The organism is Nocardioides aquaticus (assembly GCF_018459925.1).
Lineage (GTDB): Bacteria > Actinomycetota > Actinomycetes > Propionibacteriales > Nocardioidaceae > Nocardioides > Nocardioides aquaticus.
Map to the genome: position 1 here is coordinate 3,372,105 of NZ_CP075371.1, position 57,032 is coordinate 3,429,136.

The following is a 57,032-nucleotide window of genomic DNA, read 5'->3' on the forward strand; positions in this document are numbered from 1 at the left end:
CACCTCGACCGTGGCCCCCGGGGCCTTCGTGGTCCAGGACAGGCCGGCGACCACCGCGTCGTGGTCGGAGTTCAGCTCAACCGGGAAGTGCACGTCGGCCTCGAGCTGTCCCGCGTCCCGCACGAAGAGGTAGTCGATGGTGTTGCCGCCGTGGTCCCCGGTGCCGAACCAGGACTGCAGCCGCTCGAAGGTCGAGCGGAGCTGGGCGGCACCGAGCAGGTCCGCGGGGTAGGAGGTGCTGCGCGCCCCGACGTTGAAGTCGCCGCCCACCAGCACCGGCCCGCGGGGGGCCAGCTCGCGCACGAGCGTGCCGAGGTTGCGCACCGCCGTACGCCGCAGGTCCGGCATGCCCCGCACCTTCGGCGCCGCGTGCATCGAGATCACCGAGAGCACCCGGTCGTCGATCGTGGACCGCAGCGTGACCCAGCTCGCGAAGCGCATCCCGAGCAGCGTGGTGCGGCCCGGCGGCTTCTTGCCGTAGCTGCTGACCTGGCGGGTGCCCCGCGCCGTCATCTCCCAGCGGTCACTGCGCCAGGCGACCGGGCTGGCCCCGGTGTACTGCCCCGCGGTCCGCCACATCTTGTACCCGGCGGGAGCGAGCAGCGCGTCGTTGCGGAACGCCACCTCGTTGTAGGTGATGAAGTCCGGCGCGAAGCCCTGCACCTTGCGCGCGTCGGCCTGGAACCCCGCGAAGGGCTGGGGCGAGCGCAGGTTCGCCTGCACGATCGTGAGGTCGCTGCCCTTGAGGCTCGCCGCCCGCTCGAGCTCCACGACGGTGGGGTCGGTGCCGGTCGGGTCGGCGACGGCCGGCACCGGCGCGACCAGGAGGCTCGCGGTCACTGCCGGGAGGGTGAGCAGCGCCGCGACGAGGCGGGTCCGACGACTTCTGGGCGCGCGGGTACGCGGACGGGGGGGGTGGTTCACGGGGGGTCTCCTCGAGTCAGGGCGGGACCGCCCGAGGGGCCCCTGTCCCATCGATCACACCAGCAACAGCAGCACCCGGCAAACGTTTCGTGAGAACTTCATGCTTGTAATTCTTCACCCTGGGATCGTCGGGATCGCGGGGCTCGACGAGGTCGTCGCGGTGGTCGTTACGCTCCGCCCATGCTCGTCACCGCCTCCACGGTCCTGGACACGCCTGACAACCTGCGGCGGTTCGTGGCCGACAACCTGGCCTCGGGCGTGGACCACATGGTGGTCTTCCTCGACGCGCCGGGAGCGGCGGGACAGGCCGAGGCCCGTGCCCACCTCGAGGGGCACCCGCACGTGACGCTCGTCGCCTGCGACCGGTCGTGGTGGCACGGCGACCGGCCGGAGCGCCTCAACGTGCGGCAGCGGATCAACGCCAACGTCGCCCTGGCCCTGTTCGACGGGGTGGAGGAGGTCGACTGGGTGGTGCACGTCGACGGCGACGAGGTGGTCGACGTCGACCCGGACGCCCTCGCCTCGGTCCCGGCCGAGGCGCCGGCCCTCTGGCTGGCCCCGTGCGAGGCGGTGAGCACCATGCACCCCGTCGGCCGCCCGACGGCCTTCAAGCACCTGCTCGACGACGACGACCTCCACCTGCTCGCGGTGCTCGGCGTCATCGACCAGCCGACCAACCAGGCCTTCTTCCACGGCCACGTCCTCGGCAAGTCGGGGGTACGGCCCGGCGCCGGGCTGCGGCTGACCCTCCACGACCCGGTGACCCCCGACGGGGACCGTCCTCCGCCCGGCGCGCGCTACGAGCACCCGGGCCTGCGGGTGCTCCACTTCGACGCCGTGTCCGGCGAGGACTTCGTGCGCAAGTGGCGGGCGATGAGCGCGGCCGGTCCGGTGGCCCTGCGGCCGGACCGCGTGCCGATGGTGCGCGCCCTGCGACGGCTGGTGCAGATGGACCTGCCGGACGAGGTCGCCTCCCGGTACCTGGCCCGCATCTACGAGGCGACCACGCAGGACGACGTCGGCGTCCTCGAGGACCTCGGCCTGCTCCTGCACGTCGACCCGGGCGCGGGCCGGCACCGCCCGGAGGTGCTGCCCCCCGCCGCGGCCGACCGGGTCTCCGCCCGCCTGGACGAGCTCCGCGCCGCAGGCAAGCGGTCGTACCACGTCAACCACCGCCCCGCGCCGGGCGGCGCGGACGGACCTCGTACCGGTCCTGCGACCGACCGACCGGGCCTGCTGCGACGTCGCCGCGACCGGTCCTGAGCGCCGGCGCTACCCGCGTCGCAGCCGGCGCCGGAGCGCGCCGAGCCCGCGCCTGAGCCGTCGTGCACCCACCGGGGACGCCGCGGGTGCCGGGGGCGCCGGGACGCGACCCGGCGCGTCCTCCCTGCGCAGCCCGGCCAGCTCGGAGCGCAGCTCCCGGACGTCGTGGAGCATCCAGGCGACCAGGGCGACCGCGACCTCGGCGACCTCGGCGTCGCTCACCGAGGCCGGTCGTCGGCGCACGTCCCGGTCCGCCGGGACCAGCAGGTCCTCCAGGCGTCCGCTCACGTCGAAGCCCTGCTGCCGCAGGTAGGCCACGCTCTCCTCGCCGCGTCGCACGCAGTCGGCGACCTGGTCCTCCTCGGGCCAGAACCGCTCACCGCCGCGCGTCGCCAGGCGCTCGTCCGCCAGGAAGCTGCGCAGGTAGACGCCCTTGTCGAAGGCGCGGGAGAACCCCTCCAGCCGACCGTTGACCCGCCGCAGCGTCTCGGCCTCGGCCACCCCCATCGAGGCGTTCGCGAAGGAGCCGGACAGGTCGCAAACGTCGGGGTCGACCCCGAGCAGGCCCGCGAAGCGTCGCCACACGTCGTCGCGGTCGGCGCCCGGGTCGAGGACGAGCACGTGCACGCGTTCGGGCGGCACCGACGGCGCCCAGCGCTGCAGCACCAGCCGCAGGTCCAGGGTGCGCCAGTCCCAGGTCGCCCGCGGGTCGGCGGACTCGGTGCGGCCGTAGTCGGCCATCGGGGTCGTCGAGCCGTTCTTCAGGCTCTCCTGCCAGCTGGCGGTGAACAGTCCCAGCGGCTCGCGCGCCGTCACCACGAGGTGGACCTCGGCGGGGGCCAGGGAGGCCACCGCGCGCGCCGCCTGCTCCTGCGAGGCCGCGGCCAGGAACTCGTGGCTGACCAGGCCGGTGCCCGGAGCCGCGGCCAGCTCGGCGCGCACCCGGTCCCAGGCAGACCTCTGCCGGGGCGGCTTGTGCCGCTGGTGCGGGTCCTCCCGGATCGTGCGGGACGACCAGAGGTGGTCGCGCCGCTCGCTGCCGGGCACCGTCACGCCGGCGCGCGCGAGCGCCTCGCGGTTGCTCCACACGATGGTCTGCAGGTAGCTCGTGGCGGTCTTCGGCAGGCCGAGGTGGAGCAGGACGCGGTCGACCACTCAGATGCTCGCGTTGAACTGCTCGATCGCCTGCCGGATCCGCTCCTCGTCCCGGCCCGCCATCGGCACCAGCAGCTCCTGCACGACGTCGGTCAGCTCCGCCAGGCGCATGTTGTGCCGCCGCATCTCGCTGACCTCGGCCTCCAGGTCGGCCACCCGCTGCTCGAGCTCGGCGTGGCGCGCCGCGCCCAGCCTGTTCCACGGTCCTCTTGGAGTCACGCTCACCACTCTCCCACCATCAGCACCGACGACGGTCGCCGGGCGCGGCGCGAGCCGTCCGTCCCGGCGCCGTCGTCCCCGTCGTCGTCCCCGTCGTCGTCCCCGTCGGCCTCGTCGGCGTCCTTGCCGTGGTCGAACCTGGCCACGACCCTGACGTCCCGGGCACCGGCCGCCCGCCACTGCGCGGCCACCTCGTCGGCGTCCAGCGCGCCGACGGTCCACTCCGTGCCGGGCGTCCCGCCCACGAAGAAGTGGGCGTGGACCGAGCCCCCGTCGCGCAACGCCATCGAGCAGAACCGCGCGAAGCCCTGGCAGCCGCGCGGACCGACGGCGTCCAGGAGGTGCTCGGCCAGGATCACCCGCGCGCCGGGCTCCCTCACGAGCCGGGCGCCCTCGCCGAGCACGCTGCGCAGCTCGGTCAGGTTGAGCGAGCGCACCGTCAGCGGCAGCCCCTCCCCCGCGAGCTGCTCCTGCGCCGACTCGAGCGGGAAGGTCACGAAGTCGTAGGCCACGGTGGTCAGGCCCTGGCGCGCGAGCCAGAGGGAGTCGGCACCCCGGCCGGCACCGACGTCGAGCACCGTGGCGCCGGCGGCGACGGCGGCCTTCCGCGCGCTGCGCGCCGCCGTCGAGGGCCGGCGCCTCGGCAGGTGGCGCTTGCGCAGCGCGTAGCGCCGCTGCCAGGTCTTGAACCCGGGACGCAGCCCGCGGAACCAGTCGTCGAGGGCGCGGGTCGTGCGCCGCGGGGTCTCGAACTTGAAGGACGGGTCGGGCACCCGCCAGCCGCGGCCGTAGGTCGCCTCCAGCAGCCGCTCAGGCTGCGCCGGGACGGGCACCTCCACGCCCTCGATCGTCGCGGTGCCGAGCGGGAAGACCCACTCCCGCTCGAAGTCGGTGCCGATCTCCCCCATCAGGTAGAGGCGCCCCGCGTCGAGGAACCCGCCGAACACGTCGAGGCCGCGCTTGATCCCGTCGGCCTCCGGCACCATGACCTTGAACGCCGCACCGCTGTAGCGCACGACCTCGTACCCGAGCCGGACCACCGCCCGCTGCAGGTGGAACGACTCGCGCACGACGTCCACGGGCGACCCGTGCCGGCTGACGTAGCCGATGTCGGCGTCGGAGTCGTGGCCGAGGACCGCCCCCTCCCGCACCGCGCCCAGCAACGTGCCGTACGCCACGAAGGGCTCGACCCCGGCCTGGCGGAGCACGTCGAGCACGGAGCGCACCGCGCCCACCAGCGCGTCGATGTCGTGCCGGTCCCGGGTCTCGAAGGTCGGCACCAGACGACCGGACTTGTCGATCCCCAGGTGCACCCCCTCGGGGTTCACGACCGCGACGCGACGGTCCTCCGGGGTGAACACGACCTCGTCGTCGAAGTGCACCGCCCCGTCCGCGGGGTCGCGCACGGTGACCCGGGCGCGGCCCTGCAGGTAGCGCTGCAGGGGAAGGGGCCACGCCGCCAGCCGCTCGCCCCGTCCCTCGCCGGGCGCGGTGTCGCGCTGGGCCCAGAAGGACCACACCCGCGTCCCGTCGAGCAGCACGTCCACCGCACCCTCGTCCGGACGGTGCAGCCGCACGCCCCGGCCGTCGACCAGGCGGACCTTGAGGTCCCGACTCACCGCGCCATCAGTCCATCTCGAGGTTCGCGTAGGGGTCGACGCCGTCGATCGGCCCGGTCCCGAAGAGGAACCCGTCCACGATGCGCCCGTCGGACCGCGCCTGGCGGGCCTGGCTGTAGCGGTTCGCGCCGTTCCGGTCGAAGAAGCGGTACCAGCGGTCGATGTGCGCCGAGTACTGCTTGGTGATGCCCGCCCGGTAGGTCACCCCGATGTTCTCGTCGGAGCGGGCCGCCACGTCGGACCAGTTCTGGGAGCCGTTCAGGGTCGCGTACCCGTTGCGCTTGCCCGCCACGTTGCCGACGACGGCCATCGACTTCATGTGGAAGTAGTCGTCGAACTGGCCGTCGTTGTTGGTGTCACGGACCATGTGGGCCAGCGGCACGGGGCCGCGCCGGCTGGGCTGGCGCAGCATCCGGCCGACGTCGAGACCCATCACCGTGTAGCCGATGCGGACGTCGCACCCGCCGACCCACAACGACCGGACCTTGCGGGCCAGCCGCATCCCACGGTCCTCACGCATCACGTCCGGGGCGATCCGGATCCTGGTCCGGCCGGAGGCGGTGTTCGTGGCGCCCTGGCAGCGGACCTTGTCGAGCAGCTGCATGACCGGGTCCGGCGACCGGCGGTCGGCCCCCGGGAAGAAGGCCAGCTGGTCGCGTCCCGACCTCCACGAGGTGTACGGGCGCGCCAGCGCCTTGTCCTGGGCCATCTGCTCGAAGACGCCGAGGGCGAAGTCGTACGGGCCGGGCCGGTTGGTGAAGGTCTGGACGTCGTTCCACTGGTTGTTGCCCGAGGTGCTGGTGAGGTTGGCCGAACCCTGCATCAGGACCTTCTCGGCGTTGCCCGTCTCGGAGAACAGGAAGAACTTCGCGTGCGCGGCGCCGCCCCGGCCGCGGCACGACTGGCGGCACGCGCGCGCCCAGCTGCGCACGTCCGCGGTCTGGTTGCCCCGCTGCAGACCGGCGCGCAGCTTCGCGTAGTCGTCGCGTCCGTCGTCGGAGACGTTGCCCCGCGACTGCAGCAGGCGCACCCGCACGCCGCGCTCCTGGGCGGCCAGCAGCGTCCTGACCGCGATCGTGGAGTTGAAGTTCCAGCTCATGATGTCGATCTGCGCCCCCCGCGGCGTGGCCCGGATCGACCGGTAGACCTTGCTCAGGATGGCGTTCTGCGCAGCACGGTCGCCGTAGGCGTTGTTGAAGGTGATGCCGTCCCTGGGCGTGTAGTCGGCGGAGGCCGCCGGCACGCCGACGAGGGACACCAGGAGACCGGCGACCGCGGCGACCGCGATGGCAGAGGCGTGCTTCATGAGCTGCATGAGTGGTTCCTTCCTCGGGGTGCGCGAGGGAGACCGCGCACCGGTCACGCTACCCGGGCCGGCGCCGGAGGGGCGCTCGCTCGCCGAACGGCCGGCACGCCGGCCCGGTGCGGTCGCACCGGGCCGACGCGGTCGGGCGGGTCAGTCGAGCTCGACGAGGGCGTAGGGGTCCACGCCGTCGACCGGGGCCGTGCCGAACAGGAACCCGTCGACGAGCCGGCCGTCGGCGTTGGCCTGGCGTCCGTAGACGTAGCGGTTGGACCCTCCCCGGAACTGGTTGAACCAGTAGGTGAGGTGCTCCTCGTAGCGCAGGGTGAGCCCCTGGCGGGAGGAGATGCCGATGTTCTCGTCGGACCGGGCGGCCGAGGTGGAGAAGTTCGCCGACCCGTTCAGCGTCACGGTGCTGCGACGGTTGCCGCCCATGTTGCCCTTGATCGTCATGGCCTTCATGTGGAAGTAGTCGTCGAACTGACCGTCGCCGTTGCCGTCGCGCACCAGGTGGACCAGCGGGACCGGCCCGCGGCGGCTGGGCTTGCGCAGCATCCGCCCGACGTCGATGCCCATCACCGTGTAGCCGATGCGCACGTCGCACCCGTCGACCCACAGCCGGCGCAGCTTGCGGCCCAGCGCCATGCCCCGGTCCTCGCGCATGGCGTCGGGGGCCACCAGGATCCGGGTGCGGCCGCTGGCGGTGTTGGCCGCGCCGCGGCAGCGGACCCTGTTCAGCAGGCCTGCGACCGGGTCGGCCGACCCGCGCCCTGCGATGGGGAAGAAGGCCAGGCGGTCCGGCCCGCCCCGCCAGCTGGTGTACGGGCGACGGGCCGGCTTGTCCTTGGCCATCTGCGCGAAGACCCCCGCGCGAAGCCGTAGCCGCTGTTGCTGCCGCTGGTGGTGCGGACGTCGTTCCACTGGTTGCTGGACGCGGCCGTGGTCAGGTTGGCCGAGCCCTGGATCAGGACGTTGCGCGCGCGACCGGACTGCGAGAAGAGGTAGAACTTCGCGTGCGCCGCGCCACCTCGGCCCCGGCAGGACTGGACGCACGTGCGGGCCCAGCTGCGTCGGGCCTTGTCGCGGCCGCGGTTGCCCCGGTCCAGGCCGGCCCGCAGTCGCTTGAAGGTGGGGTTGTCCACCCGCGTCAGGTTGCCCTTGGCCATGAGCACGTTGACCTTCACGCCGCGCTTCTGGGCGCGGAGCAGCGCGTCGGTGGCGGTCGGGGACGCGTAGTTCCAGGTCATGATCTGGATGTGCGCGCCCCGCGGGGTCGAACGGATCGTCTTGACGATCTTGTCGACGATGCTGCGCTGCGCTGCCCCGTTGCCGGTCGCGCTGTTGAAGGTCGGCCCGCTCCTGGGGGTGTACTTGCCTGCCTGGGCGGGGGCTCCGGCCATCAGTGACAGCACCACGGCCATCGCTGCCACCACGGCACAGATCGATCTCTTGACCATCATCGTCATCCCTTCGGCGCCCCGGTCCCGGGGGAGTGCCCGGGCGCCATCCTGTTCATTGCCATGTCACCGACCAGAAGTCCTCTGGACGGGTGCTGCGGGTCGTTCCGGGCGCTGTGGCCCTGTCGTGGGCGCCGGGGTGGCGGGGGTGGCGCTAGGCGCGGCAGCTGGCGACGGACGCGCGGTACTCGCGGTCCTGCTCGAGAGGAGTGGTCCCCTCGCGCACGAGGCCGCCCACCACGCCGTACCAGCGGTCGTCGAAGGTGACCAGGCGCTGGCCCGACGAGCACCCCAGCGCCTGCCTCTCCACGAAGGAGTCGCCGTCGTTGCACCCGGCGTAGCTCCGCGGGATGGGGCCGCCGGTGACCCACACCTCGGCGCAGTCCGGTGCGTCGGGGTCCGCCGCCGGCGCCGACGGCGTCGCCGTCCCGCCGTCGGCCGGCTCGCTCGGCGTGCTGCCGGCTGCGGGGTCGGAGGCGGCCCGGTCCTCGTCCGCCCCGTCCTGACCGCACCCTGCGAGCAGCACGACGCAGAGCAGTGCCGGGAGGACGGGAACGCCCGACAGCCCGAGCCGTCCGAATCCATGCATGCCGTCACTGTAGGTGATCGGAGCCCGCTCGCCCCGCTCCCGCTCCGGGGCGGGGCGAGCCCGGCCGGGGACGCCCGGGACGACCGGTAGCCTCGGCCACCCCACCACCGACGTCGAGGAATGGCATGAGCAGCACACCGACCCGCGTCTACACCGCACGGCTCGTCGGCCTGCCCATCTTCGACCCCCAGGGCGACCAGGTGGGCAAGGTGCGCGACGTCGTGGTCGTGCTGCGTTCCGAGACCAGCCAGCCCCGGGTGCTGGGACTGGTGGCCGAGGTGTTCGGCCGCCGCCGCATCTTCGTGCCGATGACCCGGGTCACCAACATCGACAGCGGGCAGGTCTACACGACCGGGCTGCTCAACATGCGCCGCTTCGAGCAGCGCTCCACCGAGACGCTGGTGATCGGCCAGATGCTCGACCACTCGGTGACCATCGTGGGCACCGGCGTGACCGGCACCGTCTACGACGTGGCCATGGAGCAGGCCCGCAACCGCGACTGGGTGCTGTCCCGGGTGGCGGTCCAGGAGCCCGGCAAGGGGCTGCGCCGTCGCGGGCAGAGCCACGTCGTGGCGTGGGACGAGGTCACCGGCCTGACCCGTCGCGAGGACTCCCAGGGGGCCACGCAGCTGTTGCACGCGCTGAACGAGATGCGGCCGGCCGACGCCGCGTCGGTGCTCCACGACCTCCCCCAGGACCGGCAGCTGGCCGTCGTCGCCGCGATCGACGACGAACGGCTCGCCGACGTGCTGGAGGAGATGTCCGAGGAGGACCAGGTGCAGATCCTCGGCCGGATCGGCACCGAGCGTGCCGCCGACGTGCTGGAGGAGATGTCGCCCGACGACGCCGCCGACCTCATCAACGAGCTGCCGACCGAGACCGCCGAGCTCCTGCTGGACCTGATGGAGCCCGAGGAGGCCAAGGACCTGCGCCGGCTGATGTCGTACGTCGACGACACCGCCGGCGCCATGATGACGCCCGAGGCCGTCATCCTGGGGCCGGACGCCACGGTCGCCGACGCGCTCGCCCTGGTCCGCGACCCCGACCTGACCCCCAGCCTGGCGGCCTGCGTGTACGTCTGCCGCCAGCCGCTCGAGACGCCCACCGGCCGGTTCCTGGGCGTGGCGCACCTCCAGCGGCTGCTGCGCGAGCCGCCGTCGTCGCTGGTCGCCGGGGCGATGGACGAGACCCTCGAGAACGTCCGGCCGGAGGCCTCGGTCGACGAGGTCGCCGCGCACCTGGCGTTCTACAACCTGGTCGCGGCCCCGGTCACCGACGACGGGGGCCACCTGGTCGGGGTCGTGACCGTCGACGACCTGCTCGACCACCTGCTGCCCGAGAACTGGCGCGACCGCGGCACCCGCTCGGGACGCCGGCCCGGCCTGGTGACCGGCGCGGCGAGCACCCCTCCCCGGGGAGCGTCGCGTGGCTGAGCGTCCGCCCCGTCCCGCGCAGCGGGAGAACCGTGAGCGGCTGGACACCCCGCTGGTCCACCGTCGTGCGCTCGTGCGGCGCCCTGCGTACGACTCCGACGCCTTCGGGGTCTTCGCCGAGACGTTCGCGCGGTTCATGGGCACCGCGACCTTCCTGGCCTACATGACGCTGTTCGTCCTGGTCTGGGTGAGCTGGAACGTCCTCGCGCCGGAGCCGCTCCGCTGGGACGGCTACCCCTTCATCTTCCTGACCCTCATCCTCAGCCTCCAGGCCTCGTACGCCGCCCCCCTCATCCTGTTGGCCCAGAACCGGCAGGAGGCCCGCGACAAGGTCATCGGCGAGCAGGACCGGCAGGCCAACGCCCGCGGGCACGCCGACATGGAGTTCCTCGCCCGCGAGGTCGCCTCCCTGCGGATGGCGGTCGGCGAGGTCGCCACCCGCGACTTCCTGCGCTCCGAGCTGCGCTCGCTGCTGGCCGAGATCGACGACCGGCGCGAGGACAGGCGCGACGAGCAGCAGGGAACCGGCCGGGGTGACGATCCCGACGACGGCGCCCGGCACCGGGGCTGACCCGCGGTCTCCTAGACTCGGGACCATGAGCACCCCCACCGACCGCCCGACCGCCGACGCGACCGGTGACTCCGTGCTCGACCGTGTGCACGCCGCACTGGCAACGGTCGACGACCCCGAGATCAAGAAGCCGATCACCGAGCTCGGCATGGTCGACTCGGTCGCCCTGGACGAGGACGGGACCGCGCGGATCACGGTCCTCCTCACCGTGTCCGGGTGCCCGATGAAGGACACCATCACCACCGAGGTCACCGAGGCCGTCGGCCGGGTCGACGGCGTCGCCGGGGTCGCGCTCGAGCTCGGCGTGATGACCCCCGAGCAGCGCGAGGGCCTGCAGACGCACCTGCGCGGCGGCCAGGCCCAGCGCGAGATCCCCTTCGCCCAGCCCGGGTCGCTGACCAAGGTCTACGCGATCGCCAGCGGCAAGGGCGGCGTCGGCAAGTCCTCGGTGACGGTCAACCTGGCCCTCGCCCTGGCCGCGCAGGGCCAGCGGGTCGGGATCGTCGACGCCGACGTCTACGGCCACTCCGTGCCCGCCATGCTCGGCCTGGCCGACGCCCGCCCGACCCAGGTCGAGGACCTGATCATGCCGGTCCCCACCCCCAGCGGCGTCTCGGTGATCTCGATCGGGATGCTCAAGCCGCGCCGCGACCAGGTCGTGGCCTGGCGCGGCCCGATGCTCGACCGGGCGCTCGTGCAGATGCTCTCCGACGTGTACTGGGGCGACCTGGACGTGCTGCTGCTCGACCTCCCGCCCGGCACCGGCGACGTGGCCATCTCGTTGGGCCAGCACCTGCCCGGGGCCGAGGTGATCGTGGTGACCACGCCTCAGGAGGCCGCCGCCGAGGTCGCCGAGCGCGCCGGGACGATGGCCTCGATGATGCACCAGCGCGTCATCGGCGTCGTGGAGAACATGTCCTTCCTGCCGTGCCCGCACTGCACCCCCGAGCAGGACCACCGGCTGGAGGTGTTCGGCTCGGGCGGCGGCGACCGCGTCGCCGCCACCCTGTCGTCCCGCTTCGGCTACGACGTCCCGGTCCTCGGCCGGATCCCGCTCGACCTCTCGCTGCGCGAGGGTGGCGACGTGGGCAAGCCCGTGATCGAGGCCGACCCCACCTCGCCGTCCGCGCTGGCGCTGCGTGGGGTGGCCGACGCACTGGGCCGACGTGGCCGCGGCCTGGCCGGGCGTCAGCTCGGCCTGAGCCCCACCGCTAAGGTCTAGGCGTGCCTGGGTTCCTGGAGCTCGTCGTCATCGCCTTCGTCGCGATCGTCGTCTTCGGACCCGACAAGCTCCCCGACCTGGCCAAGCAGGCCGGCCAGCTGATCCGCAAGGGTCGCAACCTGGCCAACAACGCGCGCGACGAGCTCCGCACCGAGCTCGGCCCGGCCTACTCCGACCTCGAGCTGCGCGACCTCGACCCGCGCGCGGTCGTGCGCAAGCACATCCTCGAGGCGATGGAGGAGGCCGACGAGGAGGAGCGGCGCGCCCGGACCGCGCAGCGCACGCTGGCCGAGGGCGAGGTCCCGCCGTACGACACCGAGGCCACCTGAGGCTCGACCACCAGGTGCCCCGGAGTGTCCGGGAGCGTCATCTCGGGTGTCCGGGAGCGTCATCTCGGCTGTCCGGAAGCGTCATCTCGGCGGACCTGGGCGGCGGCGAGAGCGACCAGGGCGACCAGGCAGCGGCGGGCCGCGTCGGCGCCCTCCTGCAGCTCGACGAAGTCCGCCCCGACCCGCAGCAGGGTGCCCTCGTGACGTCCCCCGTCGCGCAGGTGCAGCACGCACGGGTGGCCCTCCTCGGCCAGCCGGCGCAGGAAGGCGGCCAGGCCCAGCGCGGCCACCCGCGGCCAGGCCACCTCGGGCACCGAGCGCGCTGAGGACCCGGTGACCGACTGCACCGCGACGAGCGGCACCGCCCAGTCCTGCGCGGCGCCGCGCAGCAGGAACCAGCCGTCGCCGACCCGCTCCAGGGTGCCGGCCACCGGCCCGACCCCGACCACGCGGACCACCACCGGGTCCCCGAGGGAGGCCATCAGCCGGCTGGCCAGCGTCACCGCGCGGTACTCGGCGCGGCTCCGGTCGGCGATCTCGGGCGCCCGGTCGGCGTCGTAGAGCGTCTCCGCCCGACCCTCCAGCTCGTCGAAGAGGTCGAGCAGGTGCTCGTCTGTGCCCATGGCGCCAGCCTGCCAGAGCGGCCGCTGTGGAGGGCCGGTTGACGACCGGGTCGAACAGGCGTTGTCTGATCCAAACGGACGCAACCGCACGCATTGGAGCACCCGATGACGCCTCCCCCGCACCTCGCCCGGAGGGCGGCCGTCGTCGTCGCGGCCACCCTGGCCGTGCTGCTGGTCGCCGCCCTCGCGCTGCCCGAGCTGGTCGCGGTGCGCTCCGGCGTCCAGGGCTGGTCCTGGCGCTCCGCCTCGTTCGAGGAGCTGCTGGTCCCGCTGTGCGCGCTGGCCGCCCTGGTCGCGGGCGGCTGCTGGTGGGCCGGCGTCCTGCGCCTGGTCGTGGCTGCCGCTCCCGGGGCCGACCCTGCGCACCTGCCGGCACCGGCCGGACTGCCGCCGTGGCTGCGTCGTGCCGTCCTGGCGGCGTGCGGCGGCGTCCTGGTCGCCGCACCGGCCGTTCCGGCGCTGGCTGCCGGCGGGACCGGCGGCGCCGGCGGCGCCGGCACGGACCCGATCGCGGCCCTGGCCCTGCCCGCCGCGACGGGCGACCTGCCGAGCACCGGGCCACGCGGGCTGCCGCTGCCCGACCGCGTCGCCGGTGAGGCACCCCGCACCCACGAGCAGGGGTCGAGGTCGACGACCCCTCGTGCCCTGCCCCCTCGCGCCGCGACGGGGTCCGGGACCCCGACCCCGGGACCTCCCCCGGCGCCGCTCACGACCGTGCGGGTCGTGCCGGGCGACTCCCTGTGGGCGATCGCGGAGGCCCAGCTGCGCTCCGCCGGGGGCCCCGTCGACGACGCCGCCGTGGCGGCGCGCTGGCAGGAGATCTACGCCGCGAACGCCGGGCGGATCGGCCCCGACCCGGACCTGGTCCTCCCCGGCCAGCAGCTCGACCTCGACCGTCCCTGACCCGCCCACCCCGACCGCCCGAAGGAGACCGCCATGTCCTCGACAGTCGTCCCGCTCCGCCCACCCGTGCCGATGGTCGGGGTCCAGGGCACGCTCGCCCTGGCCCTGGTCCCCCGGCGCGAGCCACCGCCGGTCGCGGCCGTGCCGCCCGGTGACGACGGCTCGCGGACCGTCGAGGCGTGGGCACGCCGTGTGGTGCAGGCGGCGCTCGAGATCGTCGGGGGCGACCGCCCGGCCAGCCAGCTGGTGCGCTGGGTCGACGGCGAGGTCCTTTCCGACCTGCAGCGCCGCGCCTGGCTGGTGGCCCACGCCGGCGGTCACACCCCCGGCGTCGCCCGGGTCCAGCCGGTACGACCGAGGGTGCTCAGCGTGCACACCTGCGTGATCGCCGAGGGCGTGGTCGAGGCCGGCGTGCACGCCGCCCACGGCCCGCGGTCGCGGGCCGTGGCCACCCGGTTCGAGCGGCGGCGCGGACGCTGGGTCTGCACCGCCCTCGACTTCTCCTGAGCGCGGGCCGCGCTCAGCCGTTGGCGCGCGCGGTCAGACCGGTCGGTCCGCCCGCCGCGCCGTGGCAGCGCTTGAACTTCTTGCCCGAGCCGCAGGGGCACAGGGCGTTGCGGGTCGTGCCGGCGAACTCGTCGTCGCCCACCTCGCCCTCGGCGCGCACCTCGGCCTCGCCGTCCTCGCTGGGCGCGGTGTAGGACAGGCCCTGGGGCTGGGTGGGCCGCTCCAGGCCCTTGGCCCGGATCGTCGGCACCTCCCGACGCATCGGCTCGTCGTCGACCTCGGCGTCGGCCCCGTCGGGGGCGACCAGCACGGACTCGGGCTCCTCCTCGACGGTGACCTCGAGGTTGAACAGGAAGCCGACGGCCTCCTCCTTGATGCCGTCCATCATCGCGGTGAACATGTCGTAGCCCTCGCGCTGGTACTCGACCAGCGGGTCGCGCTGCGAGTAGGCGCGCAGGTAGATGCCCTCGCGCAGGTAGTCCATCTCGTAGAGGTGCTCGCGCCACTTGCGGTCGAGCACCGAGAGCAGCACCCGACGCTCGAGCTCGCGCATCACCTCGTCGCCGACCTCGGCGGTGCGGGCGTCGTACGCCGCGTGGGCGTCGGCCTTGAGCAGGGTGACGACCTCGTCGACGTCGAGGTCGGCGCGGCTGCCGGCCTGCTGCTCGACCTCGGCGATGCTCACGCCGACCGGCCAGATCTGGTTCAGGTCGGTCCACAGCTGCTCGAGGTCCCACTCCTCGGAGAACTGCTGGGCCGAGCCGCGCACGGTGCCCTCCACGACGTCGTCGAGGAACCCGCTGACCTGCTCCTGCAGGTCGGCGCCCTCGAGCACCTCGCGACGCTCGGTGTAGATGACCCGCCGCTGGCGGTCCATCACGTCGTCGTACTTGAGGACGTTCTTGCGGGACTCGAAGTTCTGCGACTCGACCTGGCCCTGCGCGTTGGCGATCGCGCTGGTCACGCGCTTGTTCTCGATCGGAACGTCGTCGGGGATCTTCATCATGGTCAGCACGCGGTCGACCCACTCGGACTTGAACAACCGCATCAGCTCGTCCTCGAGGGACAGGTAGAACCGGGACTCACCGGGGTCGCCCTGGCGGCCGGACCGTCCACGGAGCTGGTTGTCGATGCGCCGGGACTCGTGGCGCTCGGTGCCGACGACGTAGAGACCGCCGAGCTCGCGGACCTGGTCGTGCTCGGCCGCGACCTGGGTCTTGAGGCGCTCCAGGGTCTCGGGCCAGGCGGCCTCGTACTCGTCAGCGGTCTCGCCGACCGGCTCGAGGCCACGGCGGCGCAGCTCCTCGTCGGCGAGGAACTCCACGGACCCGCCGAGCATGATGTCGGTCCCGCGACCGGCCATGTTGGTGGCCACCGTGACCGCGCCGCGGTGCCCGGCCTGCGCCACGATCTTGGCCTCGTCGGCGTGCACCTTGGCGTTCAGCACGTTGTGCGCGATGCCGCGCTTGACCAGCAGCCGCGACAGGAGCTCGGACTTCTCGACCGAGACGGTGCCCACGAGGACCGGCTGGCCCGCGCGGTTGCGCTCCTCGATGTCGTCGGCCACGGCCTCGTACTTCGCGGCCTCGGTGCGGTAGACGAGGTCCGCCTGGTCCTCGCGCCGCATCGGGCGGTTGGTCGGGATCGGCACGACGCCGAGGCCGTAGGTCTTGTCGAACTCACTGGCCTCGGTCATCGCCGTGCCGGTCATCCCGGACAACGTCGAGTAGAGCCGGAAGAAGTTCTGGAGGGTGACCGTGGCCAGCGTCTGGTACTCCTCGCGGACCCGGACGCCCTCCTTGGCCTCGATCGCCTGGTGCAGGCCGTCGTTGTAGCGGCGCCCGGCGAGCATGCGGCCGGTGTGCTCGTCGACGATGAGCACCTCGCCGTCGATGACGACGTACTCCTTGTCGTTGCGGAACAGCTCCTTGGCCTTGATCCCGTTGTTCAGGAAGGAGATCAGCGGCGTGTTGGCCGACTCGTAGAGGTTCTCGATGCCCAGGTGGTCCTCGACCTTGGTGATGCCGGGGCCCAGCACCGAGATGGTGCGCTTCTTCTCGTCGACCTCGTAGTCGGTGTCGCGGTCGAGCTTGGCGACGATCTTGGCGAACTCACCGTACCACTTGACCTCGTCCTGGGTGGGCCCGGAGATGATCAGTGGCGTCCGCGCCTCGTCGATGAGGATGGAGTCGACCTCGTCCACCACGGCGAAGTGGTGACCCCGCTGGACGCACTCCTCGAGCGAGCCGGCCATGTTGTCGCGCAGGTAGTCGAAGCCCAGCTCGTTGTTGGTGCCGTAGGTGATGTCGCAGGCGTACGCCTCGCGCCGCTCGGCCGGCCGCATCGACGGCAGGATCACGCCGACGGACAGCCCCAGGAAGTGGTGGACGCGGCCCATCATCTCGGACTGGAACTTCGCCAGGTAGTCGTTGACGGTGACCACGTGGACGCCCTGGCCGGTCAACGCGTTGAGGTAGGCCGGCAGCGTGGAGACCAGCGTCTTGCCCTCACCGGTCTTCATCTCGGCGATGTTGCCCAGGTGCAGCGCGGCCCCGCCCATCACCTGCACGTCGAAGTGCCGCTGGCCCAGGACGCGCCGGGCCGCCTCCCGCACGGTCGCGAAGGCCTCGGGCATCAGGTCGTCGAGGCTCTCGCCGTCCGCGTAGCGCGCACGCAGCTCGTCGGTCATGCCCTGCAGCTCGGCGTCGCTCATCGCGACGAAGTCGTCCTCGATGGCGTTGACGGCGGCGGCCACGGTCTCGAGGCGGCGCACGATCTTGCCCTCGCCGAGGCGGAGCAGCTTGTCGATGATGACGGGCACGGTGCTGCGACTCCTAGGATCGGGGGCCGACGACGTCGCGCGTCGGCCTTCCCATGCTACCCAGGGGGGCGAGCGCCACCCCAACCCGCGGCCAGCGCCCCGGACAGCGGTGCGGCCAGGTCGCCGCGCTCCCCCACCCGGACCTCGGCCAGCCCCAGCCACCCGGCCAGGCGCACCAGCTCGGCGGCCAGCTCCTCGGCCGTGCCGGCCGGCGCACCGTCCTCGGCGAAGGCACCGGGCACCCGCAGCACCCCGGCGGCCCGGTCGGCCTTGAGGTCCACCCGGGCCACGATCTGGTCGCCGAGCAGGAACGGCAGCACGTAGTAGCCGAAGCGTCGCTCGGCGGCCGGGACGTAGATCTCGATCCGGTAGTGGAAGCCGAACAGCCGCTCGGCGCGCTCGCGCTCCCACACCACCGGGTCGAACGGGCTGAGCAGCGTCCGTGCGGTCACCCGGCGGGCGCGGCGGGCGTCGCGGTGCAGCCAGGCCGGGCGGTCCCAGCCCTCGACCCGCACCGGCTCGAGCTCGCCGGTCTCGACCAGCACCTCGACCGCCGGGCGCACCTGGTCCAGCCGCGGCAGGCGGTAGTAGTCCCGCAGGCACGGCAGCGTGGCGACGCCGTGCGAGCGGGCCGCGCGCCGCACCAGCTCGAGGTGCTGGTCGGCGACCGACGGCGTGGGCGCCTCCAGCACGTCCCGCGGCAGCACCCGCTCCGGGAGGTCGTAGAGCACCTCGAACGAGCCGGTGCGCCCGGCGATCGCGAGGTCCCCGACCAGGTAGAGGTAGTCCAGGACCTGGCGCGCGCGCGACCAGTTCCAGCCCCAGTGCTCCCGGCTCCGGGGCAGCCCGTCGTCGAGCTCGCGGGCCGTCGAGGCTCCGCGGTCGGCGATCTCGGCGAGCAGGGCACGCTCCAGGTCCGTGCCCTCCTCGAGCACCGTCCACTTCCCGCGCCGGGCGCGGTAGTGGTCGCGACGGTGCGCCATCGCCGGCCACAGCCCGACCGGCATCAGCGCCTGCACGTGCGCCCAGTACTCGACCAGGTGCCGTGGCGACCTCTCGGCGGCGCGGCCCAGGAGGTCGGTGTCGTACGGCCCCATCCGCGCGTAGAGCGGCATGTAGTGCGCGCGTGCCAGCACGTTGACCGAGTCCACCTGCAGGACGCCGGTCCGGGCCACCGCGCGGTCCAGGGTGCGCATCGTCGGCGCGGCGTGGGCCGGGTCGCAGAAGCCCTGGGCGGCCAGCGCGACCCGGCGCGCCTGGGCGGTCGAGAGCGAGAGCACGGGTCAGCTGGGCAGCTCGAGCAGCTTCTCCTTGAAGGCGTACATGACGGCCTCCATCCGGGAGTGGAGCTGGAGCTTCTCGAGGATGTTGCGCACGTGGTTCTTCACGGTGTTCTCGCTGATCGTCAGCCGGCGCGCCACCTCGCGGTTGTTCAGCCCGAGCGCCACCAGGCGGAGCACGTCCATCTCGCGGTCGGTGAGCCGCAGGTTGGCCGCGGTGCGGCGGTCGGGACGCGACATCTGCTTGAACTCGTCGATCAGCTTGACCGCCATGGACGGGCTGATCAGCGACTGGCCCTCGACCACCACCCGGACGGCCTGGGCGACCTCCTCGATGGAGGAGTCCTTCAGCAGGTAGCCCGACGCCCCGCTCTTGACCGCCTCGTAGAGGTCGCTCTCCTCGTCGGAGACCGTCAGCATGATGATCTTGGTCGTCGGCACGGACTCCTTGATCGCCAGGCAGGCCTCGATCCCCGAGCGGCGCGGCATCCGCACGTCGAGCAGCACCACGTCGGGCGCGGTGCTGATCGCCAGCGCGATGCCCTGGTCGCCGTCGCCGGCCTCGCCGACGACCTCGAGGCCGTCCTCGACGGCGAGCAGCATGGTCAGCCCACGGCGGAAGAGCTCCTGGTCGTCGACCACGATCACGCGTACGGGCTCCGGCGCGGCGGAGGCAGGCGAGCTGGGGGCGACCACGTCGGCATCATCGCACGACGACGGGGCGTGGCCCTCCGGCCACGCCCCGTCGTCGGTGGGTGCGGCTACTCCTCGACGAGGTCGAGCGCGATCACCCCGTAGTCGTAGCCCCGTCGCCGGTAGACCACCGCGGGACGCTCGGACTCCTTGTCGACGAAGAGGTAGAAGTCGTGGCCCACCAGCTCCATCTCGTAGAGCGCCTGGTCCAACGTCATCGGGGTCGCCGGGTGCGACTTCTCGCGCACCACGAGCGGTCCGTCGCCGGTGACCTCGATCGGGCCGACCCGGTGCTCGCGCGCCGTGTCGTCGGCGGTCTCGTCCTCGCCCGCGGCGAGCAGGTCGGCGTCGATCGGGACGTCGGCCAGCGCCTGACCGACCGAGACCGGGGTGCGACGACCCCGGTGCACGCGGCGCCGGTCCGAGGCGCGCCGCATCTGCTCGGCCATCTTGTCCAGCGCGAGGTCCAGGGCGCCCATCTCGTGGTCCGCGGCCGCCTCCGCCCGGATCACCGGGCCCTTGGAGAAGGCGGTGAGCTCGACGTGGGTGCTGCGGTCGTGCTGGCGGGGGTTGGCCTCGCAGTCGACCTCCACGTGCACCCGGATGATGCGATGGTCGTGCTTCTCGAGACGTGCCAGCTTCTCCTCGGCGTGGCTGCGGAACCGATCACTCAGCTCGCAGTGGCGTCCGGTGACGACGACCTCCATGGGGACCTCCTGCACTCGTAGGACACCGGTCGGCGGGGGCACCGACCGGGTGGGGGTGTGACGTGTGCTTCCGGTGGTGCGGAGGAGCCCGCCCGGCCGACCTGGTCTTCGACCCCACAACCGCCTGCGGCAGCGTTCGCAGCTCGTCTGCCATCTCTGGCGCCACTACTGGCCGTCTCCCGCGGACACCGGTGTCTGACCGGTGGCACGGGGCAGGACTTACCTCTAAGCCGCACCGTGATCGTCCCGGTCGGGGCACGCCCCGGCGGGACTTACGTGGACCGTTTCGCCTGCGACTGGCATCGGCTTGCCGTTCTCGCGCCCTGGTGGGCGCGACGTCGGCGCAACCACGGACCCGGGCGGACTCCATGACGAGACGTTAGTGGGTGGCCGGGGCGGGCGAAAGGTCGGAGGGCCCATTTCGTCGCAGGGTCGTCGCAGCGACAGCCGCCACCGCGAGCACCGGCACCCCGCTGGCCTCGAGGGCGCGCTGCGCCTCCCGGACCGTGGCACCGGTGGTCACGACGTCGTCGCAGACCACCACCCGCGCCCGGCCCACGCGGCGCGCGAGACGGGCGAGGCGGCGGGCGTCGCAGGCCATCGAGCCGGCGAGGTTCGCGGCCCGGGCCGACGCGGTGAGGCCGGACTGGTCCAGCACCCCGGGGCGCAGGCGCAGCAACGGGGCGACGACGACCGGCGCGCCGAGGGCCGGGCGCAGCCCGGTCGCGGCCGCCCGGGTCATCCGTGCGGTGGCGTCGTGACCGCGCGCCCGGACGCCGGCGCGTCGCGACGGCACGGGCACGAGGACGACCGGCGCCGGGCAGGGTCCCCCCGGCGCCGGTCCCTCCCGCAGGGCGGCGGCGACGGCGAGGGCCAGCCACCCGCCCAGCGGGGCGGCCAGCGCCAGCACGCGTCGCTCCTTGTGGGCGAGGACGGCGTCCCGCACGGCACCGGCGTACGGCGTGGCCGCCCACGGCGGCACCAGCCCCTCCGGTGGCGGGTCCGGCCAGCAGCACCACGGGTGCGGGTCCGGGGCGGCCGCGCACCGCGGGCACCACGGCCGGCCGGGGGCCGCGCAGCCCACGCAGGTCGACCCCGCCACCAGGTCGAGGGCGGCGTCCAGGACGGCGGGGTGCACGGCGGGGTGCACGGCGGGGTGCACGGCGGGGTCAGCCGGCGTAGCCGAGGGAGCGCAGGACGACCCCGGTCACCGCGACCTCGCCGCCGGAGCTGACGTCGACCAGGCGCGAGCGGCCCACGGCGTAGGTGGGCTGGTCGACCACCGGGCTGCCGGCGAGCCCGCGCACGGGCCCGCGGACCGTCGTCGACAGCGTCGACAGACCGCTGGGTGCCCCGTCGACGGTGATGGTCCGCACCTCGACGAGATCGTCGCGCACCGTGCTCAGCAGCGAGGCCGTGGTCGGGGACGTCCACGCCAGGTCACGCACCCGCAGCCGCCCTCCGTCCTCCGACACGATCCGGGTGTCGGCGACCGCGCCGCGGACCCGGCCCTGGTCGGTCACCAGGATCCGTGCGGTCTGCAGCCGGTCGGAGCGTGCCCCACGGACCACGGCGACCAGCCGGGTGGCGTCGCGCGAGACCAGGACGTCCACGACGTCGCGGCCGGTGACCCCGGGCACCCGCACCTCGCGCGGCTGCCCGGACCCGACCTCGTCGACGTGCAGCACCCGCGCGCCGTCGGCGGTCCGGTCCACCAGCCACAGCCGCCCGGCGACGTCCCAGCTCGGCGTCAGCAGGTCGGTGGCGCCGCTGACCACCTCCTGCACCTGTCCCTGGTCCTCCCCCTCGCGGACCGGCGCCTGGAGCACCGACGTGCCGTCGCCGCCGACCGCGGCCGCCGTCGCGCCCGCGAGGTCCACGGCCACCGAGCGCACACCGAAGGCGTCCTGGCCCAACGGGCCGGACACCCGCTCCAGGTCGCCGGGCGAGCCGGAGACGAGCAGGCCGGCCCGGTCGAGGCCGTAGAGCAGGTCGCTGCTCTGGTAGCCGGTCGGGTCGTACGGCGCACCCCCCTCCACCGAGTAGGCCGACACGCCGCCCGGCAGCGGCACCGGGACCCCGCCGATGCTGACCCGGATCGCGGCGATCGAGCTGTCCTGGCGCATCGTCCAGGCCAGCTGGGCCAGCATCAGCGCGTTGGCGTCCGCCGAGCGCACGGGCGCGTCGCCGGTCAGCTCGACGTCGGCGACCCCGTCGTCGTCGATCGGCACCGACAGCCCGAGACCGAGCCCGTCGGGCAGGAAGGACCGGGTCGCGAGCCGCGCGGCTCCCGCCGGGCCGGCCAGGAGGCCGTTGACCAGGTTGCTGGCCAGCTGCTCGCCGCGGGGCACGAAGACGGACTCGGGCACCAGCACCTGCCCGGTGCGGTCGAAGAAGTAGAGCGAGACGCTGCGGAAGCGCTGCTCGAACCAGGAGGCCGGGACGACCAGGGCGTCGGGCGGGTCGGCGATCCGGAACTCCCCGTCCTCCATCACCATCCGCAGCCGCAGGGTCGAGGCCCTCGGGCCGAGGTCCCCGACCCACGCGCCCCGGTCGTCGAGGCGCTCGGCGGAGGTGAGGGCGATCGCCGCCCCGCCGGGCACGCTGACCGGTGCCATCGAGTCGGTGTAGATGATCGTCGAGGCGTCCGGGTCCCAGCTGGTGCGGGCGTCCTCGGCGAGGTACTGCTGGGCGACGCTGCTGCGGATCGGGGTGGCGGTCATCGCCTCCAGGAAGCCCTGGGCCACCTGGATCGCCGAGGCCCCGGGCTGCGGCGGCACGGGATCGATCGCGGTCGCGCGGCCGTCGCCGCTCCCGGAGGCGGTGTCGGTCTCCACCACGGGCCCGCTGGCCGGCATCTGCATGCAGCCGGCCGCGAGGCCGAGCACCAGCAGCACCGCGGCCACCACCGCCACCCGCCGGGCCGGCGGGTGGGAGCGCAGGGGGCTGCGGCCGGTCCGGGGGCCGGTCCGGGGGCCGGTCCGGGGGCCGGTCACGACGACGCCCCCGCCAGCGGTGCGTCGTCGGTGGTGGGCTCGGCGTCCACCGGCGCGAGGGGCAGCGGGCTGTGCCGGAGAGCGGCCCCGACGCGGCGCGGGAGCGTGAGACGGAACTGGGCGCCCTGGCCCGGGCGCCCCCAGGCCTGCAACCACCCGCCGTGCAGGTGCGCGTCCTCCAGGGCGATCGAGAGCCCGAGGCCGGTCCCCCCGCTGGTGCGCGCCCGCGCGGGGTCGGCGCGCCAGAACCGGTTGAAGACCATCGAGGCCTCCCCCGGCGCCAGGCCGACCCCGTGGTCGCGGACCGTGACCGCCGCCCCGTCGGCGTCGGCGGCCACCCGGATCTCGACGCCCGCGCCGGCACGCGTGGCGTCGGCGTGGTCGATGGCGTTCGAGACCAGGTTGCGCAGCACCCGCTCGACCCGGCGCACGTCGGCCTCGGCCACGCAGCGCCCGTCGGCCGGGAGCACCTCGACCCGGACCCCGCGCTGCTCGGCCAGGGCGCGGGTCGACTCGACCACCCGCTGCGCGGCCTCGACCAGGTCGACGTCCTCGGCGTCGAGCACCGCGGCGCCGGCGTCGAACCGGCTGATCTCCAGCAGGTCGCTGAGCAGCGTCTCGAAGCGGTCCAGCTCGGTCTGCAGCAGCTCTGCGGCCCGGGCGGTGGCCGGCTCGAAGGACCCCCGCGCGTCGTGGAGCAGGTCCCCGGCCATCCGGACGGTGGTCAGCGGCGTGCGCAGCTCGTGCGACACGTCGGCCACGAACCGGCGCTGCACCCGGCTGAGCTCCTCGAGCTGGCGGATCTGGCGCTGCAGGTTGCTGGCCATCTGGTTGAACGAGGTCGCCAGCCGGGCGATGTCGTCCTCGCCCCGCACCCGCAGCCGCTCCTGCAGCTGTCCGGCCGCGAGCCGCTCCGCGACCTGGCGCGCCAGGCGTACCGGCGTCACCACCTGACGGGTCACCAGCAGGGTGACCCCGGCGACCAGCACCATCAGCAGCAGCCCGGCCGTGAGCATCGCCCGGGTGACCAGGGCCAGGGTCTCGCTCTGCTCGGCGAGGGGAACAGGTAGTACACGGTGTAGGTGTTGCCGTCGGAGGGCAGCCTGACCTGGGAGCCGACCACGACTCCCGGCCGCGTGCTGGCCGCGCCCTCCTCGTCGGTCGTCCGGATCGAGGTGTAGGTCCAGGCCGTCGCGGCGACGGTGGAGAAGTGCTCCTGCAGGGAGGCGGGGACGCTGTCCAGCTCGAGCCCGGGGCTGTACTCGGCGCCGCCGTCGATCAGGTCGGGCCCCCGACGGGCCCGGCCAGGACGACCGCGAACCCGCGGGTGTCCCCGCGCGAGATCAGCTGGTCGGCGAGCTCACGCTGCTGGCGCACGGAGTTGTTCTCGGTCCCGCTGGCCGCGCCCAGGCGGGCCTCGGCCTCGGTGGTCTCGTCGCCGGCCTCGGCCACGACCACGTCGACGCGGTTGTCGAGCAGCCCGTCGCGGGTCTGCTGGAGCAGCAGCCAGCCGACCACGCCCACCACGACCGCGGAGAGCAGCAGGGTGCTGACCACCACCCGGGCCTGGATCGAGCGCCGCCAGAAGGTCAGCCAGCGGCGCAGCCCGGCGGTGGAACCGGTCGGGAGCGCCGGCGGCACCTCAGCCGCCGGCCTTGTAGCCGACCCCGCGCACGGTCAGCACGACCTCCGGGTGCTCCGGGTCGTGCTCGACCTTCGAGCGCAGGCGCTGGACGTGCACGTTGACCAGCCGGGTGTCGGCGGCGTGGCGGTAGCCCCACACCTGCTCCAGGAGGACCTCGCGGCTGAAGACCTGCCACGGCTTGCGGGCCAGGCAGACCAGCAGGTCGAACTCCAGGGGCGTCAGGCTGATCGGGGCGCCGTCGCGGGTGACGACGTGACCGGCGACGTCGATGGCGAGGTCGCCGATCGTCAGCGCCTCGGAGGTCGGGCCGTCCACGCGACGCACCCGCGCCCGGATCCGCGCGACCAGCTCCTTGGGCTTGAACGGCTTGACGACGTAGTCGTCCGCGCCGGACTCGAGCCCGACGACCACGTCGACGGTGTCGCCCTTCGCCGTCAGCATGACGATCGGCACCCCGGACTCGGCGCGGATCTCCTTGCAGACGTCGATGCCGTCGCGGCCCGGCAGCATCAGGTCCAGCAGCACGACGTCGGGGCGGTAGTCGCGGAACTCGGCCATCGCCAGGTCGCCGCGGGTGCACATCCGGCTGTCGAAGCCTTCCTGCCGCAGCACGATGGTCAGCATCTCGGCCAGGGCGGCATCGTCGTCGACGACCAGGACGCGGCCGCGCGCGGGGGCTGCGTCGCCACCGGGGAGGTCGACGTCGGCGAAGGCGCTCATGGACCCATCTTGCCCCACCGGCACAGCGACGGCCCCCGACCCCGCCTGCGTCCGGTGGACGAGGGGGGTCGGGGGCCGGGCTGTGGACGGCCGGGGACCGTCCGGGGTCTACCTCAGTAGCGGTACTCGTCGGACTTGTACGGCCCGGAGGTCGGGATGCCGAGGTAGGCGGCCTGGTCGTCGCTGAGCGTGGTCAGCTTGACCCCGAGCGCACCGAGGTGCAGGCGGGCGACCTCCTCGTCGAGGTGCTTGGGCAGCACGTAGACGCCGACGGGGTAGTCCTGCGGCTTGGTGAAGATCTCGATCTGCGCCAGGACCTGGTTGGTGAAGGAGTTCGACATCACGAACGAGGGGTGACCGGTGGCGTTGCCCAGGTTCGTCAGGCGGCCCTCGGACAGCACGATGATCGACTTCTGCGTCTCCGGGAAGGTCCAGACGTCGACCTGCGGCTTGACGGTCTTGCGCGAGGCGACGCCGTCGGCCTCGAGGCCGGCCATGTCGATCTCGTTGTCGAAGTGACCGATGTTGGCGATGATCGCCTGGTGCTTCATCTGCTTCATCTGCTCGACCGTGACCACGTCGCGGTTGCCGGTGGCGGTGACGATGATGTCGGCCTGGCCGATGACGTCGTCGAGCGTGGTGACCTGGTAGCCGTCCATCGCGGCCTGCAGGGCGCAGATCGGGTCGATCTCGGTGACCACGACGCGGGCGCCCTGGCCACGCAGCGACTCCGCGCTGCCCTTGCCGACGTCGCCGTAGCCGCAGACGACGGCGACCTTGCCGCCGATCAGGACGTCGGTCGCCCGGTTGATGCCGTCGATGAGCGAGTGGCGGCAGCCGTACTTGTTGTCGAACTTCGACTTGGTGACCGAGTCGTTGACGTTGATCGCGGGGAAGAGCAGCGAGCCCTCACGCATCATCTCGTAGAGACGGTGCACGCCGGTGGTGGTCTCCTCGGTGACGCCGCGGATCTCGGCGGCGACCTGGGTCCAGCGGTCCTTGCTCGCGGCGAGGCTTGCCTGGAGCACCTCGAAGACGATCCGCTGCTCGGCGCTCTTGGCGGAGTCGAGCGCGGGCGCCTCGCCCTTCTTCTCGGCCTCGACGCCGAGGTGGACCAGCATCGTGGCGTCGCCGCCGTCGTCGAGGATCATGTTGGCGAAGACGTTCTCGCCGTCGACGACGCCCCAGTCCAGGATCTGCTGGGTGCACCACCAGTACTCCTGGAGGCTCTCGCCCTTCCACGCGAAGACCGGGACGCCCTGGGGGTCCTCGGGCGTCCCGTCACGACCGACGACCACCGCGGCGGCGGCGTGGTCCTGGGTGGAGAAGATGTTGCAGGAGGCCCAGCGGACCTCGGCGCCCAGGTCGACCAGGGTCTCGATCAGGACGGCGGTCTGGATCGTCATGTGCAGCGAGCCGGCGACGCGGGCGCCGCGCAGCGGCTTGTCCTTGCCGTAGCGCTCGCGCATGGCGACCAGGCCGGGCATCTCGTGCTCGGCGAGGGTGATCTCGGTGCGACCGTAGTCGGCCAGGGAGAGGTCGGCGACCTTGTAATCCACGGGATGTGCTCCTTAGTCCACGCTCAGGGCGTCGGGACGGGTGACGGACGGCGGACTTCGAGATTAGGACCGCCGCGGCGCTTCCACAGAATCCTCACGACCACCTATTTTCGCCTGCCCGCCCGGCCGGGCCCCGGCGGCGGAGGTCACCCGTCGACGAGGCCGAGCGCGAGGTACTCGCTGGCGTAGGTGCCCGAGAGCAGCAGGGAGGCGTAGCGGGCCACCTGGCCGGTCGCCTCGGACCCGAGCACCTCGACCCGCAGCCGCCGCTCGTCGGCCAGCCCGACCAGGCGGGCGCGCTGCTCGCGCGAGACCGGGTCCTCGGCGCCGTCGTCGAGCAGCAGCAGGGCCGGCTGCGGCGGACCCGCGCCGTCGGCCACGGGGTCGTCGAAGAGGTCGCGCGGACGGGCCGCGGCCAGCACGGGCCACAGCGTGTCGACGTCACCGGCCAGGGCCGCGCGACCGCTCGTGCGCCGCATCGACTCGGCCACCCGTCGCGCGGCGCGCTGGGCGAGCACGGACCCGCCCCACAGCAGCGGCACGCTGTCGGCCAGCGCGATGGCCAGCGCCTTGGCGGGGTTCACCGTCAGGTCACGGTGCGGCGAGGCCGACCGGGCGACGTCGTCGAGCGCGCCGGCCACCGTCTCGGGGTCGGCCTGCGGCCCCAGACCGACGCGGTGGAGGAGGTCGAGGACCACCACGGCCGCCGCCAGCTGGTCCCGGGTGGTGCACGGCAGCACGGCGCTGTCCCGGCCGGCGGCGTGCTCCACCACCATCGAGCCCGGCGGGCCCGCGACGACGACCTGGCAGCCGCGTCGCACGGCCTCCGCGACGGCGGAGGCCGTCCCGGGGTCCGAGCCCTCGGGGGCGAGCACGACCACGAGGTCCAGGGCCCCGGCCCAGCCCGGCAGCACCGGGTACGGCCACGCGACGAACGGCACCGGGCAGGCGGGCTCGAGCACGGCCCGCAGCAGCCGGGAGTCGGGACCGGCCGCGATCACCGCCCGGGGCCGGCTCTCCGCGGCACGCAGCGCGCCCGCGGCCTCCCCGGCCAGGGCGGCCTCCGCCTCGCCGGCGTCGCGGCGTACCCGGGCACCGGACCCGGCGAGGAACCGCAGCCGCTGGTCGACCGACGCCAGGGCCGCCTCGTCCTCCAGCCGGGACTCGTCGAACCAGGTCACCGCCGGCTCACCACCGGGTCGCCGTCGTCCGGGTCACCGTCGCACGGCCTCGTCGACCAGCAGCACCGGGATGCCGTCGCGCACGGGGTAGGCCAGGCCGCAGCCCTGGCAGACCAGCTCCTGGCCCGTCCCGTCCGGCGGGGTGCCCACCGCCAGGGCGGAGCGGCAGTCGGGGCAGACCACGACGTCGAGCAGCACCGGGTCCAGCGCCGGCTCCCCGGCGCTCATGCCGTCCCCCTGATCGTCGACAGGACCTCGTCGCGCACGCGTGCCATCGTCTCCTCGTCCTTCCCCTCGGCGTTGAGCCGCAGCAGCGGCTCGGTGTTGGAGGAGCGGACGTTGAACGTCCAGTCCTCGTGGCTCACGGTCAACCCGTCCAGGTGGTCGGTGCTGACCCCGGGCCGGGCGCCCCAGTCGGCCTCGATCGCCGCGACCAGGGCCGGTGCGTCCTGCACGGTCGAGTTGACCTCGCCGCTCAGGCGGTAGCGCTCGTAGGGCGCCAGCAGCGCCGACAGGGTGCCGCCGTCCTCGGCGAGGGCGGCGAGGGCGTGGAGCGCGGCGAGCATCCCCGAGTCGGCGCGCCAGAAGTCACGGAAGTAGAAGTGCCCGCTGTGCTCCCCGCCGAAGACCGCGTCGGTCTCGGCCATGGTCGCCTTGATGAACGAGTGACCGACCCGGGTCCGCACCGGGACGCCGCCGAGCTCGGCGACCAGCTCGGGCACGGCCCGGCTGGTGATCAGGTTGTGGATCACCGTCGAGCCGGGGTGGCGGGCCAGCTCGCGCTCGGCGATCAGCGCGGTCAGCGTCGAGGGCGGCACGAGCGCGCCGCGCTCGTCGACCAGGAAGCAGCGGTCGGCGTCGCCGTCGAAGGCCAGCCCGACGTCGGCGCCCTCGGCCAGGACGGCGGCCTGGAGGTCGCGCAGGTTCTCGGGGTCGATCGGGTTGGCCTCGTGGTTCGGGAAGCTGCCGTCGAGCTCGAAGTAGAGCGGGACGACCCGGACCCGGTCCGTGCCGAGCCGGTCGAAGACCGCCGGAGCGGTGTGCCCGGCCATGCCGTTCCCGGCGTCGACGACCACGGTCAGGGGGCGGCCCTCCACCGGCGCGAGCGCCAGCAGGTGCGCGGCGTACGCCTCGAGCACGTCGTGGGAGGAGATCGAGCCGGCGACCTCCGCCAGGGCCCCGCCGCCGGCCGCGGCGAGGTCGCGGACCGCGGTCAGCCCGGTGTCGCCGCCCAGCGGCACCGCTGCGGCCCGGCACATCTTGATCCCGTTGTAGGCGGCCGGGTTGTGGCTGGCGGTGAACATGGCCCCGGCGACGCCGAGGTGGCCCGAGGCGAAGTACAGCTGGTCGGTCGAGGCCAGTCCGATCATCGTCACGTCGGCACCGGCCTCGGCCGCGCCGTCGGCGAAGGCGCCCGCCATGCCGGGCGAGGTGGGGCGCATGTCGTGGCCGACCACCACGCGGGACTCCCCGACGACGTGGACGAACGCCCGGCCGACGACGCGGGCGAGCTCCTCGTCGAGCTGGTCGGGCACGGTGCCCCGGACGTCGTAGGCCTTGAACACGGCGGCCAGGTTCGCGGGGTCCAGGGTGGAGGACATGGGAGGACCCTAGCCGCGCCCCGGGGTGGGGCTCACTCGCTGGTCAGCACCCGCAGGTGGCCGCGCCGCCCGGTCTCCCGCGATCCCTCGACGGACGGCTCCGGCGCGCGCGGCGGCAGCGGCCGGGCGGCCTCGCGCACCGCGTCGGCCAGGGCCAGCAGGTCGTCGTCCGACGGCCCCCGGTCGCGGGTGTCGCGGGCCAGCCGGAGGACCTCCCAGCCACGCGGGGCGGAGAGGCGCTGGCCGTGCTGCTCGCACAGGTCGTAGGCGTGCGGCTCCGCGTAGGTGGACAGCGGTCCGAGCACGGCCGTCTGGTCGGCGTAGACGTAGGTCAGGGTGGACACGGCGGGCCGGCCGCACGGGGTGCGGGAACATCGACGGGCCAGGCTCACGTGGGCGACCGTACCCGGCGGCGACCGGGCCCCCGACTAGGCTCGCGGGCGTGGCGAGCGACCCGGCACCCCGACCCCGCACGCGCGACCGGCGCGGACGAGGGATGCGGGGCCCCGCGATCGTCCCGCGGGTCCCCGGGCGGCCCGAGACACCGACCCGGGCGGACCGCTTCGACGCGATGGTGCTGGCCTCGGTGACCGGGCTCGAGGAGCGCTGGCGCGAGCGCCTCGGCCTCGTCGAGTACGCCGTGGAGGACGCCCCGCAGGTCGGCGCCGACTGGGGCGGCAGCCCCGTCCCGCTCTCGGCCCTCGTCCACGCCGTCGGCACGACCCCGGCCCGGGTGGTGCTCTTCCGCCGACCACTCGAGCTGCGGGCCGAGGACCGCGAGGACCTGCGGGCGCTGGTGCACGCGGTCCTGGTCGAGCAGGTGGCGGCCCTGCTCGACCTCCCCCCGGAGGACGTCGACCCGCGCTACGCCGACGACCGGCCCGACTGACCCGCCGAGACGACGCTCGCGGCGCCCCGAGACGACGCTCGCGGCGCCCCGGGAGCGGTCAGGGCAGCGCCGGTCGCACGGCGCCGACCAGGGCGCTCGTCTCGAGGTCGTGCAGACGGACGACCGCCGCTCCCCCGCCGCCGTCCTCGCCGCGGACGACCACGGACGCGGCCGCGTCGGTGCCCCGCAGCCGGACCTCGAGCAGCCGGGTCCCCACGGGCAGCTCGAGCACCGTGGCCCGCTCCGGTGCCAGGTCGGCCCGCAGCCCCTCCGCCGGTCCGAGCACGTCCCCGTCGGCGTCGCGGGGCGTCGCCACGACGGCCCCGTCGCCGGAGGCCGCGGCGAGGACCAGCTCGATCGCCCCGGCCGGGAGCACGGTGGTCGTGCCGCCCTGGCCGAGGACCTCGGCCGCCGGGGTGACGGCGAGGTCGCCCTCGACGACGGTGCGCACCGCGGCGGTGACCGGACGGGACGCCTCCAGCCGCAGCCCCACCACGTCGTCGAGCGCTGCCCCGGCCAGCACCTCCTCGAGGTCGAGCGACGCGGTGCCCTGGGGGGCGACGTCGAGCCCGGGCGATCCCTCCGGGGTGAACTCGGAGTCCGCGGTCAGCACGGAGACCGCCACCCGGGCCTCGTCGTCGGAGGCGTTGGCCAAGACGAGCTCGCGCGGTGCCTCCTGACCGGGCAGGCCGAGCAGCAGGACGTCGGTGGCGGGGTCGGCCTGGGAGGCGGCCCACTCGGAGCCGGAGGCTCCCGCGCCGAGGTCGTCGAACCGGTCGAGGACCGCTGCCCCGACGCGTCCACGGGTGGTGGTGACGTGGAGCGCCAGGTCACCACGCCGGGGGACCTCCTCGGCCAGCTCGACCCGGACGACGCCCTGACCGGGCACCGCCACGCCCCGCAGCGACGGCGCGTCGACGACGCCGCGCGGACCGTGCACCACCACGTCGGCCACGGCCGGACCGCCGTCGGGGTTGGTCAGCTCGAGCACCGACGGCTGGCGGGGCGAGGCGCCCACGCCGGTGAACCACTGGTCGGGTCGCGGGTCGCGGCACTCCGGCGCCGTGGGCTCGCCCTCCTCGGGGAACCGGCCGGCCGCCAGTCCGGGCGCGAGGTCGCCCTGCCCGGTGACCTCGGCAGGCAGCGAGGCGGCCGCCGCGGGCGCCGCGGGCGCGGTGACGGGGACGGCGGGCTCGACCGCGACGTCGGCGACGTCCTCGCCCCGGCGCACCTCGACCTCACCGGCCTCGTCGCCGGTGGTGGCCACGACCACCGGGGCGTCCAGCCCGGGGCAGGTCGTGGTGGACCGGGTCAGCGTCGTGCGCTCGGGCGGCACGGCACCCGGGGCCGCCGGGTCGACGTCCACGGCGAGCAGCGCCAGCACGGTCAGCAGCGGCACGACCAGCGCGAGCACGGTCGTGACGTCGGGGCGACGCCGGCCGGCGGCGGAGGGGCGCGCACGCCGGCCCGGTGCGGGTGCGTGGCTCATCGGCGGGCCTCCCGGGTGGTCGGCGCCGCGAGCACCAGCACGGCCAGCACGGCCAGCGCCTGGACCACGAGCAGGACCGGGCGCCACCAGCCGTCGGAGCCGGAGACCGCGTCGGGGTCGAGCGCGCGCTCGACCTGCCAGGCACGGGTGCTGCGGTCCCCGGCACTGGCCTGCGCCAGTCCGCTGGTGGCGTCGAGCCCGGAGGCGACGCGACCGTCCACGGGCGCCGGGAGGACGAGGTACTCGACCCCGGCGTCGGCGAGGCCCGCGACCACGGCCGGGGTGGGCGCGGAGACCAGCGCCTGGACCAGACCGGTCAGCGCGGTGTCCTCGGAGGCCAGCGCCAGCACCTCGTCCTCGCCCACCGTGGCACCGTCGTCGCGCACCACGGTGTAGCGCAGCCCCTCCTGGACGGTGCCGCGCACCAGGAGGATCCCGTGCTCGGGACCCGTCGCGGCGCTCTGGAGCATGTAGGCCGGGACGTCACCGGCGGGCTCGTCGACCAGCTGCTCCTGACCGTCGAGGACGGCCCAGACCATCCCGCCGAGCGGCACCGCCAGCGCCGCCACGGCCACCGCCGCGGCCAGGGCCACGACCGGGCGGGGCCGCGCGGCCTCGCCCGTGCGCAACGAGCCGCCCTCGAGCAGGCCCTGCCCGCCGAGGACGGCAGCCGTCACCAGGCAGCCCTGCCACAGCACGACGAGGGCACCGAGACCGGGCGCGACGGCCACGCCGTCGAGGGTGAGCGGGACCAGGGAGACCAGGGCCGCCGTGACCGCGGCCACGGCCGCGACCAGCCAGCAGACCAGCACGCCGACCCGGCTGCGACGCGGCAGCAGCGCCGCCAGGCCGAGGACCAGCAGGACGACGCCCAGCCACGCGGGGGCTCCCAGGGCCCCGGCCTCGCCGACCCGCCCGAGCAACGCGCCCAGGCCGTCCGGGGCGAGCGCCGGGGCGCTCACCGGGGCCCCGGCCTCGAGCAGGAGCCCGGCCGCGCCGCCGTGCACGAGCAGCGGCAGCCACCACGGCAGCAGCAGCACCGGCACCACGCCGAGCGCCACCGCCGGCGGGCCCCACGCCGAGCGCTCACGTACGGCGACCGGGGCCAGCGCCGCGCTCACGGCCAGCACCACGACCCCGAGCAGCAGCGCGGCGAACCACGTCACGGGGGCGAACGCACAGACCAGGGTGAGCAGCAGGCCGGACCGCCACGCGGCGCGCCAGCGGCGGTCCGGGTCGGGGTCGGCGAAGCCGAGGCAGGCGTGCGCGGTCCACGGCAGCAGCACCGCCGCCACCACCGGGCCCAGCCGGCCCTCGCCCCACGCCCCGCTGGTCAGCGGGACCAGGGCGTAGGTGGTCGACCCGGCCAGCAGCAGCCAGCGCGACGCGCCGCGCGGGCTGGCCAGCCGTCCGACCACCCGCAGGAGGCGCCAGGAACCCCACAGCGCCAGCGGCGCGGCCAGCACCAGCAGGGACGACACCGCGCCGGCCGGCGTGAGGAGGGTGCCCAGCAGCGCGAGCGGAAGGACGTAGGCCGGAGCGGGCACCGCCGTGCCCTGGCCCAGCGGCAGCCAGGAGCCCGCGTACAGCGACCACCAGGCACCGACCGACTCCGGCGCCGGCGACAGCACGCCGCCGCTGACCGAGCCAAGGCCGGTGCGCCCGGCGACCAGCAGCCCGACCACCACGACCACCAGCAGGACGGCGATCGGCGTGGTCAGCAGCCGCACCAGCAGGCCGTTGTCGGCCGGCGCCTCGTCGTCCTCGGGCTCGGCACGCCGGGCCGCCATGGACGACGGGTCGTGCGCGGCGGTCGCCGCGCGCCGCCGCTCGGCGACGTCCGAGGCCTGGTCGGTGAGCGCCGAGGCCAGGTCGGACACGACGTCGAGCCCGTGCCGGTACGGCACCCAGAACGGCGCCCGCAGCCGGCTGACCCGCGCCTCGTCGGCCGCGCGACCGCCCCGTGCCGCGGTGCGTGCGCGTCGCGCCGCCCGCAGCTCGCCCGGGGAGGAGATCACCGAGAGCAGCGCCGCGAGGTCGTCGAGCGCCTCGCCGACCGCGCGGACCAGCACCAGGCCGACCATCCGCAGCAGCGTGCCGAGCACCAGCCGCACCACCATCAGCGGCAGCCGTCGGGCCGGGGCGTTGACCAGCAGCGTGTAGAGCGCGGCGCGGCGCTCCTGGTAGTGGGTGTGCCGTCCGGTCAGCGCCGTGCGTCGGGCACCGCGGTGGGCGGCCTCGGCGTGGAACACGACGGCCTGCGGCACCACGAGCGTCGTCCGCCCGGCGGCGGCCGCGCGCCACCCGAGGTCGAGGTCGTTGCCGAACAGCGGGAGCGCGGGGTCGAGGCCACCGAGCTCCTCGAGCACCCGGCGGCGCACCAGCATCCCGGCGGTGTTGACCGCCAGCACCTCCCGCAGCTCGTCGTGCTGTCCCTGGTCGTACTCGCCGCGCTCCAGGCCGGTCTCGCGCTGCCCGGTGCCGGAGATCGTGACGCCCAGCTCGAGCAGGCGGCGCAGCGAGGGCCACTCGCGCAGCTTCGGCCCGAGCAGGTCGGCCTCGGGGTGCTCGGCGGCCGCGGCCAGCAGCGCGTCGAGCGCGCCGGGGGCCGGGGTGGCGTCGTCGTGGAGCACCCAGACCCACTCGGGGGGCTCCCCGGTGGCAGCCAACCGGTCCAGACCGGTCTGGACCGCCTCGGGGAACGAGGTCGCCGAGCCGGCTCGGACCACCTCGCCGCGCAGCGGGCCCTGCGCGAGGGCGGCCTCGACCAGCGAGGCGCTCGCGTCCCTGCTGCCGGTGTCGACGCCGACGACCCGTCCGACCCGGGCCTGGGCCGCGAGCCCGTCCAGCACGGTCGGCAGCCACCGCTCGCCGTCGTGGCTGACCAGCAGCACGGCGACCGACGCCGGAGCGGGCCCGGGGCCAGGCTCAGGGGCGACGGAGGACGGAGACACGGTCCACCACTGTACAAACGCGGAGGACCGCCGGACGCCACGGGACGCGGCGCCGGGTGGGTGGGCTCAGATCGCGAGCTTCTTCAGCTTGCGGCGCTCCCGCTCGGACAGCCCGCCCCAGATGCCGAAGCGCTCGTCGTTCATCAGCGCGGCCTCGAGGCACTCGGTCCGCACGTCACAGCTGAGGCACACCTTCTTGGCCTCACGGGTCGATCCCCCCTTCTCGGGGAAGAACGCCTCGGGGTCGGTCTGCGCGCACAACGCACGCTCCTGCCAACCCTCGGTGTCGATCTCGGGTTCGAGGAGGAAAAGCTCTCTCATGGTGCACGCCCTTTCGACCCTGCTGGTGTGGTTCCGACCCTGCGCCGAGAGGGTGGGGACCCGAACGACACTGTGGGAATTACATGCCTGTCGTGCCACGGAAGTCAAGCCCGGATCTGCTATGTGCAGAACCCACCCGGCACAGTAGGCACATGCGTAAGATCACCGTGCTCTCGGGCGGCATCGGCGGCGCCCGGTTCCTCCAGGGCCTGCTCCACCTGCTCCCCGACGCCGACGTCACCGTGGTGACCAACACCGCCGACGACCTGTGGGTCCACGGCCTCAAGGTCTGTCCCGACCTCGACACCGTGATGTACACCCTGGGGGACGGCATCGACCCGGAGCGCGGCTGGGGCCGCCGCGACGAGTCCTGGGGCGTCAAGGAGGAGCTCGCGGCCTACGGGGTCGAGCCGACCTGGTTCGGTCTCGGCGACCGCGACGTCGCCACCCACCTCGTCCGCACCCAGATGCTCGAGGCCGGCTACCCGTTGACGGCGGTCACCGAGGCCCTGTGCCGCCGGTGGCGGCCGGGCGTGCGCCTGCTCCCGATGACCGACGACCGCGTGGAGACCCACGTCGTGGTCGCCGACCCCGACGCGCCGAGCGGGCGACGGGCCATGCACTTCCAGGAGTACTGGATCCGGCTGCGTGCGACCGTCCCCGCCGAGCAGGTCGTCGTGGTCGGGCTGGAGGACTCCTCCCCCGCGCCGGGCGTGCTGGAGGCCCTGGCCGGGGCCGACGTCGTGCTCGTCCCGCCCTCGAACCCGGTCGTGTCCGTCGGCACGATCCTCGGCGTCCCCGGCGTGCGCGACGCCCTGCGCGCCACCGCGGCCCCCGTCGTCGGGTTGTCGCCCATCGTGGGCGGGACCCACGTGCGGGGCATGGCGCGGCAGATGCTCGAGGCCGTCGGCGTCGAGGTCAGTGCGGCCGGGGTGGGCCTGCACTACGGGTCCCGCGCCGCCGACGGGGTGCTCGACGGCTGGCTGGTCGACACCTCCGACGCCGCCGACGCCGAGCGGGTCTCGGCCGCCGGGCTGCCGGCCCGCGCGGTGCCGCTGATGATGACCGACCTCGACGCGACCGCCGCCATGGTGCGCGCCGCCCTCAACCTGGCCGCCGCGGCCCCGGTCCGCGGGTGACACCGGGGGGCTCCCTGCGGGTCCACGCCCCGGACGGGACGCCGGAGGTCGCCGCGGGCGACGACCTGCTCGGCCTGGTGCTCACCGTCCTGGGCGACGCGGGGCTCGACCTCGCCGACGGCGACGTCCTGGTCGTCACCAGCAAGGCCGTGGCCAAGGCGGAGGGCCGGGTCGTCGACGGCACCCGCGAGGAGCACCTCGACGCCGAGACCGCACGGCTGGTGGCACGCCGTGGACCGACCCGGATCGTGCGCACCCACCACGGGCTGACCCTGGCCGCGGCCGGGATCGACGCCTCCAACGTGGCCACCGGGCGGGTCGTGCTGCTGCCCGTCGACCCCGACGCCACCGCCGGCCGCCTGCGCGAGGAGGTGCTCGCGCGCACCGGGCGCACCGTCGGCGTGGTGGTCACCGACACCGCCGGCCGGGCGTGGCGCGAGGGCCAGACCGACATCGCCGTGGGCGCCGCCGGCCTGGTCGTCCTCGACGACCACGCGGGCCGCGTGGACGCCCACGGCAACCCCTTGCTGGTGACCGCGCCGGCGGTGGCCGACGAGATCGCCGGTGCCGCCGAGCTCGCCCAGGGCAAGCTGCACGCCCGCCCGTTCGCGGTCGTGCGCGGCCGGGCGGACCTGGTGCTGGCGGCCGACGACGACGGTCCCGGCGCGCGGGCCCTGGTGCGGCCCGAGGGCGCCGACCTCTTCGGCTGGGGCGCGCGGGAGGCGGTCGTCCGGGCGGTGCGTGGCGACGTCGAGGACGCCGCCCCCTTCGGCTCGGCGGCCGCGGTCGAGGACCTGGTGACGGCGCTGGGGGTCGCGCTGGGCGACGGCGCGGCCGTACGACCCGCGGGGCCGGGGCTGCTGCACCTCGACCTCGACCCCGGCGGCGGCCACCACCCCGCGCGCGAGGGCGGGATGCACGCGGTGGTCTTCGCCCACGGCTGGGTGGCCGACCGCGCCGCGGGGAGCAGCACGTACGCCCTGCGCCCGCGGTCCGCCGGCCCACCGGCCGGTCCGTAGACTCGCCCCCGGATCCCGCGCGGGCCGCCCGTCGGCGCGCCCGCCCCCGTGACCGCGGCGGGCCACAGACCGTCAGTCCCGCCCCCACCAGACCCGGAGGTGCTCCGCGCCGTGGCCAAGTCCACCAAGAGCCAGAAGTCAGACCGCAAGGCCACGATCGACGCCCTGACCAAGAAGCAGCGGTCCGCCGAGCGCGGCCGCGGCCTGGCCATCGTCGTGGTCTGCGTGGCCGTCGCGCTCGTGATCGTGGGGGCCGCCGCCTACCGCCCGATCGCGAACTGGTGGGAGCTGCGCCAGTTCGAGGACGTCGAGCTGGCCTCGCTCGGTGCCCCGGTCAGCGCCTGCGGCGAGGTGGAGACCAAGAAGGCGGAGGGCAACCAGGAGCACGTGCCCGAGGGCACGCCGGTCGAGTACGAGCAGAGCCCGCCCGCGTTCGGCGCGCACTACGACACCCCGGACACGATGGCCCGCAAGCTCTACGCCGCCGACGACCGGCCGGACCTGCGCGAGCTGGTGCACAACCTCGAGCACGGCTACACCTTCGTCTGGTACGACGAGACGATCGCCGCCGACGACGAGGCGATGACCGAGCTGCGCGCGGTGGCCAGCCAGTTCCCCGGCACCGACAACTACCGCTACAAGTTCAAGGCCGTGCCGTGGACCGAGGAGGACGGCGAGCCGTTCCCCGACGGCCAGCACGTCGCGCTGACGCACTGGTCGGCCGGCGGCGCGGGCAACACCGACGTCAGCGAGCAGCGGGGCGCGTGGCAGTACTGCTCGGAGTTCTCCGGCGAGGCGTTGTCCTCGTTCATGGAGGAGTACCCCTACTTCGACTCCCCGGAGCCGAACGGCGGCTGAGCCGGGTCAGGTCAGGTCGGCGCGACCCTGCGCCACGAGCCGGGCGACCACCTGCTTGACCTCCTGGGCCCGCTCGCGGGTCGTCACCAGCAGCGCGTCGGGCGTGTCGACGACGACGACGTCCTCGAGGCCGACGACCGCGACCACGCGGCCGGCCGCGGGCACGACCAGGCCGGTCGTGCCGAGCGCGGTCACCAGCGCCTGGTCACCGATCACGCGCGGCCCGTCGGCCGGCTCCGGCAGCAGGGTGGCCAGGGAGTCGAAGTCGCCGACGTCGTCCCAGCCGAAGCTGCCGGGCACCGTGGCCACCACGCCCTCGTCCGCCGCCGGCTCGGCGACCGCGTGGTCCAGCGCGATCCGCGGCAGCGCCTCCCAGCCCCGGGCGAGGCGGTCCTGCAGGCCGTCGGTGCCCCCGGCGGCCAGCGCCCGCAGGTCGCGGGCGAAGTCGGGGTGCCAGCGGGCGAGCAGGTCCAGCAGGACCGTCGGGCGCACCACGAACATCCCGGCGTTCCACCGGTAGCGGCCGCTGGCGAGGTAGCCGCGGGCGACCTCCTCCGTCGGCTTCTCGACGAAGGCCTCGACCTGGTAGCCGCCCGACCCCGGCAGGGCGGGGCCGACCTGCAGGTAGCCGAACGCCGTGGAGGCGAAGGTCGGCTCGATGCCGATCGTCACCAGCCGGTCCCCGCGCGCGACCTCGGCCGCCTCCGTCACGGCGGCGCGGAAGCCCGGCTCGTCGGTGATGACGTGGTCGGCGGCGAAGGAGCCCATCACGGCGTCGGGGTCGCGCTGCTCGAGCAGCGCCGCGGCCAGGCCGATGGCGGCCATCGAGTCGCGCGGGGACGGCTCGGCCAGGACCGCGGCGGGGTCCAGTCCGTCGAGCTGGCCCACCACGGCGTCGCGGTGGGCGGCGCCGGTCACCACCAGGAACCGGTCCTCGACCAGCGGTGCCAGCCGGTCGTGGGTGGCCTGGAGGAGCGAGCGGCCGCTGCCGGTCAGGTCGCGCAGGAACTTCGGCTCGTGGCGTCGTGACAGCGGCCAGAGCCGGGTGCCGGCGCCGCCGGCGGGGACGACGGCCCACAGGTGGGGCACGGCGGAGGACGGGGAGGACATGGCCGCACCCTAGGCTGAGGGCGATGTCCACGACCCCGCCGTCCACCTTCGCCGGCGTGCTCGCCCGCGCCCTGGCCCACGACCCCGGCCGGCCGGTGGTGACGTTCTACGACCACGCCACCGACGAACGGGTCGAGCTGTCGGTGACCACCTACGCCAACTGGGTCGCGAAGGCGGCCTCGCTGTTGTGCGAGGAGCACGACCTCGAGCGCGGTGACCGGGTGCGGGTGGACCTGCCGGTCCACTGGCTCGGCCCGGTCTTCCTCGGGGCGGCCTGGACGGCGGGGCTCGTGGTCGTCCTGGACGGCGACGACCCGGCCGACGCGGTCGTCTGCGGCCCGGACGGTCTCTCCCGCTGGGCGCCGCACGCCGACGACGTCCCGGTGCTGGCCTGCTCGCTGCGCCCGATGGGGGTGCGCTTCGCCGAGCCGCTGCCGCCGGGGGTGCACGACGTCGGCCTCGAGGTCTGGGGACAGCCCGACGCCTTCACCCCGCTGGACCCGCCCGGTCACCATGACGTCGCGGTCGAGGTCGACGGCGCCGAGCAGACCCAGGGGGACCTGTGGCGGGCGGCCGCCGCCGGGAGTCACCTCACCGACGGCGACCGCCTCCTCACGGAGACGAACCCGGCTTCCCCACCAGGTCTGGCCTCCTTCACCGAGCCGCTGGTGCTCGGCGGCTCGGTGGTCCTCGTCGCGCGGGCCGACGCCGCGCGGATGGACGCGACGTACGCCGCCGAGCGGGCCACGGCCCGCGACCGCTGACCGGCCCGCGACCGCTGACCCGCCCGCTCAGCCCAGGCGGTCGGCGGTCCCGGTGGGCCCGGTCAGCAGGACCGCGTCGCCGACGACGCCCCGGCGGCCGACCGGGAGCAGCCACAACCGGCCGTCCGTGTCGGTGCCGACCAGGTCGGCCGGACCCCGGCCGCGCAGGTCGCTGACGCTCGTCAGCGAGGCGTACGTGCCCGCCTCGACGTCGTCACGCGGGTCGCGCAGACCGGCGGCGACGCGCCCGGCGCCGAGGCCGCCGGCCCCCGTACCGGGGTAGAGGGTCAACGTGCCGGCGCGGCGCCCGACCAGGTCGGCGCGACCGTCGCCCGTCAGGTCCCCGACGGCCTGCAGGCCGCGGACCTTGCCGAACCCGCCGCCCAGGGCGAGCGGCGCGGCGAAGCTGCCGGAGCCGTCGCCGCGGTGCAGGGACAGCACGCCCGCGGTCCGGGTCATCAGGTCGCCGTCGCCGTCGCCGTCCCAGTCGCCGGCGTTCAGCACGAGCGCCGCCCCCGAGAGGTCGACACCGGTCTCGACGACCGGGAGCGTCTCGGTGGTGCCCTGGTCGGCCAGCCACAGCAGCCGGTCGCCGCGACGCACGACCACGTCGGGTCGCGCCGACCCCCCGACCTGCAGACCGCCGGTGAGGCCCGCGCCGGACCGGATGCCCGACAGGCGGCCGAGGCCCTCGCCCAGGGTGCCGTCGCCGAGACCGGGCAGGACCACGGTGGCCCCGTCGGCCGCACGACGCAGGAGGAGGTCCGCCCGGCCGTCGCGGGTCAGGTCGCCGGCCGGCACGATCACGTCGTCCGTCGACCAGGTGCCGGGCACGAGGCGCGGCGCGGCGTAGCGCTGACCGGCGGCGCCGGGGCGGAGGAAGAGGGTGCCGTCCGCCTTCTGCGCCAGCAGGTCGGGATCCCCGTCCCCGGTGAGGTCGCCGGCGGCGAGGAGCCGCGCGTAGCGCGCCCACCCGCGGCCGACCACCTCCCGGACGACGCCACCGGCCCCGTCGCCGGCGAAGGCGACCAGGCGGTTCGTGCCCTTCTGCCGGGCGACGAGGTCGCCGGTCCCGTCGGCGTCGGCGTCGCCGATGGCGACCACGAGGTCGTGGGCTGCGTCCGGACCACCGGCGAGGGCCACCGGGGGCGCGAAGACGCCCCGGCCGGCGCCGACGGCGACCGCCGTGGCCCCGTCCGCGCGGCGGGCGAGCAGGTCGGTGCGGCCGTCACCGCTCAGGTCGCGGCTCAACGACACCTCGGGCCAGTCCGCCCAGTCGCCCGCGACCTCCACGGCCGGTCCGAAGCCGGTCAGGCCGCCCGTGGGCACGACCACGGCCTGCTCGTCCGAGGCGCGGCGCAGCACGAGGTCGGGGTAGGCGTCGCCGGTCAGGTCCGAGTCGAGCGGCGCAGCAGTCGGCTGCGGCTCGGGCTCCGGCTCGGGCTCCGGCTCCGGCTCCGGCTCCGGGCGGGCCTCCTGCAGCGCGTTCGCCGCCTTGCGGATCGCGCCCAGCTGCTCGTAGAGGTAGCGGCCCGGGCAGGCGGTCGAGCCCGCGTCACGGTGGCCGTTGATCGCGGGGAACGTCCGGGAGCCGACCTGCTGGCGCTGGGAGCCGGCGTCGACACCGTGGATGCCCAGCTTCCAGGCGAACAGCGCGGAGTAGGCGTCCACCATCACCTGGGGCGGGCGGACGACGTCGAAGTTGCCGATGGCCGACATCGCGAAGGAGTAGGAGTTGTAGTTCAGCGTGTGGGCGCCGACCACGGCGCGGGTGACGCCGCCGTACCGGCCCTCCCAGATCCGACCGAACCGGTCGACCAGGAAGTTGTAGCCGACGTCGCTCCAGCCGCGGCTCTGCGTGTGGTAGGCGTAGATCGAGCGCAGGATGCCCGGCACGTCCTCGCGGTCGTAGACGTTGGCGTTGACCGTGTGGTGGACGAACCCGGCCTTGACGGTGCCGTACGACGGGGACCCGCTGCGCAGCCGCTCGTCGGCGCCCCACTGGGCGCGGGAGTAGATCATCGGGCGGGGAGCGGAGCCGGTGGCGGCCAGCTCCAGCGCCTCGTCGGTGGCGCGGGCGCTGGTGTCGTCCTGGCCGGCGGTGTCGATGGCGGGCAGCTGACGATCGGTCGCGGCGGCCTCCCCCGGCTCGACGACGACCGCGCGCAGGTCGGCCGGGGCGCTCCCGGCGGAGCTGACCCGGACCTGGACCTCGTCGACGTCGCCGACGACGACCGCGTCGGTGCCGGGACGGGTGCGGAGGTCCTCGGGCGTGCCGGCGTCGGGACCGTGGTCCTCCTCGACCTCGGCCTCGGTCCACTCCGACCAGGCACCGTCGACCTGGCGGTAGCGCACGCCGACCGCGTCGTGCGCGAGCTCCGCGCCCGGGGCCCAGGTGACCCCCACAGTGGCGAAGTCCTCGACGGGCAGCGGCACGCTGCGCACCTGCGACGCGCCGTCGGCCACCCGGGTCCGCGCGTCCAGCCCGCCCGGTGCCACGCGGGCGCCGGCCGGGGCGGTGAGCTGGTGGTCCTCGACCTCGGCGTCGACCGGCGCGGTCGGGACGGTGGCGGCCTCGGCCACCGTGCCCGGGGCGGGCGCCCGGCCGGTGCCGGGCAGGGCGACGCCCGAGGAGGCGACCGACGAGGCCGGCGACTCCCGCACGACGTCGAGCGACAGCACGCTCGCCGCGGGCGTCAGGACCGCCAGCACGACGCCGAGCGCCAGCAGCTGCTGGCACGCGGAGACGAAACCGGCCCGGGAGCGGGCAGGGGGAAGAGACATCGGCAGCCTTTGTGCGGGGGGAAGGAGTCACACGAGGCTGCAACTTTCACACGCGCCACAGGGTGGCGGAAGGGGAACTGAGTAACTACAAGCGTGTAATTTCCAGTCGACACGCCGCACGAGCGGCGATTTGTTGGATGGCGACCGGCGGTCGGCGGTCGGCGGTCGGCGGTCGGCGGTCGGCGGTCGGCGGATCGCACCACCGCGCCGCCCCGCGCGCCGGCGGTGGGCGGATCGGGGGTAGTCCACGCTGCGCTGCTCCCTGCCGCGTCGGACCCGGGCCTGCCGCGTGCTCGCGGGCGCCACCGCCCGTGGCGCGCGGGCTGCCGGATCGACGCCAACGGTCGGACTTGTCGGGCGAGTTTCGAGCTTGTCGGCCTTTGCAAAGGCCGACAAGCTCGGAAGTCCCCGGCCGACCGGGGACTTCTGGGGCCGCCGGGCCGAGCTAGATGTCGGCGCCGATCTCGTCGTCGAGGTCCGGCTGGCCGGGCTCGTCGTACTGCAGGTAGCGGATGCCGGCGTCGACCTCGCCGTCGTAGCCGACCCTGCCCTTCTCCAGCACGATCACCCGGTCGCACATCCGGCGCACCGACCCTGCCGAGTGGCTGACGTAGAACACCGTCCGGCCGCTGTGGCGGATCTCCTGCATGCGCTCCAGGCACTTCTTCTTGAACGGCCGGTCGCCCACCGCCAGCACCTCGTCGGCCAGGAAGACGTCGGAGTCGACGTGGATCGCCACCGCGAAGCCGAGCCGGGCGAACATGCCGGAGGAGTAGGTGCCGACCGGGGTGTCGAGGAAGCGGCCGACCTCGGCGAACTCGACGATGTCGTCGAACTTCGACTGGGTCTCCTTCTCGGACATCCCCAGGATGGCGGCGTTGAGGAAGATGTTCTCGCGTCCGGTGAGCTGCGGGTGGAAGCCGGCGCCCGTGGCGATCAGGCCCGAGACCCTCCCCCGGGTCAGCACGCTGCCGGAGTCGGGGCGCATCACGCCGATGATCAGCTTGAGCAGGGTGCTCTTGCCGGAGCCGTTGAGGCCCATCAGCCCGATCGACTCGCCCTGGTTCACGGTGAAGGACACGTCGTCGACGGCCTGGAACGTGTCGCTGATCGCGCGGCCCCTGGACAGGGCCACCGTGATCTCCTTCAGGGTGCGGTGGTAGCGCAACGTGAAGTCCTTGGTCGCGTGGTCCACGACGATGCTCTCGCTCACAGGCGTTCAGGGATCCTCTGCTCGAGACGGGAGAAGACGCGCTGCGCGATCACCAGCAGCACCAGGCTGCCGAGCAGGGACCACAGGCCCAGCTCGAACAGGTTCGGCGGCAGCTCGGTGCGGGCGAACTCCTCGGGGTCGGTGGTGGTCCCGATCCAGAACCCGCGCTGCACCAGCAGCACCGCGTTGGCCATCGGGTTCCACAGGTAGAACTCGGCGGCGGCGCCGAAGCGCTCCGGGACCAGGGTGTAGGGGTAGATCATCGGCACGCCGAAGCGGGTGAAGTTGGTCAGGATGTTGACGGCGCTGGAGAAGTCACGGAAGAACACGTTCGCCGTGCTGAACAGCAGCGCCAGGGCCGTCCCGAGCACCATCACGATGCCCAGGGACAGGAAGAGGGCGCCGATCCCCGCCGGGTCCGGGGTCCAGCCGTAGAGCAGGCTGACCACCACCAGGATCACCAGCTGCGGCACCACGTGGAAGAGCGAGACCAGCATCGAGGCGACCGGGAACATCTCCCGCGGCACCGCCATCTTCTGGACCAACGACTTGTTGCGCACGATCGAGCGGGTGCCGGCGTTGAAGGTCTCCACGAAGAAGTGCACGACGATCAGCCCGCAGAACACGTGCACCGCGAAGTTCTCGGTGCGCCCGCGCCCGATGACGATCTGCATGATGAAGAAGTAGATGCAGAACTGCGTCAGCGGGTTGATGTAGCTCCAGATCAGGCCCAGGAACGAGCCCTGGTAGCGGGCGCTGATCTCCCGCTTGACCAGGAGCTTGAGCAGGTAGCGGCGCCGGAACACCTCGAGCAGGCCGCCGGTGTCGGACGGCGGGCGCAGGGGTGCCTCGACGACCCGCGCGCCGCCGGGCTCGTCCTCGGACGCCGCGTGCGGCGTCACGACGTCAGTCATCGGCCCCGTCCCGCGAGGCCCCGTCCTGCGACGCGTCGGGCTGCGACGTGGCGGGCTGCGGGTCGGTCCATGGCTCGAACGTACGCTCCCACGCCTCCGGCGAGGTGATCTCGGTCAGGGCCGCCCGGTACTCGGTCGCCAGCCGCGGCCACTCGCGCCGCAGGCGCAGGTGGATCTCGACGGTCTTGGTGAACAGGTCACGGAAGATCGCGGGGTCCCTCTGGTAGAACGCGGCGCTGGTGCCGTCGGGCATCGAGACCACGGCGGAGTCGTAGCGCGTCAGCCGGAACCACTGCGCGTCCATGGCCATGATCTCGGCCTCGGCGTGCCGGCGCGAGAGCTCACGCGGCTTGGAGAACTGACGGATCGGCGACTTCAGCGCCCGCATGGTGATCTGGCGCGGTCCGAGGTGGCCCACGTCGTCGCGCCCCTTGCGCGGCGGCTTCTTGCGCTTCACCGTCGGCAGGTCGTCGCGGTCGGTGACCAGGCGCGCGTCGGTGTGCTTCTTGGCCATCGCGCGGATCTCGGGGAGCCGGGTGGCCAGGGTGCGGTGCAGGAACTCCGGACCCTCGAGCAGGTCGAGCAGCGCCTGGTGGCGGATCTCGACCGTGGAGTACTGCATCGAGACCAGGTGCTTGACCTGGTGGTTCAGGCTCTCCTGCACCATCCGGCCGCCGCCGGGGTACGGCGAGTGCAGCAGCGCGGCGACGAACCGGTTGCGCTGGTGGAAGTAGGACTGCCAGTCCAGCGCGTCGTTCTTGTCGGTCCACGGGATGTGCCAGACCGCGGCGCCGGGGAACGACACCGTGGGGTAGCCGGCCTCCTTGGCGCGCAGGCCGTACTCGGAGTCGTCCCACTTGATGAAGACCGGCAGCGACAGCCCGATCTCCTCCAGCACGACCCGCGGGATCAGGCACATGAACCAGCCGTTGAAGTCGACGTCGACCCGCTTGTGCAACCAGCGCGACGAGCGCAGGTTGCGCGCGGAGAAGTCCCAGTCGGAGTGCACCCCGGCGGCCGACTGCCACCAGAAGCGCCACGGCTGGACGACCTCGCCCCAGCTGTGGAGGCGTGAGCGGGCGTACAGGCTGAACATGTGGCCGCCGACCAGCGTGGGGCGGCGGGCGAGGTCGGCGAAGGTGATGGCCCGGATGATCCCCTCGGGCTCGCAGATCACGTCGTCGTCCATGCACATCAGGTAGGTCGCGGTGCCCTTGCGCACCGACTCCAGCTGCCCGCGGGCGTAGCCGCCGGACCCGCCGAGGTTGCCCTGCTCGATCACGCGCAGCACGGAGCCGAGCGCCTCCTGGGCGGCGGGGAACTCCGGGGAGTCGGTGACCAGGTCCTTGCCCTGCTCCATCACCAGCACTTCGTCGAGGTACGGCCGCAGGTCGGCGTCGTCGCCGATCTGGCCGAGCAGCTTGGCGCAGAAGTCGGGGCGGTTCATCGTGGTGATGGCGAGGTCGACCGTGCCGTGCTCGGCACGCTCTTCGGGCACCTCGGCGGTCCAGCGGGCGTCCTCGACGAGCACGTCGGCGTCGCCGGCGACCACGTCGTACCAGTACCAGCCACCGTCGACGAACGGCTTGAGCGTGAGGTCCCAGCTGAAGGTCTCGGACTCGTCACCGCTGGTCGAGGCGGCGTCGACACGCTGCGAGCGGCCGTTGGCCATCGACTTCATCAGCACCACGGTCGCGCCCGGGCCGCGCAGGGTGATGGCGAGGCTGACGGTCTCCACGACCGTCCAGCGCCGCCAGTAGCTGGCCGGGAAGGCGTTGAAGTAGGTGCCGAAGGAGAGCTTGGCGCCCGAGCGGACCACCACGGAGCGTCGCGAGCGGATCTGGTCGGGGTGCAGGGCCGGGGCCGACGCGCTCGCGCTGCCCATGGCCGCCGAGACGGCGTCGCGCATCCGGCGCGACATCCCGCCCTCGTCGCCGTCGACCTCGACGGCGGCGGGCTCGGTGTCGACGTAGAGCGAGACGACGTCGCTGTCGGAGCCGTCGGGCAGCACCTGCTGCTGGATCAGGCGGCGCACGGTCGGTCCCGCGGTGCCGGCCGAGGCGGCGCTCGTCCCGGCGCTCGCTCCGGTGCCGGGGCCGGCGCTGCCGACCGTGGTGTCGGTGATGGTCACTCGTCCACTCCTCCGCTGGCCCAGGCAGCTCCGTCGGAGAAGTAGGGCTTCAGCTTGTTGTCGAACATCGACAGCGCCGACCCGATGGCCATGTGCATGTCGAGGTACTTGTAGGTGCCGAGGCGACCGCCGAAGAGCACCAGCGGCTCCTTCTTGGCCAGCTCGCGGTACTTCAGCAGCTTGGCGCGGTCCTCGGCGGTGTTGGTCGGGTAGTAGGGCTCGTCGTCGTCCTCGGCGAACCGGCTGTACTCGTGGACCACGATCGTCTTGCCGGGCAGGTGGGTGCGCTCGGGGTGCAGGTGCTTGAACTCCAGCACCCGGGTCCACGGCACGTCCTGGTCGTTGGCGTTGACCACGCCGGTGCCCTGGTAGTCGTCGACGTCGAGCGTCTCGGCCTCCAGGTCCACCGTACGCCACGACAACCGGCCCTCGCGGTGGTCGAAGTACTCGTCGACGGGGCCGGTGTAGACGATCGGCACCGTGCCCTTGTACTCGTCGGCGACGTCGAAGAAGTCGGTGTCGAGGCGGACCTCGATGTTCGGGTGGTCGGCCATCCGCTCCAGCCAGGCGGTGTAGCCGTCGACCGGCAGGCCCTCGTGGGTGTCGTTGAAGTAGCGGTTGTCGAAGGTGTAGCGGACCGGGAGCCGGGTGATGATGTCCGGGCTCAGCTCGGTGGGGTCGGTCTGCCACTGCTTGGCGGTGTAGCCCTTGATGAACGCCTCGTAGAGCGGGCGTCCGATCAGGCTGATCGCCTTCTCCTCGAGGTTCGTGGCGTCCTCGGTGGCGATCTCGCTGGACTGCTCGGCGATCAGCGCGCGCGCCTCGTCGGGCGTGAACGCCCGACCGAAGAACTGGTTGATCAGGCCGAGGTTCATCGGCAGCGAGTAGACCTGGCCCTGGTACTTGCCGAAGACCCGGTGCTGGTAGGCGGTGAAGTCGGTGAACCGGTTGACGTACTCCCAGACCCGTTCGTTGGAGGTGTGGAAGAGGTGCGTGCCGTACTTGTGCACCTCGATCCCGGTCTCCGGGTCCTTCTCGGAGTAGGCGTTGCCGCCGAGGTGGTAGCGGCGCTCCAGCACGAGGACCCGCAGGTCGAGCTCGGTGGCGCAGCGCTCGGCGAGGGTGAGTCCGAAGAATCCGGAGCCGACGATGACGAGATCAGGGGTTGACACGGTGGATCACTCTACGGTCGTCGGCGGCTGCTGGCGCATCCGGCGCGCGTCGCGCAGGCCACGGATGACGTTGCGTGCCTCCGCGCGCCCGCCCCGCAGCGGGCTCAGGGCCACCACGCCGGCCGCCACGACCCAGGGCTTGGCCCGCACCGCGGCGTTCTCGCCGTAGCGCAGGTGGACCGCGAAGAGGTTGCGGTACATGTAGTAGCCCTTCCACCCCGCCAGGTCGTGCTGCTGGTCGAAGTCGAGCTGCCGCACCAGGACCGCGTCGCGCAGCGCCCAGATCCGGAACCCGGCGCGCCGGGCCCGGACGGCGAAGTCGACGTCGTCGTAGAAGATGAAGTAGGAGGCGTCGGGTAGCCCGATCCGCTCCACCACGCGCCGGCGCACCAGGAACCCCTCGAAGGCGACGTTCTCCAGCTCGACCCGCTCCGGCATCGAGGCGCGGGTGCCGTACGTCGTCTCGACCATCGCCGTCTTCGGCTTCAGCGCCCGGGGGTCGCGCAGGTCGAAGCGCAGCGCCGCCTTCTCGCACAGCGCCCCGTGCCGGTCCTCGCGCACCGCCATCAGGCAGTCCTCGTCGGCCTCCATCAGCACCCGCAGGCAGGACGGGGCCGGCACGACGTCGTCGTCCATCAGCCAGAACCGGTCGAAGCCCCGCTCGTACGCCGCCCGCACCCCGGCCCGGAAGCCGCCGGCCCCACCGACGTTGGTGGGGCTGGTGAGCACCTCCAGCGGCAGGTCCCCGGCCGCGACGGCGGCGCGGAGCACCTCGGCGGTGCGGTCGGTGCTGGCGTTGTCGACCACGACCACGCCGTCAGGCGCCCGCTCCTGCGTGCGGAGGCCGGCCAGCATGCCCTCGAGCAGGTCGGCCCGGTTGTAGGTCACCACGACGACCGCGACGGTCTCGGGCGCCGCGACGCCGTCCACGCGCTGCTCAGCCACGCAGGAACCTCCGGTGACCGGTGAAGTCGCCGCGCAGCCCGTCGCGCATCGCCCCCAGGCTCAACCGGACCCGGGCGGGGTCGCGCCGGGTCACGGTGTAGAACCACAGCGTCTTGAGCACGAACGCCAGCGCGTGCGGCCAGCCGCGGTAGTCGCGCAGGTTCAGCAGGTTGTTGCGCGCCATGCAGTAGTGCTTCAGGTCGCTGGGGCTGTGGTTGTACGTCGTCCGCCCGCCCATCATCGGCGCCCCGAGCTCGCCCACGCTCGGGTGCAGCACGCGGGCGCCGACCACGGTGGCGACGCGACCGCCGGCCCGCTCCGCGCGCAGCCGGTACTCGTGGTCGTCGCCCCAGATGAAGAACTCCGCCCGCGGGAGGCCGATCCGCTGCACCAGGTCGCGGGTGACGAGCACGCCGTTGAACGGGATCACCACGTCGCGGATCAGGCCGTCGACCGCGGCGTCGGCGACGTCGGTCATCCGGCGCACCGTCCGGGTGCCGCCGGGCAGCCGGATCGGGAAGACCAGGCGCTCGGGGTCGGCCTCGTCGACGACGACCGGTCCCCAGAAGTCGAGCTCGCCGCGGTGCTGGAGGAGCAGCTCCAGGCAGTCGACGTCGGGAAGGCCGTCGTCGTCCATCAGCCACACCAGGTCGGCGTCCCGCTCGACGGCCCAGGCGAGGCCGTCGTGGAACCCGCCGGCCCCGCCGGTGTTGGTCCTCAGGGTGCGCGCCTGCACGCCGTCCCGACCGTCGAGCCCGGCCAGGAACGCGCCGGTGCCGTCGGTGGAGGCGTTGTCGAGCACGAGGACCTCGTCGAGCCCGGGGACCTCGGCCAGCCGGGCCAGCAGCGTCCGCAGGAGGGGGAGCCGGTCGTAGGTCACCACCACCGCCGTCACCCGCACGGGCGCCACCCTAGTCTGGAACCCGTGGACACCGACGCCGTGCTCGAGCTCGTGCAGGATGTCGCGGCCCGGGTGATCACCCCGCGGTTCCGCGCCCTGGACGCCTCCGACATCTCCGAGAAGAAGCCGGGCGACCTGGTGACGGTCGCCGACCGGGAGGCCGAGGTCGAGATCACCGCGGCGCTGCTCGCGGCCTACCCCGACGCGGTCGTGCTGGGCGAGGAGGCCTACGCCGAGGACCACGCGGTGATGGAGCGGTACGCCGCGGCCGACCACGCCTTCACCGTGGACCCGGTCGACGGCACGAAGAACTTCGTGCACGGCTCGCCCGACCACGCCGTGATGGTCGCCGAGCTGCACCACGGTGAGGTCGTGCGGAGCTGGATCTGGCAGCCGCAGCACGAGGCGGCCTACGTCGCCGAGCGTGGCGCCGGCGCCTGGCACAACGGCGTACGGCTGAGCCGCCCCTCCCCCGGGCCGGACCCGGCGGCGTGGCGGGCCGCGACCTCGCGGCGCGGCTGGGTGGGTCGCGAGCTGCCCGGGCTGGACGGCATGGCCCCGATGACGCTGACGTGGGTGTGCTGCGGCATCGACTACCCGCACCTGGTGGCCGGTGACACCGACGTCCTGCTCTACTCCGGGGCGCTGCCGTGGGACCACGCCCCGGGCACCCTGCTGCTCGAGGAGGCCGGCGGGCGGGCGGCGGTGGCCGACGGCCGCGCCTACGACCCGACCCGCCCGCACCGCGCGACCGGCGGCGGGCCGCTGGTCTGCGCCGCCGACGAGGAGACCTACCGCCGGGTCGGCGAGGCGCTGGGCACCGGGGCGCTCGACGCGCCCCGGTGACCCTCAGCAGGCCGCGCTGAGGTCCTGGGCCTGGTTCGCGGCGTAGCCGTCGGACATCGAGCCGAGCGAGCCGCCGGTGACGGCGGTGGGTGCCTTCCTGCGGCCGCCGGCGCCGGCCGACGGCGACGGGGGCTCCTCGGTGCGCTGCACCGCGGCGTCGACCTTCTCCTGGATCAGGTCGATGTCGGGGTCGGCGGTGTCGATCATCGGCGGCACCAGCGAGAGCGTCGCGATCTTCTCGTCCTTCGCCTTCATGGCCAGGGACATGAAGGTGTCCAGCTCCGAGGCCGGGAGGTCGGTCTGGACCAGCTCGGCCGAGGCGTCGGCGATGGCGGAGAAGTTGCGCACCACCGTCTGCGGGCTGAGCTGCGAGGCCATCGCGGCCATCACGCACTTCTGCCGCGCCATCCGGGAGTAGTCGTCGGAGCCGTCGCGGGCCCGGGCGTACCAGAGGGTGTCCATGCCGTCGAGCTCGCGGGTGCCGGTGGGGATGTAGCGCACCACGTCGTCGCCGAGGCCCCCGACCGGGATCGGCTGGCGGACGTTCAGCGTCACCCCGCCGACCGCGTCGACGAGCTCCTTGAACCCCTCGAGGTTGACCATGGCCCAGTAGTTGACGTCCAAGCCGGTGATGCCCTCGACGGCCATCACGGTGGCGTCGATGCCGGGCTCGTCGGACGACCCGAACAGCTCGGGGCGGTCCTCGGCCCAGGTGGAGACGCCGTTGAGGTAGTCGGCGTCGAAGCCGTCGGGGAACTGCTCGTCCATCACGCTGCCCTCGCGGAAGGGGAAGCCCTTCATGTTGCGCGGCAGCGAGACCAGGACCGTCCGTCCGGTGTCGGCGTCGATGGAGGCCACCGTCATCGAGTCCGGACGCAGCCCGACCCGCCCCGCACCGGAGTCGCCTCCCATCAGCAGCACGTTGTAGCGACCGTCGGTGGCGGCGGTGACGATGCCGTTGCCGGACATGGTGCCGATGAAGTCCCGCTGCACCCCCATCAGGTGCGCGCCGGTGAGCAGCGTGCCGGCGACCGCGAAGCACAGCACACCGTTGACCGCGACCACCGCGCGGCGGTGGCCCATCCCGAGGGACAGCGGCTTCCCCAGCCGCCAGGCGTCCATGAACAGCACGGCCCAGAACACCGCCAGCGCCATCAGCACCAGGCGTACCACCCCGAGCAGGGCCGGGTCGGTCAGCATCGTGAAGCCCAGGTCCCGGTCGACCGTGACCGAGACCAGCACGGCCACCGTCAGCGCGACGAGCACCAGCCAGGTCCGGAAGGCCGCGAGGCCGAGGCGACGGTTGCCGGCGAGCAGCTGGGCCGAGCCCGGCACCACCAGCGTCATCGCCATCAGGGACAGCGCGCGGCGGAAGCGGACGCGCTGGGCCCGCTCGGCGGCGGTGGAGCGCGGGACGGGAGGCGAGCCGAGGGGTCGGGCGGGGTCGTTCGGACGTCGGGTCGCACTGGGGGAAGACAGCACGTCGGTCAGTATCACCGGCCCCTTCCGTCCCCGTCGTCCCGACGCGCCGGGCGCCGCGCACCGGCGCCGACGGACGCTCATGCGGGGGGCGGCACGGTACCGTCGCGGCCATGCCTGAGCGCCCGCCCCCCGGAGGCTCCCGCGGAGGCTCCGACGACGGGGCCGACTTCGGGTGGATCTACGGGGACCAGCCCCCAGCGACCCCGACGCCACCCGGGCCATCCCCCAGCAGCCCCGCCAGCCCCGTCAGCAGCCCCGTCAGCCCGCACGGGGGCCGCGCCAGCAGCCACCGCCGCCACCCGGCGACGACGAGCGCACGCAGGTGATGGGCACGCAGCAGCGCCCGTACCAGCCCCCGCGGCGCCCGGAGCCCGGCCCGGTCCGTCCCGTTCCCCCGCCGTCCTCGTCGCGCCCGTCGCGCACCGGACGCCGCTGGCGCCCCCGCCCGCGCCACCTGCTGCTCCTGCTGGTGGCCTGGCTGGTCTTCCTCATCGGGGTCCCGATCTACGCCTGGTCGCAGGTCGAGGAGGTGCCCTACACCCCCGACGGGGACCGGCCCGACGACCAGCCGGGCACGACCTACCTGCTGGTCGGCAGCGACTCGCGCGGCGACCTCAGCGAGGAGGAGCGCACGGCGCTGGGCACCGGGGACGCCGCCGGCCAGCGCACCGACACGATCCTGCTGCTGCACACCGGCTCGGGCCCGAACCTGCTGATGTCGATCCCCCGCGACTCCGTCGTGGAGGTGCCGGGCTACGGCACCACGAAGATCAACGCCGCCTTCGCCTTCGGCGGCGCTCCCCTGCTGACGCAGACCATCGAGAACGAGACCGGGATCCGGGTCGACGAGTACGTCGAGATCGGCTTCGGCGGTTTCGTCGACGTGGTCGACGCCGTCGGCGGGGTGGAGATCTGCCCGCGTGAGGCGATGAAGGACCCGCTGGCCCAGCTGGACGTGAGGAAGGGCTGCCAGGAGGCCGACGGCGCGACCGCGCTCGGCTACGCCCGCTCCCGCAAGGTCTCGGCGCTCGGCGACATCGACCGGGCCCGCCGCCAGCGCGAGGTGATCTCCGCCATCGGCGCGAAGGCGGTCTCCCCGTGGACCGTGGTCAACCCGTGGCGCTACTGGCGCCTGAACACCGCCGGCGCCGACGCCGTCGCGGTCGGCGAGGGCATGGGCCCGGTCCGCGCGGCGATGTGGGCCAGCGCGATGACCAACGTCAACGGTGACGACGGCCTGACCTGCGGCGTCCCGATCGCCAACCTCGACGTCGACTGGGACCCCGAGCGGGCGCCGCAGATGTTCAGCGCGATCATCGAGGACGACACCGAGAGCATCACCCCCGAGCTCTGCAGCCCGACCGGAGGACTCCAGTGACCAGCCCGACCAGGACAGCCACCGCGTACGAGACGCTGGACGTGAGCGTCGACGACGACGGCGTCGCCACCCTGACCCTCGACCGCCCGGACGCGATGAACTCGTTCACCGTGACCATGGCCCGCGAGCTGCTGCACTTCTTCACCGTCGACGCGCACGACGACGCCGTCCGCGCCGTCGTGGTCACCGGGGCCGGCCGGGCGTTCTGCGCCGGGATGGACCTGTCGGCCGAGGGCAACGTCTTCGGTCTCGACGAGTCGGTCGACCCGACCCCGGAGGAGCTGCGCGCCCACCTGACCGACGACCCGTACCAGGACGGCGTGCGCGACACCGGCGGCAAGGTGACGCTGGCGATCCACGCGCTGCCCAAGCCCGTGATCGCGGCGATCAACGGCGCCGCCGTCGGGATCGGCGCCACCATGACGCTGGCGATGGACCTCCGCCTGGCCTCGACCACGGCGAGGATCGGGTTCGTCTTCGGTCGCCTGGGCATCGTGCCCGAGGCCGCGTCGAGCTGGTTCCTGCCCCGCATCGTCGGCATCAGCCAGGCGCTCGAGTGGGTGTACTCGGCCGACGTGCTCACCGCGCAGCAGGCCCTCGACGGTCGGCTCCTCCGCTCGCTGCACGAGCCCGAGGACCTGCTCGGCGCCGCCCAGGAGCTGGCCCGCTCGTTCGTGAAGGACCGCTCCCCCGTGGCGCTCGGCCTGGCCAAGCAGCTGCTGTACCGCAACAGCGCCGCCGCCGACCCGCTCGAGGCGCACCTGTCGGACTCCCTGGCGATGTTCCACGCCTCGATCGGCGACGGCAAGGAGGGCGTGGCCGCCTTCCGCGAGAAGCGCGCACCCCGCTTCACCGGCCGGGCCTCCGACCTGCCGCGCGTCTTCGACTGACGTCCGCTCCTCGCCCATGGCCCGGTGGCGACCGGGAGCCCTACGGTCCGGCGACGGTGCCGACCACCGTCGCGCGACGCGCAGTGCGCCGCAGCGTGGCCAGCACCGCCGGGCCCAGCAGCGCGATCGCCACCGCGTTGGTGATCGCGCGACCGGTGTCGAAGCTGCCGGTCGACGTGATCAGCGTGTAGCGCAGGAACGTCACCAGGTTCTCCCCCAGCGGCGCCCCGGGCACGTAGGTCAGGTCCCCGGAGACGCCGGGCACGCCGATGCCAAGCACGAACGGCCAGTCCGAGAGGTTCAGCAGCAGCCCGTAGGCGTACGCCGCGACCACGCCGTAGACGGCGAGCATCACGATCTCGGCCCGGCCGCGGACCCGCTGCGGCAGCAGCCCGGCGCCCATCCCGACCCAGGCCGAGACGAGCATCTGGAAGGGCAGCCACGGCCCGACCCCCGCGGTCATCAGCGCGGAGGCGAAGAGCGCGGTGCACCCCAGCGCGAAGCCGAACCCGGGGCCGAGCACCCGGCCGGCGAGGATCAGCAGGAAGAAGACCAGCTCGATGCCGCCGGTGCCGGCCGAGACACCGCGCAGCACCGCGACCAGCGCGCTGAGCACACCGAGCACCGCGAGCACCCGTGGGTCGAGACCCCCCTCGGAGATCTCGGCCAGCACGACGACGAGCACCAGCGGCACGAGGGCCAGGAAGAGGAACGGCGGGTCCACCCGGTCACCCGCCGCGGGCTGGAGCAGCAGGGGCCAGCCGAGCATCATCAGCCCGCCGACGGAGGCCAGCGCGAGCACGGCGGCGGTGCGGCGGGTGACCGGGACCGCGGCCGAGCGCGGGGTCCGCGCGCCGGGGCGCACCGGGGCGCTCACGACCGGGCCCCGAGCGAGGCCGCGACCTCGTCGACGCGCAGCCACGGCGCGCCGAGCACCTTGGTGACCTGGGGCGCGAAGGCCGGGGACTCCGCGACCACCCGGCGCACCGGGCCCGACGAGACGACCTCGCCCTCGGACATCACCACGACCCGGTCGGCGCAGAGCGCGACGAACTCGACGTCGTGCGTGGCCACCAGGGCCGTACGCCCGTCGCCGGCGAGGCCGCGCAGCAGCGCGGCCAGGCGGGCCTTGGCGGCGTAGTCCAGGCCGCGCGTCGGCTCGTCGAGCAGGAGCACCGGCGGGGTGGCGCTGAGGACGACGGCCAGCGACAGCGCCATCCGCTGCCCCTCCGAGAGGTCGCGTGGGTGCTGCTCGTCGGGGATGCCGGGGGCGAGCTGGTCGAGCACCTCGCGGGCGCCGGGGCCCGCGGTCGTGCACTCGGCCTCGACCGTGTCGAGGTAGAGCAGGTCCGCGGGGTTCTGCGGGAGCAGCCCCACCAGCTCCCGGCGCCGGCCGGCGTCGGCCTCCCCGGTGTCGGTGCCCCCGACCCGGACCCGGCCCGAGCGACGGTCGCCCGAGCCCTGCAGCGTCCACAGCAGGGACGACTTGCCGCAGCCGTTGCGGCCCATCAGCGCCGTCACCACCCCGGCCGGCAGGCTCAGGTCGAGGTCACGCACCGCCACGGTGGGGCCGTGCACGACGGTCACACCGGTCGCGGCGAGGACGGCGTCCCCGGTGGGCGGGGCGTCGTCGTAGGCCGGGGGCACGCCGAGCTCGAGACCGCGCGCACGGCGCCGGGCGTCGCGGACGTCGAGCGGCAGCGGGGACCAGCCGGCCAGCCGGCCCAGCTCGACGATCGGCGGGACGACCGGGGAGGCGGCGAGCACCTCGGCGGTCTCCCCCACCCGGACCCGGCCGTCGCCGGTCATCAGGCACATCCGGTCGGCGAACGGCACGACCCGCTCCAAGCGGTGCTCGGCGAGCAGGACCGACACGCCGAGGTCGCGCACCAGCCGGGTCAGGGTGGCCAGCACCTCCTCGGCCGCGGTCGGGTCGAGCGCCGAGGTGGGCTCGTCGAGGACCAGGAGCCGGGGGTGCATGGTCAGCACCGAGCCCAGCGCCACCCGCTGCTGCTGCCCGCCCGACAAGGTGCGCAGGTCCCGGGAGCGCAGGTCGGCCACGCCGAGCAGGTCGAGGGTCTCCTCGACCCGGCGCCGCATCGTGGTGGGCGCCAGGCCGAGCTGCTCCATGCCGTACGCCAGCTCCTCCTCGACGGTGTCGGTGACGAACCCGGCCGCGGGGTCCTGGCCGACGTAGCCGATGGCGTGCGCCCGCTCGCGCGGCGGCGTGCGGACGATGCTGGTGCCGTCGAGCAGCACGTCGCCCTCGAGCCGACCGCCGGAGAAGCGCGGGACCAGGCCGGTGACGACCCCGAGCAGGGTCGACTTGCCGACCCCGGTCGGTCCGGAGACCAGGAGCAGCTCGCCCTCCTCGACGGTCAGGTCGACGCCGTCCAGGACCGGGGCGGTCGGGAACGGGCCCTCCCCGTCGGTCGGGTCGGTCGGGTCGACGCGGTCGTAGCGCAGGGCGATGCCGCGGAGGTCGATCATGCGGCCACCGCCGGCTCCCGGCG

The 57,032-nt window shown here is 74.1% G+C and carries 53 protein-coding genes (2 of these 53 cut by a window edge); 15 read left to right on the top strand and 38 right to left on the bottom strand.

Going from position 1 to position 57,032, the window contains the following annotated elements:
- A protein-coding gene (locus tag ENKNEFLB_RS16290; RefSeq protein WP_214056350.1) for an endonuclease/exonuclease/phosphatase family protein crosses the window boundary here: on the bottom strand, positions 1-924 show its 5' portion. Its footprint begins 465 nt before the window's first position; the window shows 924 of its 1,389 coding nt (coding positions 1-924); its start codon is at positions 922-924; its stop codon lies beyond the left edge, outside the window.
- Between the two features lie 180 nt (positions 925-1,104).
- Between ENKNEFLB_RS16290 and ENKNEFLB_RS16295 the strand changes: the two genes are divergently transcribed.
- Positions 1,105-2,187, top strand: a complete 1,083-nt coding sequence (locus tag ENKNEFLB_RS16295; protein ID WP_214056351.1) for a glycosyltransferase family 2 protein — start codon at positions 1,105-1,107, stop codon at positions 2,185-2,187.
- A gap of 9 nt (positions 2,188-2,196) precedes the next feature.
- Here the strand turns inward: ENKNEFLB_RS16295 and ENKNEFLB_RS16300 are convergent, their stop codons facing one another.
- The 7 genes from ENKNEFLB_RS16300 to ENKNEFLB_RS16330 form a co-directional block, all read right to left on the bottom strand.
- Positions 2,197-3,342, bottom strand: a complete 1,146-nt coding sequence (locus ENKNEFLB_RS16300; RefSeq protein ID WP_214056352.1) for a hypothetical protein — start codon at positions 3,340-3,342, stop codon at positions 2,197-2,199.
- Positions 3,343-3,561, bottom strand: coding sequence for a DUF6752 domain-containing protein (locus ENKNEFLB_RS16305; protein WP_246535605.1), 219 nt, complete (start codon positions 3,559-3,561; stop codon positions 3,343-3,345).
- 2 nt (positions 3,562-3,563) lie between these two features.
- Complete coding sequence (locus ENKNEFLB_RS16310) at positions 3,564-5,180, bottom strand: SAM-dependent methyltransferase (protein ID WP_214056353.1); 1,617 nt, start codon at positions 5,178-5,180, stop codon at positions 3,564-3,566.
- A gap of 7 nt (positions 5,181-5,187) precedes the next feature.
- Complete coding sequence (locus ENKNEFLB_RS16315) at positions 5,188-6,495, bottom strand: phospholipase D-like domain-containing protein (protein ID WP_214056354.1); 1,308 nt, start codon at positions 6,493-6,495, stop codon at positions 5,188-5,190.
- 141 nt (positions 6,496-6,636) lie between these two features.
- A complete protein-coding gene (locus ENKNEFLB_RS16320; protein ID WP_214056355.1) occupies positions 6,637-7,335 on the bottom strand; it encodes a hypothetical protein in 699 nt (232 codons plus the stop codon).
- Positions 7,218-7,943, bottom strand: coding sequence for a phospholipase D-like domain-containing protein (locus tag ENKNEFLB_RS16325; RefSeq protein ID WP_214056356.1), 726 nt, complete (start codon positions 7,941-7,943; stop codon positions 7,218-7,220). The genes ENKNEFLB_RS16320 and ENKNEFLB_RS16325 overlap by 118 nt, the downstream gene beginning before the upstream one ends.
- 151 nt (positions 7,944-8,094) lie before the next feature.
- The gene (locus ENKNEFLB_RS16330; RefSeq protein ID WP_214056357.1) at positions 8,095-8,529 is read right to left on the bottom strand and encodes a hypothetical protein; all 435 of its coding nucleotides are present in this window, start codon (positions 8,527-8,529) and stop codon (positions 8,095-8,097) included.
- Between the two features lie 125 nt (positions 8,530-8,654).
- On the opposite strand from ENKNEFLB_RS16330, the gene ENKNEFLB_RS16335 reads away from it, so the two are divergent.
- From ENKNEFLB_RS16335 to ENKNEFLB_RS16350, 4 genes are read left to right on the top strand one after another with little or no spacing between them, the layout of a single operon-like run.
- On the top strand, positions 8,655-9,962 hold the full coding sequence (locus ENKNEFLB_RS16335) for a magnesium transporter MgtE N-terminal domain-containing protein (protein ID WP_214056358.1): 1,308 nt from the start codon (positions 8,655-8,657) through the stop codon (positions 9,960-9,962).
- Positions 9,955-10,533 (top strand): DUF1003 domain-containing protein, encoded by a 579-nt coding sequence (locus tag ENKNEFLB_RS16340; protein ID WP_214056359.1) that lies wholly within the window; start codon positions 9,955-9,957, stop codon positions 10,531-10,533. The genes ENKNEFLB_RS16335 and ENKNEFLB_RS16340 overlap by 8 nt, the downstream gene beginning before the upstream one ends.
- 25 nt (positions 10,534-10,558) lie before the next feature.
- Positions 10,559-11,755 (top strand): Mrp/NBP35 family ATP-binding protein, encoded by a 1,197-nt coding sequence (locus ENKNEFLB_RS16345; protein ID WP_214056360.1) that lies wholly within the window; start codon positions 10,559-10,561, stop codon positions 11,753-11,755.
- Between the two features lie 2 nt (positions 11,756-11,757).
- Entirely contained in the window at positions 11,758-12,084 is a 327-nt protein-coding gene (locus ENKNEFLB_RS16350; protein WP_214056361.1) for a sec-independent translocase, read from the top strand.
- A gap of 59 nt (positions 12,085-12,143) precedes the next feature.
- On the opposite strand, the gene ENKNEFLB_RS16355 is transcribed toward ENKNEFLB_RS16350, so the two are convergent.
- Positions 12,144-12,707 carry a hypothetical protein gene (locus tag ENKNEFLB_RS16355; protein WP_214056362.1) on the bottom strand — a complete coding sequence of 188 codons (564 nt, stop codon included), beginning with the start codon at positions 12,705-12,707 and terminating at the stop codon, positions 12,144-12,146.
- A gap of 105 nt (positions 12,708-12,812) precedes the next feature.
- Here ENKNEFLB_RS16355 and ENKNEFLB_RS16360 point away from each other — a divergent pair, with 105 nt between their 5' ends.
- Positions 12,813-13,610, top strand: a complete 798-nt coding sequence (locus ENKNEFLB_RS16360) for a LysM peptidoglycan-binding domain-containing protein (RefSeq protein ID WP_214056363.1) — start codon at positions 12,813-12,815, stop codon at positions 13,608-13,610.
- Positions 13,611-13,643: 33 nt separating this feature from the next.
- On the top strand, positions 13,644-14,117 hold the full coding sequence (locus ENKNEFLB_RS16365; protein ID WP_214056364.1) for an Rv3235 family protein: 474 nt from the start codon (positions 13,644-13,646) through the stop codon (positions 14,115-14,117).
- A gap of 13 nt (positions 14,118-14,130) precedes the next feature.
- On the opposite strand, the gene secA is transcribed toward ENKNEFLB_RS16365, so the two are convergent.
- The 14 genes from secA to ENKNEFLB_RS16430 form a co-directional block, all read right to left on the bottom strand.
- A complete protein-coding gene (gene secA, locus ENKNEFLB_RS16370) occupies positions 14,131-16,938 on the bottom strand; it encodes a preprotein translocase subunit SecA (protein WP_214056365.1) in 2,808 nt (935 codons plus the stop codon).
- Between the two features lie 56 nt (positions 16,939-16,994).
- Complete coding sequence (locus ENKNEFLB_RS16375) at positions 16,995-18,218, bottom strand: winged helix-turn-helix domain-containing protein (RefSeq protein ID WP_214056366.1); 1,224 nt, start codon at positions 18,216-18,218, stop codon at positions 16,995-16,997.
- A 3-nt stretch (positions 18,219-18,221) separates the two neighbouring features.
- Positions 18,222-18,914, bottom strand: coding sequence for a response regulator (locus ENKNEFLB_RS16380; protein WP_246535606.1), 693 nt, complete (start codon positions 18,912-18,914; stop codon positions 18,222-18,224).
- Positions 18,915-18,979: 65 nt separating this feature from the next.
- Positions 18,980-19,618 (bottom strand): ribosome hibernation-promoting factor, HPF/YfiA family, encoded by a 639-nt coding sequence (gene hpf, locus ENKNEFLB_RS16385; protein WP_214056367.1) that lies wholly within the window; start codon positions 19,616-19,618, stop codon positions 18,980-18,982.
- A 379-nt stretch (positions 19,619-19,997) separates the two neighbouring features.
- Complete coding sequence (locus ENKNEFLB_RS16390) at positions 19,998-20,780, bottom strand: ComF family protein (protein ID WP_246535607.1); 783 nt, start codon at positions 20,778-20,780, stop codon at positions 19,998-20,000.
- 7 nt (positions 20,781-20,787) lie between these two features.
- Positions 20,788-22,614, bottom strand: a complete 1,827-nt coding sequence (locus ENKNEFLB_RS16395; protein WP_214056368.1) for an LpqB family beta-propeller domain-containing protein — start codon at positions 22,612-22,614, stop codon at positions 20,788-20,790.
- A complete protein-coding gene (mtrB, locus tag ENKNEFLB_RS22685) occupies positions 22,611-23,630 on the bottom strand; it encodes an MtrAB system histidine kinase MtrB (RefSeq protein ID WP_246535608.1) in 1,020 nt (339 codons plus the stop codon). Before mtrB ends, ENKNEFLB_RS16395 begins: the two co-directional genes overlap by 4 nt.
- 262 nt (positions 23,631-23,892) lie before the next feature.
- Positions 23,893-24,255 carry a hypothetical protein gene (locus ENKNEFLB_RS22690; RefSeq protein WP_246535609.1) on the bottom strand — a complete coding sequence of 121 codons (363 nt, stop codon included), beginning with the start codon at positions 24,253-24,255 and terminating at the stop codon, positions 23,893-23,895.
- Between the two features lies 1 nt (position 24,256).
- The gene (gene mtrA / locus ENKNEFLB_RS16405) at positions 24,257-24,979 is read right to left on the bottom strand and encodes an MtrAB system response regulator MtrA (protein ID WP_214056369.1); all 723 of its coding nucleotides are present in this window, start codon (positions 24,977-24,979) and stop codon (positions 24,257-24,259) included.
- 113 nt (positions 24,980-25,092) lie between these two features.
- Positions 25,093-26,538, bottom strand: coding sequence for an adenosylhomocysteinase (ahcY, locus tag ENKNEFLB_RS16410; RefSeq protein ID WP_214056370.1), 1,446 nt, complete (start codon positions 26,536-26,538; stop codon positions 25,093-25,095).
- Between the two features lie 146 nt (positions 26,539-26,684).
- Positions 26,685-27,719 (bottom strand): SIS domain-containing protein, encoded by a 1,035-nt coding sequence (locus ENKNEFLB_RS16415; protein ID WP_214056371.1) that lies wholly within the window; start codon positions 27,717-27,719, stop codon positions 26,685-26,687.
- A 33-nt stretch (positions 27,720-27,752) separates the two neighbouring features.
- Positions 27,753-27,947 carry a Trm112 family protein gene (locus ENKNEFLB_RS16420; RefSeq protein ID WP_246535610.1) on the bottom strand — a complete coding sequence of 65 codons (195 nt, stop codon included), beginning with the start codon at positions 27,945-27,947 and terminating at the stop codon, positions 27,753-27,755.
- A complete protein-coding gene (locus ENKNEFLB_RS16425) occupies positions 27,944-29,320 on the bottom strand; it encodes a phosphomannomutase/phosphoglucomutase (RefSeq protein WP_214056372.1) in 1,377 nt (458 codons plus the stop codon). Before ENKNEFLB_RS16425 ends, ENKNEFLB_RS16420 begins: the two co-directional genes overlap by 4 nt.
- A 32-nt stretch (positions 29,321-29,352) precedes the next feature.
- Positions 29,353-29,712 (bottom strand): DUF3499 domain-containing protein, encoded by a 360-nt coding sequence (locus ENKNEFLB_RS16430; protein ID WP_214056373.1) that lies wholly within the window; start codon positions 29,710-29,712, stop codon positions 29,353-29,355.
- A gap of 50 nt (positions 29,713-29,762) precedes the next feature.
- On the opposite strand from ENKNEFLB_RS16430, the gene ENKNEFLB_RS16435 reads away from it, so the two are divergent.
- Positions 29,763-30,209: a metallopeptidase family protein gene (locus ENKNEFLB_RS16435; protein WP_246535612.1), complete on the top strand. Its 447-nt coding sequence runs from the start codon at positions 29,763-29,765 to the stop codon at positions 30,207-30,209.
- Positions 30,210-30,267: 58 nt separating this feature from the next.
- Here ENKNEFLB_RS16435 and ENKNEFLB_RS16440 read toward each other — a convergent pair whose 3' ends face one another.
- The 3 genes from ENKNEFLB_RS16440 to ENKNEFLB_RS16450 form a co-directional block, all read right to left on the bottom strand.
- Positions 30,268-31,698 carry a DUF5719 family protein gene (locus ENKNEFLB_RS16440; RefSeq protein ID WP_214056374.1) on the bottom strand — a complete coding sequence of 477 codons (1,431 nt, stop codon included), beginning with the start codon at positions 31,696-31,698 and terminating at the stop codon, positions 30,268-30,270.
- On the bottom strand, positions 31,695-34,652 hold the full coding sequence (locus ENKNEFLB_RS16445; protein WP_214056375.1) for a glycosyltransferase family 2 protein: 2,958 nt from the start codon (positions 34,650-34,652) through the stop codon (positions 31,695-31,697). Before ENKNEFLB_RS16445 ends, ENKNEFLB_RS16440 begins: the two co-directional genes overlap by 4 nt.
- 66 nt (positions 34,653-34,718) lie before the next feature.
- Entirely contained in the window at positions 34,719-34,973 is a 255-nt protein-coding gene (locus ENKNEFLB_RS16450; RefSeq protein ID WP_160005924.1) for a WhiB family transcriptional regulator, read from the bottom strand.
- A 152-nt stretch (positions 34,974-35,125) separates the two neighbouring features.
- On the opposite strand from ENKNEFLB_RS16450, the gene cofD reads away from it, so the two are divergent.
- The 3 genes from cofD (at position 35,126) to ENKNEFLB_RS16465 (ending at position 37,989) form a co-directional block, all read left to right on the top strand.
- Entirely contained in the window at positions 35,126-36,112 is a 987-nt protein-coding gene (gene cofD, locus ENKNEFLB_RS16455) for a 2-phospho-L-lactate transferase (RefSeq protein ID WP_214056376.1), read from the top strand.
- Complete coding sequence (gene cofE, locus ENKNEFLB_RS16460; RefSeq protein WP_246535613.1) at positions 36,109-37,131, top strand: coenzyme F420-0:L-glutamate ligase; 1,023 nt, start codon at positions 36,109-36,111, stop codon at positions 37,129-37,131. Before cofD ends, cofE begins: the two co-directional genes overlap by 4 nt.
- 111 nt (positions 37,132-37,242) lie before the next feature.
- A complete protein-coding gene (locus tag ENKNEFLB_RS16465; RefSeq protein WP_214056377.1) occupies positions 37,243-37,989 on the top strand; it encodes a DUF3105 domain-containing protein in 747 nt (248 codons plus the stop codon).
- A 6-nt stretch (positions 37,990-37,995) separates the two neighbouring features.
- Here ENKNEFLB_RS16465 and ENKNEFLB_RS16470 read toward each other — a convergent pair whose 3' ends face one another.
- Positions 37,996-39,099 carry a mannose-1-phosphate guanylyltransferase gene (locus ENKNEFLB_RS16470; protein WP_214056378.1) on the bottom strand — a complete coding sequence of 368 codons (1,104 nt, stop codon included), beginning with the start codon at positions 39,097-39,099 and terminating at the stop codon, positions 37,996-37,998.
- 23 nt (positions 39,100-39,122) lie between these two features.
- Between ENKNEFLB_RS16470 and ENKNEFLB_RS16475 the strand changes: the two genes are divergently transcribed.
- Entirely contained in the window at positions 39,123-39,863 is a 741-nt protein-coding gene (locus ENKNEFLB_RS16475; protein WP_214056379.1) for a TIGR03089 family protein, read from the top strand.
- 27 nt (positions 39,864-39,890) lie between these two features.
- On the opposite strand, the gene ENKNEFLB_RS16480 is transcribed toward ENKNEFLB_RS16475, so the two are convergent.
- The 7 genes from ENKNEFLB_RS16480 to ENKNEFLB_RS16510 form a co-directional block, all read right to left on the bottom strand.
- A complete protein-coding gene (locus tag ENKNEFLB_RS16480; RefSeq protein ID WP_214056380.1) occupies positions 39,891-42,647 on the bottom strand; it encodes an FG-GAP-like repeat-containing protein in 2,757 nt (918 codons plus the stop codon).
- 445 nt (positions 42,648-43,092) lie between these two features.
- The gene (locus ENKNEFLB_RS16485; protein ID WP_214056381.1) at positions 43,093-43,860 is read right to left on the bottom strand and encodes an ABC transporter ATP-binding protein; all 768 of its coding nucleotides are present in this window, start codon (positions 43,858-43,860) and stop codon (positions 43,093-43,095) included.
- Positions 43,857-44,774, bottom strand: a complete 918-nt coding sequence (locus tag ENKNEFLB_RS16490) for an ABC transporter permease (protein WP_214056382.1) — start codon at positions 44,772-44,774, stop codon at positions 43,857-43,859. Before ENKNEFLB_RS16490 ends, ENKNEFLB_RS16485 begins: the two co-directional genes overlap by 4 nt.
- Positions 44,767-46,905 (bottom strand): glycosyltransferase, encoded by a 2,139-nt coding sequence (locus ENKNEFLB_RS16495; RefSeq protein WP_246535614.1) that lies wholly within the window; start codon positions 46,903-46,905, stop codon positions 44,767-44,769. The genes ENKNEFLB_RS16490 and ENKNEFLB_RS16495 overlap by 8 nt, the downstream gene beginning before the upstream one ends.
- Positions 46,902-48,077 (bottom strand): UDP-galactopyranose mutase, encoded by a 1,176-nt coding sequence (gene glf / locus ENKNEFLB_RS16500; RefSeq protein WP_214056383.1) that lies wholly within the window; start codon positions 48,075-48,077, stop codon positions 46,902-46,904. Before glf ends, ENKNEFLB_RS16495 begins: the two co-directional genes overlap by 4 nt.
- 6 nt (positions 48,078-48,083) lie before the next feature.
- Positions 48,084-49,022 (bottom strand): glycosyltransferase family 2 protein, encoded by a 939-nt coding sequence (locus ENKNEFLB_RS16505; RefSeq protein WP_246535615.1) that lies wholly within the window; start codon positions 49,020-49,022, stop codon positions 48,084-48,086.
- On the bottom strand, positions 49,015-49,923 hold the full coding sequence (locus ENKNEFLB_RS16510; protein ID WP_246535616.1) for a glycosyltransferase: 909 nt from the start codon (positions 49,921-49,923) through the stop codon (positions 49,015-49,017). Before ENKNEFLB_RS16510 ends, ENKNEFLB_RS16505 begins: the two co-directional genes overlap by 8 nt.
- Positions 49,924-49,947: 24 nt before the next feature.
- Here ENKNEFLB_RS16510 and ENKNEFLB_RS16515 point away from each other — a divergent pair, with 24 nt between their 5' ends.
- Positions 49,948-50,769: an inositol monophosphatase family protein gene (locus tag ENKNEFLB_RS16515; RefSeq protein ID WP_214056385.1), complete on the top strand. Its 822-nt coding sequence runs from the start codon at positions 49,948-49,950 to the stop codon at positions 50,767-50,769.
- A 3-nt stretch (positions 50,770-50,772) separates the two neighbouring features.
- Here the strand turns inward: ENKNEFLB_RS16515 and ENKNEFLB_RS16520 are convergent, their stop codons facing one another.
- Positions 50,773-52,251 carry an LCP family protein gene (locus ENKNEFLB_RS16520; protein ID WP_246535617.1) on the bottom strand — a complete coding sequence of 493 codons (1,479 nt, stop codon included), beginning with the start codon at positions 52,249-52,251 and terminating at the stop codon, positions 50,773-50,775.
- 325 nt (positions 52,252-52,576) lie between these two features.
- Between ENKNEFLB_RS16520 and ENKNEFLB_RS16525 the strand changes: the two genes are divergently transcribed.
- Complete coding sequence (locus tag ENKNEFLB_RS16525; RefSeq protein ID WP_214059544.1) at positions 52,577-53,629, top strand: LCP family protein; 1,053 nt, start codon at positions 52,577-52,579, stop codon at positions 53,627-53,629.
- Positions 53,626-54,519, top strand: coding sequence for a crotonase/enoyl-CoA hydratase family protein (locus tag ENKNEFLB_RS16530; RefSeq protein WP_214056387.1), 894 nt, complete (start codon positions 53,626-53,628; stop codon positions 54,517-54,519). Before ENKNEFLB_RS16525 ends, ENKNEFLB_RS16530 begins: the two co-directional genes overlap by 4 nt.
- Positions 54,520-54,559: 40 nt before the next feature.
- Here the strand turns inward: ENKNEFLB_RS16530 and ENKNEFLB_RS16535 are convergent, their stop codons facing one another.
- The 3 genes in view from ENKNEFLB_RS16535 to ENKNEFLB_RS16545 are tightly spaced (each overlapping or abutting the next) and all read right to left on the bottom strand, a layout consistent with a single transcriptional unit that may run on beyond the window.
- Positions 54,560-55,396, bottom strand: coding sequence for an ECF transporter S component (locus tag ENKNEFLB_RS16535; protein WP_246535618.1), 837 nt, complete (start codon positions 55,394-55,396; stop codon positions 54,560-54,562).
- The gene (locus ENKNEFLB_RS16540) at positions 55,393-57,009 is read right to left on the bottom strand and encodes an ABC transporter ATP-binding protein (RefSeq protein WP_214056388.1); all 1,617 of its coding nucleotides are present in this window, start codon (positions 57,007-57,009) and stop codon (positions 55,393-55,395) included. Before ENKNEFLB_RS16540 ends, ENKNEFLB_RS16535 begins: the two co-directional genes overlap by 4 nt.
- Positions 57,006-57,032: the final stretch of an energy-coupling factor transporter transmembrane component T gene (locus ENKNEFLB_RS16545; RefSeq protein WP_214056389.1), read on the bottom strand. 1,149 nt of this gene lie beyond the right edge of the window; 27 of the gene's 1,176 nt are visible here — the last part of the coding sequence; the start codon falls outside the window, past its right edge; it ends in the stop codon at positions 57,006-57,008. The genes ENKNEFLB_RS16540 and ENKNEFLB_RS16545 overlap by 4 nt, the downstream gene beginning before the upstream one ends.

Coding starts and splice junctions, on each gene's coding strand:
- ENKNEFLB_RS16295 (WP_214056351.1), top strand. CDS start 1,105: ATGCTCGTCACCGCCTCCACGGTCCTGGACACGCCTGACAACCTGCGG.
- ENKNEFLB_RS16315 (WP_214056354.1), bottom strand. CDS start 6,495: ATGCAGCTCATGAAGCACGCCTCTGCCATCGCGGTCGCCGCGGTCGCC.
- ENKNEFLB_RS16320 (WP_214056355.1), bottom strand. CDS start 7,335: ATGGCCAAGGACAAGCCGGCCCGTCGCCCGTACACCAGCTGGCGGGGC.
- ENKNEFLB_RS16325 (WP_214056356.1), bottom strand. CDS start 7,943: ATGATGGTCAAGAGATCGATCTGTGCCGTGGTGGCAGCGATGGCCGTG.
- ENKNEFLB_RS16330 (WP_214056357.1), bottom strand. CDS start 8,529: ATGCATGGATTCGGACGGCTCGGGCTGTCGGGCGTTCCCGTCCTCCCG.
- ENKNEFLB_RS16335 (WP_214056358.1), top strand. CDS start 8,655: ATGAGCAGCACACCGACCCGCGTCTACACCGCACGGCTCGTCGGCCTG.
- ENKNEFLB_RS16345 (WP_214056360.1), top strand. CDS start 10,559: ATGAGCACCCCCACCGACCGCCCGACCGCCGACGCGACCGGTGACTCC.
- ENKNEFLB_RS16355 (WP_214056362.1), bottom strand. CDS start 12,707: ATGGGCACAGACGAGCACCTGCTCGACCTCTTCGACGAGCTGGAGGGT.
- ENKNEFLB_RS16360 (WP_214056363.1), top strand. CDS start 12,813: ATGACGCCTCCCCCGCACCTCGCCCGGAGGGCGGCCGTCGTCGTCGCG.
- ENKNEFLB_RS16365 (WP_214056364.1), top strand. CDS start 13,644: ATGTCCTCGACAGTCGTCCCGCTCCGCCCACCCGTGCCGATGGTCGGG.
- hpf (WP_214056367.1), bottom strand. CDS start 19,618: ATGGAGGTCGTCGTCACCGGACGCCACTGCGAGCTGAGTGATCGGTTC.
- mtrB (WP_246535608.1), bottom strand. CDS start 23,630: ATGCTCACGGCCGGGCTGCTGCTGATGGTGCTGGTCGCCGGGGTCACC.
- mtrA (WP_214056369.1), bottom strand. CDS start 24,979: ATGAGCGCCTTCGCCGACGTCGACCTCCCCGGTGGCGACGCAGCCCCC.
- ENKNEFLB_RS16420 (WP_246535610.1), bottom strand. CDS start 27,947: ATGAGCGCCGGGGAGCCGGCGCTGGACCCGGTGCTGCTCGACGTCGTG.
- ENKNEFLB_RS16425 (WP_214056372.1), bottom strand. CDS start 29,320: ATGTCCTCCACCCTGGACCCCGCGAACCTGGCCGCCGTGTTCAAGGCC.
- ENKNEFLB_RS16440 (WP_214056374.1), bottom strand. CDS start 31,698: ATGAGCCACGCACCCGCACCGGGCCGGCGTGCGCGCCCCTCCGCCGCC.
- ENKNEFLB_RS16450 (WP_160005924.1), bottom strand. CDS start 34,973: ATGAGAGAGCTTTTCCTCCTCGAACCCGAGATCGACACCGAGGGTTGG.
- cofD (WP_214056376.1), top strand. CDS start 35,126: ATGCGTAAGATCACCGTGCTCTCGGGCGGCATCGGCGGCGCCCGGTTC.
- ENKNEFLB_RS16470 (WP_214056378.1), bottom strand. CDS start 39,099: ATGTCCTCCCCGTCCTCCGCCGTGCCCCACCTGTGGGCCGTCGTCCCC.
- ENKNEFLB_RS16475 (WP_214056379.1), top strand. CDS start 39,123: ATGTCCACGACCCCGCCGTCCACCTTCGCCGGCGTGCTCGCCCGCGCC.
- ENKNEFLB_RS16480 (WP_214056380.1), bottom strand. CDS start 42,647: ATGTCTCTTCCCCCTGCCCGCTCCCGGGCCGGTTTCGTCTCCGCGTGC.
- ENKNEFLB_RS16490 (WP_214056382.1), bottom strand. CDS start 44,774: ATGACTGACGTCGTGACGCCGCACGCGGCGTCCGAGGACGAGCCCGGC.
- ENKNEFLB_RS16525 (WP_214059544.1), top strand. CDS start 52,577: ATGGGCACGCAGCAGCGCCCGTACCAGCCCCCGCGGCGCCCGGAGCCC.
- ENKNEFLB_RS16540 (WP_214056388.1), bottom strand. CDS start 57,009: ATGATCGACCTCCGCGGCATCGCCCTGCGCTACGACCGCGTCGACCCG.